This is a genomic window from Streptomyces sp. SAS_281 (genome assembly GCF_052542855.1).
In genome coordinates, this window is record NZ_JBMNDO010000053.1 from 1 (window position 1) to 52221 (window position 52221).

The window sequence follows — 52221 nt, forward strand, 5'->3', positions numbered from 1 at the left end:
GTTGACGGTGAAGGTTCCGGAAGCTCTCATGCGCCCGATCGTAGGCGCGGGGTACGACAGTTGCTGTTCTAGGTAGAACAACTCATGCGCGGCGTCAGCGCAGCTCCGCCGGGATCGTGCGGTCGCGGTCGACCTTCTCCGTACGGACCAGCTCGCCCCAGACGATGTAGCGGTACTTGGACGTGTAGACCGGGGTGCAGGTCGTGAGCGTGATGTAGCGGCCGGCCTTCGTCACCCCGGCGTCCTCGGGGACCGCGCCCAGCACGTCGACGTTGTACTTGGACGTCTCGGGCAACTCGCTGAAGACCTTGTAGATGTACCAGGTGTCCTTCGTCTCGAAGACGATCGCGTCCCCGGTGCGCACCTTGTCGATGTTGTGGAACTTCGCCCCGTGCCCGTCCCGGTGGGCGGCCAGGGCGAAGTTGCCCTCCTTGGCGGAGGGGAGCGCGGATTTCACCGGATCGGTGTAGTAGCCGGCGACGCCGTCGTTGAGCGTTTCGGTGTCGGTGCCCTTCTTGACGAGCACCTCGCCGTTGTTCATCGACGGCACGTGGAGGAAGCCGATGCCGTCCTTGGTGTCCAGCGCGCCGGGGCCGTCGGCCCACTTGTCGCGGACGGTGTGGCCCTGTTTGGTGGCCTCGCGGTCGGCGAGCACGTTCGTCCACCACAGCGAGTAGACGACGAAGAGGCCGAGCACCAGACCTGCGGTGATGAGCAGTTCACCGAAGACACTGACGGCGGTCGCGAGGGGATGGCGGCCGCCCTTCCGCACGGGTGGCGCGGACTCGTCGGTCCGCTCCTGGTCCTCGGTCGTCGCTGTCATAGCACCGCCCTGTCGTCATGGCGTCCGGCCCGTTCAGTCCGCGAGCGCGTCGGGTTTCCCCTTGCTGCGCGGCCGTTCGTCGACCATCTTGCCCCAGACGATCAAACGGTACGTACTCGTGAATTCCGGTGTACACGTCGTCAAGGTGATGTACCGGCCGGGCCCGGTGAAGCCGGACTGCTTCGGCACCGGCGCGATCACGGAGACGTTGGAGGGCGAGGTCTGCGGCAGCACGCTCGTCATCTCGTACGTGTAGTACGCCTCCCGGGTCTCGACCACGATCGGGTCGCCGGGCTTCAGCCGGTTGATGTAGCGGAACGGTTCGCCATGGGTGTTGCGGTGGCCGGCCAGCGCGAAGTTGCCCTGCTTGTCGGAGGGCATCGCCGTGCGCAGCGGCTTCTCGCTGTAGTGGCCGACCATGCCCCGGTCGAGGACCTTCTCCTTGCTGGTGCCCTCGGCGATCGGCGTGACGACGTCCAGCTTGGGGATGTGGATGATGGCGAAGCCCTGACCCGGCTCGAACGCCTCCTGTTTCTCGGGGGGGTTCTCGTTCTTGGCCCAGTCGTCCTGGATCTTGTGGGCCTCCCGGCCGGCGATCTGGTCGGCGCGCACGTTCGTCCACCAGAGCTGGTAGGTGACGAACAGCAGCATCAGGACGCCCAGGGTGATGAAGAGTTCGCCGATGCCCCGGCTGATGACGATCGCGGGGCTGTCCTTGGCGGCCTTGGCCGCCCGGCGCGCCTCCATGCGGGTCATGGGCTTCGCGGGTGCCGCGCCGTCAGGACCGGGGCGCGGTGCGGGGCGCCGTCGGCCACGCCCCTTGGCGGCGCGCCTGCGCTCGGCGCGGCCACCGGTGGGCGGTGGCGGCTCCGGGGCCGTGCCGGGTCCGCCTTCTCCGTCGCCCACGCCGGTGTACGGCTCCGGCTCCGGGCGGGGCAGCGGCACGACCGGTTCGGACGCGGGCGGCGGGGCTGTCAGGGGCGGCTGTACGGGCTCCTGGTGGCCGTACCAGTCCCGTTGGTATCCGTGGGGGTCGTACCACTCCTGCGGGGCCTGCTGGGGGCCCTGTGGCTCGTAGGGCCCCTGCTGCCGCGGGGCCACGGGATCCGGCCCCGGCAGCGGGTCGTTCAACGGGTCCGCCAGCCGGTGGACCGCCGCCTCGAACGCGCCCGGGTCCTCGTACGCCCGCGGATCGTGCGGGTCGTCCTGCCCGGCCCCGGCTCCGTGGCGGGGTGGGGTCACGCGACGGCCTTGCCCACCACCGGAGCGAGCCCCGCCGACCTCTCGACGGCTCCGGTGTCCCCGCAGCGCACCAGCCAGTTGGCCAGCATCAGGTGGCCGTGCTCGGTGAGCACCGACTCCGGGTGGAACTGCACGCCCTCGACCGCCAGCTCCCGGTGGCGGAGGCCCATGATGATGCCGTCGGCGGTCCGCGCGGTGACCTCCAGCTCGGCGGGCACGGTGTCCGGTTCGGCGGCGAGCGAGTGGTAGCGGGTCGCGGTGAACGGCGAGGGCAGGCCGGCGAACACGCCCGCGCCCTCGTGGAGCACCGGAGAGGTCTTGCCGTGCAGCAGCTCGGGGGCGCGGCCCACGACGCCGCCGTACGCCACCGCCATGGACTGCATGCCCAGGCACACCCCGAAGACCGGGACGCCGGTCGCCGCGCAGTGCCGCACCATGTCGACGCAGACGCCGGCGTGCTCCGGGGTGCCGGGGCCGGGGGAGAGCAGGACGCCGTCGAAGCCGTCCTGCGCGTGGGCCGTGGTCACCTCGTCGTTGCGCAGCACCTCGCACTCGGCACCGAGCTGGTAGAGGTACTGGACGAGGTTGAAGACGAAGCTGTCGTAGTTGTCCACGACCAGGATGCGGGCGCTCATCGGGCGGCCCCCGTCGGCGCGCTCGCTCCGTCGACCGTCACGTCGCCGAACGGAAGCAGCGGCTCCGCCCATGGGAAGACGTACTGGAACAGCACATAGACGACCGCCAGGGCGAGCACGAGCGAAATGAACGCACGCACCCACACGTTGCCCGGCAGATGCCGCCAGATCCAGCTGTACATCCAGACCCTCCATTCGGTACCGGGTCCAGACTAAAGGGCCAGGGGCCCCGCGTGGGATGCCTGTGGAAAGCTGTGCGGCGCCCGTCGCCGTCTGCTACTTCACCGGCTCCGCGTAGTGCAGGTCCACCGCGCCCGAGTAGCCGGGAAGGGTCGCCGCCCCCTGCTCGTCCACCTTCCAGCCGAGCCCGTACGCCTTCACGTACAGCAGGTAGTTCTGGATCGCCGGCGAGGCGTCGAGCGCCCGTCGCAGCGCACCGGGGTCGCCCACCGCGGTGATCTTGTACGGGGGTGAGTAGACCCGGCCCTGGAGGATCAGGGTGTTGCCGACGCAGCGCACGGCGCTGGTGGAGATCAGCCGCTGGTCCATGACCTTCACGCCCTTGGCGCCGCCCTGCCACAGGGCGTTGACGACCGCCTGGAGGTCCTGCTGGTGGATGACCAGGTCGTTGGGCTGCGGATCGGGGTAGCCGGGACTGGCGGTGGCGTTGGGCGGGGCGTCGTCGAGCGTGACGGAGACGGCCCGGCCCGACAGTTCGGTGGTGCCCGCGGTCCGCTCCAGCGCCTTGAGCCGGGCGGCTTCCGCCGTGGTGCTGCCGTTGTCGCGCTGGGCGAGGCGGTCGATGTCCCCGCGCACGGACGCGGCGGACTCCTCCAGGGCGGCGTTCTTCTCGCTGCGCTGCTGGATGAGGTCGGAAAGCTTCAGCAGTGAGGCGTCGGTGCGGATATTGGTGCCCTTCGCCGTATTCGCGCTGGTCACGAAGATGATCCCGGCAAGAGCGAAAACGGCAGCCGTGAGCACTCTGACCGGGTGCCGGAAGGTGCGGCGGACCGGCCCGGGGGGAGAGTCGGCAGAATTGCTCAACGTACCCTTATCTCCTTCGGTGCCACGGAAGGACTACGCTAACGGACGCCCGGGGGAGGCCACATTCCCCCTCGCGCCCCGCCCCGGCGCCAGCCACAGTTCCCTGCGCGGTCACGCAGCGCATCGACAGGAGAGTTCCTCGTGCCGAAGTCACGGATCCGCAAGAAGGCCGACTTCACGCCGCCCCCGGCGAAGCAGGCGACCAACATAAAGCTGACCAGCCGCAGCTGGGTGGCGCCCGTGATGCTGGCGCTCTTCCTGATCGGGCTGGCCTGGATCGTCGTTTTCTATGTGACCGACGGCGATCTGCCGGTGGAGTCACTGGGGAACTGGAACATCGTCGTGGGCTTCGGTTTCATCGCCGGCGGCTTCGGCGTCTCCACGCAGTGGAAGTAGCCCGCGCGACCGCGTAGAACCACACTCCGGCCCTGCTCCGCAACCCCTGCCCTGAGTTACCCACAGCGTTATCCACAGGTGGGGGAAAAGGTCAGACGATCTGTGGATAACTCTCAGGCCGTTGACGCCGGTGTGACTGCGCCCGCCCCGCCCCGGGGCGGAAAGCCCCTTGTCCCGACTGGAAAAACCCAGCTCAGGGACAAGGGGCACAGTTGTGCCCGCGATATGCACAGATCCGGATCTTGCTGCGGAACCCTGTGGACAACTTCGGTCACAAATGGTCCACATCCGCCCTAGGTGAGGGCGGCCGTTCTCGTCACCACGATCAGGACGACGGCCGCGAGGACCAGGGCGCAGGTCCCGAACTGCACCAGATCGCGCCGCTCACGCGGGGCGTGCACCATGCCGATCCCGATCAGGACTCCGGCGATCAGTCCCCCGACGTGCGCCTGCCAGGCGATGCCGCCCCAGGGGTTGAAGGTGATGATCAGGTTGAGCGCGAAGATCGCGATGACCGGCCGCATGTCGTAGTTCAGCCGGCGCATCAGTACGGCAGTGGCGCCCAGCAGTCCGTAGATGGCCCCCGAGGCACCCAGCGACGGCTGATTCGGCGCCGCGAGCCAGTACGTCAGGGCGCCGCCCGCCAGGCCGGAGAGCAGATAGAGCGCGAGGAAGCGGACGCGGCCCAGCTTCGCTTCCAGCGGTCCGCCCAGCCACCACAGGCCCAGCATGTTGAAGGCGATGTGCCACACCTCCTGGTGCAGGAACATCGAGGTCACCAGTCGGTACCACTGGCCTTCCGCGACGCCTTCGGGCGGCCCTCCGTAGAAGAAGTTGGCACGGCCGAGCAGCATCAGGCGGTCGAGTAGCGCGTCGTCGGCCAGCACCGCGACGAACACCGCGATGTTGATCCCCAGCAGGATCTTGGTGATCAGCCTGGGGTCCGCCGCGACGACGCCCCCGGCCAGGGTGCGCGGCCGGGCAGCGGATGCGCCGTGCCCCGTACCGAACCCCTGCCGGACGCAGTCCGGGCACTGGAAGCCGACCGACGCGCCGACCATGCAGTCCGGACAGATGGGCCGGTCGCAGCGGACGCACCGGACCGCCGTCTCCCGGTCCGGGTGGCGGTAGCAGTGGGCCGGCCCCTCCACGGGCGGGGGCGGTCCGGACGCGCCCGGCGGCTGCTGGTCCATCGGTCCCATGGCTTCCCGGTCCCTTCGGTCCTCGTCGTCGCGGGTACGCACGACACCGCCCCGCGAGTCCGTTCTGTCATGAGATACGGACGGACGGGGCGGTTGGTTCCCCGAACGTGGAGTCGGAGAGTGAGCGGTCGGACGCGAAGGGCGATCAGCGCGTCTCGACGACGACCGACTCGATGATCACGTCGTTCACCGGCCGGTCGGTACGCGCGTTGGTCGCGGTCGCCGCGATGGCGTCGACGACCTTCTTGCCGGCGTCGTCGGACACCTCGCCGAAGATCGTGTGCTTGCCGGTCAGCCAGGCCGTCGGCGCGACCGTGATGAAGAACTGCGAGCCGTTGGTGCCCGGTCCGGCGTTGGCCATGGCGAGCAGGTAGGGCTTGTTGAAGGCGAGGTCCGGGTGGAACTCGTCCTTGAACTCGTACCCCGGCCCACCGGTGCCGTTCCCCAGCGGGTCTCCCCCCTGGATCATGAAACCGCTGATCACGCGATGGAAGACGGTCCCGTCGTACAGCCGGTCTGTGGACTTCACCCCGGTCGCGGGGTGGGTCCACTCGCGCTCCCCGTTGGCGAGCTCGACGAAGTTCTTGACCGTCTTGGGAGCGTGGTTCGGCAGGAGCCGGATCTCGATGTCGCCCTGGTTGGTCTTCAAGGTGGCGTAAAGCTGCTCGGCCACGATCTGCCTTCCGTGAGTCTGCACGTGTGCTCTGCGCGTCTGCGCCGCGCACCGGCCCGGTCCTGTCCGCGGACCGGCCCGACGTTCCGATCCTTGCACGGTCGGCGTCCACGACGTCCGAGGCGGGAGCCGGCGGCGCCCGCGCCCCCGCGGCACGGGCGATGCGGCCAAGTGCGTGACGAACCGGCGCGATCCCCGACGAACCATGGCATGGTCGTCGGAAGGTACCGAATGACCCGGATGCCCGCCCCGCATGCCGCACAGGGCCCACGCAGGCATGATCTCGAATTGGGTGGAAAGGCGGAGTACCTACCCGCCACCAAGGAGGAGGATCCCGTGACCCGCATCGACAGCGTGCGCGCCGCAACCGACTCGGCGAGGGACAGCGTGCAGCACGCCGCGGAAGTGGTGGCGCCCTACGCCGACTCGGCCAAGGACCAGGCCGTTCACTATGCGCACGAGGCCCGCACGCTGCTCGCACCGAAGGTGTCGAAGGCAGCCAAGCAGGCCCGTGTGCAGTACGGCGCGCACGTCGCCCCGCGTATCGAGCTCGCCCGCACACACGTACCCCCGAAGGTTGACGAGGTCGCCCAGCGCGCCGCGCTCCGCACCCGTCAGGCGGCCCGCAGCGCCGCGGACTACACCGTCCCGCGCATCGAGAGCGCCCGGGCCGCCGCCCAGCCGGTGGCGGAGGAAGCCGCGGCCCGCAGCGCCGCCGCGGTGGCGGCCCTGCGCGGCCAGGTCACGGCGAAGGAGATCCGCAAGCTGGCCCGGAAGCACGAGCGGCGGGCCAGGGCGGGCAAGACGTTCAAGGGCCTGGTCGTGGCCGGTGTCCTCGCAGGCGCCGGCTACGCGGTGTGGCGCTGGTGGGACAAGCAGGCCAACCCCGAGTGGCTGGTGGAGCCCCCCGCCCCCACCGAGGTCGACGACCGCGCCCCGCTCTCCTCCGTCGACGGGAGCCCGCACGCCTCGACGCTCCTGGACCCCGAGGTGGAGGCCAAGCAGGCCGACGCCGAGGCGGCCGGCGAGGACGGCCCGGACGCCGTGGACGGCACGGACCCGGACGACCGCGCCTGACCCGCGCACACCGCAGGACCGCCCCCACCGGAACGGGCGCCGGAGGACCACGAGGTCTCCTGGCGCCCGCCCGCGTGCCCGGGCCCCACTCCGCACCCGCTTTCGCACGGACCGTTCTGTACTAACGTTCGGACACCGGCAGGAAGCCGTGGAGGGGGAACGTGAGCGCTCGCATTCTGGTCGCCGAGGACGACGCGAAGCAGTCCCGTCTGATCCGGATCTATCTCGAAAGAGAAGGACACGCCGTCCAAGTGGTCGCGGATGGTCGGGCGGCGCTGGAACGGGCGCGCTCGGCCGGGCCCGACCTCATCGTCCTCGACGTGATGCTCCCCCTCGTCGACGGCCTCGACGTGTGCCGCATCCTGCGCACCGAGTCCGATGTGCCGATCCTGCTGCTCACCGCCAGAGTGACCGAGGAGGACATGCTTCTCGGCCTCGACCTCGGCGCCGACGACTACCTCACCAAGCCGTACAGCCCGCGCGAGCTGACCGCCCGGGTGCGGGCGCTGCTGCGCCGTTCGGGAAGGTCCGGCGGCGACGGCCACGCGGTGCTGCGGGTCGGCGAGGTGGAGCTGGACACCGCGCGCTTCGAGGTCAGGGTGGCGGGCCGGCCGGTGGAGCTGACGGCCAAGGAGTTCGCCGTCCTGGAGACGCTCGCACGGGAGCCGGGCCGGGTCTTCACCCGCGCCCAGATCATCGAGCGCGTCTTCGGTTTCGACCGGGACGTGCTGGAGAGGACCGTCGACGCCCACGTGATGAACCTGCGGCGAAAGCTGGGGACGGGCCCGGACGGCCCCCGCCATGTGGAGACGGTGTACGGCAGGGGTTACCGCCTCGCGGACGGTCCCGTCTCAGCGCCGTCCTGAGGCTTCACCGTCCGCCCGGGAGCGGCCGTCCGGCGGGGGAAGGGCGACCGCGAACGTCGTGCCCTCCCCGACCGTGCTGCGCACCTCGATGACGCCCCCGTGGTCGGCGACGATCTGGCGGGCGATCGAGAGCCCCAGTCCGCTGCCTCCGGTGGCCCGGTCCCGCGAGGCGTCCGCCCGCCAGAAGCGGTCGAAGAGCCGTGGCAGATCCCCGGCCGCTATCCCCGTGCCCGTGTCGCGCACCTCCATGACGGCCCGGTCGCCGTCCACGGGCAGGGCCAGGGTCACGGTTCCCCCCGGGGCGGTGGCGCGCAGCGCGTTGCCGACGAGGTTGCCGATGACCTGGCGCAGCCGGTCCGGATCGGCCCGTGCGTACACCGGTCGCGGCGCCTCCAGGGCCAGCGTGACGCCCGTGCTCCGTGCCTGGGGGAGATGGGCGCGGTGGCTCGTCTCCAGCAGTTCTCGGAGATCGACGTCCCTGTGGTGGTAGGCCAGCGCGCCCGCCTCGGCCAGCGCGAGGTCCCGCAGGTCGTCCACGATCCGCTGCTGCAACAGCGCCTCCTCGTGGAGGGATTCGAGGAGTTCGGGGGTCGGTTCGAGGACCCCGTCGCGCAGGGCTTCGAGATAGCCCCGCAGATTGGCCAGCGGGGTACGCAGCTCGTGCGCGATGTCGCTGGTCAGGCGGCGCTGGTGCTCCTCGCTCGTCTGGAGCGAGTCGGCCATGCGGTTGAAGGCCCCGCCGAGCTGCGCGATCTCGTCCCGCCCGGAGGCGGGCACCCGCCGCCCCAGGTCGCCTTCGCCCAGCCCCTTCGCGGCGAGCGTCAGGGCGCGTACGGGGCGCAGGACCGCCCTGCTCAGCAGCAGCCCGCCCAGGATGACCACGAGGGCCACGCCCGCCGCGACGGTCACGGTGGGCGCGACGGCCAGCGTGGGCGGCGCCTCGTCGCGGAAGCCGAGCCCGACCTCCAGGCGGGGCGGGGCCACGGAGCCGACGCGCTCGTTGAAGACCCGCTGCAAACAGTCCAGGAACCGTTTCTCGGACTCGCACGGCCGCAGTACGTCGAGGTCCCGAGGGGTCAGCGGGTCGTACGCGTCCCCGGGCTCCGGGCACTGGGCGGGCCTGCGGTCCGCGCGCACCGTCGGAACGCCGAAGGCACCGGTCCCGGCGACGGCATCGGCCCCCGCACGGGTCAGGCAGGCCGCGTCGGCGGCGTAGGAACGGTAGGCGGCGACGGCGGAGGCGGTCTGCTTCATGGAGGCCCGCCGCACCTGTCCCCCGGCGATCCGCAGCGTGGGGCGCGCGTCGACCAGCACCGGAGGCCGGCCGCTCACCGCGCGCGGTGCACGGCCGGCCAGGGTGTCGGAGTCGGCGAGCAGCGCGTCGGCCTCCGTGACCACCCGTATGCGCTGTCCGGTGTCCTTCGCGAGCGCCGCCACCGTCGGCGCGAGCCCGTCCCAGGTGGCGTGGGCCAGCCCGTACGCACGCAGTTCCCCGGCGATCCGGGAGGTGTCCTGCTGGCCGGCCGTGACGGTCTCCCGCACCTGGCGGTTGGCCTGGCGCAGGGTCAGCCAGGCGGTGGCCACCGTGGCGGTCATCGCGATCAGCATCAGCAGGCCGAGGGCCCGGATACGGAAGCTCACCCTGTCCCCCCTCTCGTTATGTGCCGGCCAGCGCCCGGGTCGGCGCGAGCCTGCTGGCCCGTACCGCCGGATACAGCCCGGCGGCCGCGCCGATGAACAGGGTCGATCCGATGCCCGCCGCGCTCGCCCACGCGGGCACGACCGTGGGCCAGTCGCGGCTGAGGGCGTATCCGGAGGTGATCAGCGTCCCCAGTACCGTTCCGGCGAGTCCGCCGATGAGCGACAGGAGCAGTGACTCCATCACGAACTGCGTGCGGATCTGCGCCCGGGTCGCACCGAGCGCGCGGCGCAGCCCTATTTCCGTACGCCGTTCCAGTACGGAGATCACCATCGTGTTGCCGACGCCGACACCGCCGACCAGGAGGGCCACCCCGCCGAGCCCCAGCAGCAGCCCGGTGAGCGCGGACTCGGTGGCCTCGCGGGCGGCGAGCGCGTCCGAGGGCCGCGAGACGCGCACCTCGCCGGGCTTCTCGGGGTACGCCGAGGCCGGAAGCACGTCCCGCACCGCGGCGACCCGGTTGTCCTCCGCCCGTACGTAGACCGTGGACGGGTGGCCGTCGAAGCGGAGGTAGGTACGCGCGGCCGGCCGGCCGACCAAGGCGGCGCTGTCGAGCTCCGGGGCGAGCGGCACCGGGTCGAGCACGCCGATCAGCGAGAACCACCGGCCGCCGATCCAGACCCGGGTGCCCGGCCGGTACACGTCCAGCCGCTGGGCGGCCGTCGCCCCGAGCACGACCGCCGGGTACTCCTCGGTGGCGGAGTCCAGCCAGCGGCCCTCGCGGAGGCGGCCGCCGACGGCGGGCAGCAGACCGGTGTCCGCCGCGAGGACGCTCAGCGATCCGGTCCGCCCTATGGCGATGCGTTCGTTGCGGTAGACGTGCGCACCGGTCTCGCCGGTGGCGGCGACCTCCCGCACCGGCGGGATGCGGCGGACCATCGCCACGGACTCCTCCGGGAGTTCGGCCTTCTCCCCGGACAGGGATTCGCCGGGGGCGACCCGCAGCAGATTGGTCCCGAGCGCGTCGAGCCTGCGGTCCACCTCGGCCTGGCCGGAGCCGGAGATGCCGACCACCGCGATCATGGCGGCGACCCCGATGGCGATCCCCAGGGCGGAGAGGAAGACCCGGAGAGGGCGGGTGCGCAGCCCGGTGGAGCCGAGCCGTACGACGTCTGCGGGGCGCAGCCGGGCGGGTCGCGGGCGTGGCCGGCCGCGGGCGCCCGTCCGACGGCTTCGGTTCCGGTCCGGCCGGACCGGGAACGGCGAGGAGGTCCCGGCCTCTTCCCGGGCCGGCCCGGGGGTATGCGTGCGGTCCGTCATCGGGGTGCCCCGATCGTCGCGCCGCGGACGACGTCACCGATCAGCCGGCCGTCGCGCATGTCGAGGCGGCGGGGGAGCCCGGCGGCGATGTCCCGGTCATGGGTGATGACGACGACCGTGGTGCCCGCCGCGTGCAGCCCGTGCAGCAGTTCCAGTACGGCCGCCCCGGAAGCGGAGTCGAGGTTTCCGGTCGGCTCGTCGGCCAGCAGGACCGAGGGGTCGCCGACGACCGCGCGGGCGACCGCGACCCGTTGCCGCTCGCCGCCGGACAGCTGATGCGGGAGGTGGTGGACGCGGTGGCTGAGCCCCACCCGGTCGAGCGCGGCGGCTGCCCGGGCCCTGCGGCGGCGCAGCGGCACCCCCGCGTAGAGCAGGCCGTCACCGACCGCGTCGAGCACCGGGACGCCGACCGCCAGGTGGAACTGCTGGAAGACGAAGCCGATCCGGGTGGCCCGGAGAGCGGAGATCTCCCGATCGGACAGCTTCGCCACATCGTGGCCGTCGATCAGCACGCGGCCGGCGGAGGGCCTGTCCAGGCTGCCCATCAGATGGAGCATGCTCGACTTGCCGGAGCCCGAAGGCCCGACGACGGCGACCAGCTCTCCGCGTCCGATCCGCAGACTGACGTCTCGCACCGCGTGCACCCCGCCCGGATACGTCTGGGAGACGGCGTCGAATTCCACGACCGCCGAAGAGGCCGCGCCGTGCGCCGACGAGTCGCCGCTCACTCCGGAATCCTCACCTTCAGGCCCTCGCGGACCGCCGGACCGCTCACCTCCACGTCCCCCTCCGCGAACAGCCCGGTCTTCACCGCGACGAACGTGCCGTCCGCCTTCTCCAGACCGTGGCCACCCTCCGCGAGAGCGACCAGGGCGGCTACCGGGACGGTCAGCACGTTCTCGGCACGCCGCCCCACGTACTCGACGGTCACGGGTCCGCTCTCCCATTTCCCCACGGCCTGCTGGTCCTTGATGGTGAGGGTCACCGGCACCGTCGCCGCCCGCTCGCCCGTGCCGCCGCCTCCCTCGGCCTCCTCGCTCGCCTGCTTCCCCACGGAAGCCACCCGCCCCTGCACAGGGGACTCGTCGGGCAGCCGGATCGTCACCCCGGCGCCGCGCACGGCCCACGACGCCTCGGCCGCTGAGGCGTTGACGACGACCTTCCGGGTCGTGCCGGTGTAGGTGAGCGCGCCCTCGCCGACGGCGGCGCCCAGCCGGACGCCCGGTCGGCCGATCCGTATCCGTCCCGCGCTGTAGATGACGTCCCCGACGCCGACCGTGCCGGTCTGCGGTACGCCGAGCGACTTCTGCCAGCGCTCGACCGCCGCGGCGGTCCCCTCCGTGAACGTCTCGTCCACCGTGAAGCCCGTATAGCCGAGCGCGGCGAGGTTGGTCTCGAACTGCATGACGTCCATACCCCGTACGGGCGGGGGCTCCTGCGCGGCCCGGGGCGCGCCCTCGTCGGGCTCGCCGGGCTCATCGGCCTTACCGGGCTCGCCGGACTCGGGGACGGCGGGCGCGGCGGGGGCCAGGCCCAGGTCGCGGTACATCGGCAGCGCCCCGTGGAGCAGCACGATCGGGCGGTCGTCGACGCGCAGCAGCGTGTCACCGCGCTCCGCCGTCGTACCGGAAGCGGGCAGCCAGGTCACCGTGCCCGTCGCCTTGACCGGCAGCGGGGACTCCGGGCCGTAGCCCAAGGTGCCGTCCACCGTGGTGCGTTCGGTCAGCGTCGCCCGGGTGACGGGAACGGTCGAGCCGGCCCTCGGAAGGGCCTCCGGCCCCTCGTCCCCGCCGCCACCGAGCCCGAGGGCTCCGGTCACCGCGACCGCCGCCACGACGACCGCGCCGGCGACGACGAACATCCGCCGTCCGCGTGCCCCACGCTTCTCATCGAGGTCTGTCACCGTCTCCACGCTCAGCCCTTGCCCGGGCCAGCGTTCTCGGGGACGCCGATGATGGGCCCGCAGATCCGGGCGGCCCGCTTCGCTTCGGCCGCGCTCTGGTCCCACTCGCCCTGGCCGAGGCCGTCGGGGCCGGGGTCGGGGAAGTCGGCGGCGCCGTTCTTCTGCATGCAGGCGGCGTACTCGCGCTTCACCTCGATCTGGGCCGCCGACAGCTTGGGCTGGCTGCCCTTTTCGATGCTTTCGGGCACGGCGGAGACGTACCCGGCGCACTTCTCCTGGGCGGCCCGGAACTTCGGGTCCTGCTTCAGGTCGCGCCGCTGGTCGCCCGCGCCGAAGTCGATGGTGCCCTTCGCGTCGGGGTCCGGTGCGTCCACGCCGTGTTCCCGCAGGCACCGCACGTACGCGCGCTGCGCCTTCACGTACGCGGCCACGTCGTCCGGGGCCCTTCCCCCCTCGGCCGGGGCCGACACCTTGCCGCCGTCGGCCGTAGGGACCTCCGCACCGTCGTCGCTCCCGCCGCAGCCGGCCAGCACGAAGGCCATGACCGAGGCCGCGACGGCCGGCCGTACCCGGTTCGTCCTCATCGTTCTCCCGCTCTCCTGTCGCGCCCGGCCGCGGGTACGGCGGGCAGGGCGAACGTAGGAGGGGAACGATGAAGAACCTTTGAAGAACCTGTCCGAGGGCCGTGCGACCTGGCGTCGGCCCGTGCAAAGAACTCCCCCGACCCGCGTTTCCGCAGGTCGGGGGAGTTCTGAGGGTGTGGAGCCTAGGAGATTCGAACTCCTGACATCTGCCTTGCAAAGGCAGCGCTCTACCAACTGAGCTAAGGCCCCGACAGCACGCAGCCCGAACACCTGGATGTTCCGGCCACCGCCGCAGAACAGAATACCGGCTGATCCCCGTGATCCTGCAAAATTTCGGGGACTCCCCGTGCGCGACCACGCTCCGTAAGATGCTGGTCGAGGTTCGCAGCAGCGAAGCGGATGCGAAGGGGAGACGCAATGGATGCAGCGCAGCAAGAGGCCACGGCCAGAGCCAGAGACCTTCAGCGCAGTTGGTACGGGGAGCCGTTGGGGGCGCTCTTCCGCCGGCTGATCGACGACCTCGGTCTCAACCAGGCCCGCCTCGCCGCGGCGCTCGGACTGTCCGCCCCCATGCTCTCCCAGCTCATGAGCGGCCAACGCGCGAAGATCGGCAATCCGGCGGTCGTCCAGCGGGTCCAGGCGCTGCAGGAGCTGGCCGGCCAGGTCGCCGACGGCAGCGTCAGCGCCGGCGAGGCCACGGCCCGCATGGAGGAGATCAAGAAGTCCCAGGGCGGCTCGGTCCTCTCGGGCACCGGCCAGACCACGTCGAGCGGCGGGGCGCCCACCGTGCGCCGGGTGGTCCGGGAGATCCAGTCGCTGCTGCGCTCGGTCGCGGCGGCCGGTGACATCATCGATGCCGCGGACTCCCTCGCCCCCACGCACCCGGAACTGGCAGAGTTCCTCCGGGTGTACGGAGCGGGGCGCACCGCGGAAGCGGTGGCGCACTACGAGAGCCATCAGAGCTAGGCCCGCACGGTACGGGGCACGGGCCGGAACATGAACGGGGAGCGGGCGCAGCGCCATGGGTGAGGTCTTCGCCGGACGGTACGAACTGGTCGATCCGATCGGACGCGGTGGCGTCGGTGCCGTATGGCGCGCCTGGGACCACCGGCGCCGCCGCTATGTGGCGGCCAAGGTTCTCCAGCAGAGCGACGCGCACACGTTGCTCCGCTTCGTCCGTGAACAGGCGCTGCGCATCGAGCACCCCCATGTGCTGGCGCCGGCCAGTTGGGCCGCCGACGACGATCAGGTCCTGTTCACCATGGACCTCGTCAGCGGCGGTTCGCTGGCCCATGTCATCGGCGACTACGGCCCGTTGCCCCCTCGGTTCGTCTGCACCCTGCTCGACCAGCTGCTGTCCGGCCTCTCGACGGTGCACGCCGAAGGCGTCGTGCACCGGGACATCAAACCGGCCAACATCCTCATGGAGGCCACCGGTCGGGGCCGGCCGCACCTGCGGCTGTCGGACTTCGGCATCTCCATGCGCAAGGGCGAGCCCCGTCTCACCGAGACGAACTACGTGGTGGGGACGCTCGGTTACTTCGCGCCCGAGCAGATGATGGGCGCCGAACCGGACTTCCCGGCGGACCTGTTCGCGGTCGGCCTGGTCGCCCTCTACCTGCTCCAGGGCACCAAGCCCGACTCCCAGGAGCTCATCGAGCACTTCGCGGAGCATGGCACGCCCAGTGCCCCGGACGGCGTCCCGGAGCCCTTGTGGCAGGTCATCGCGGGGCTCCTGCAACCGGATCCGCACGACCGCTTCCGTACCGCCACGGGTGCACGCAAGGCTCTGAACGCCGCCGTCGAGATGCTCCCCGAGCCCTCGGACGCCGAGGAGCCGGTCGAGGTCTTCGACCAGATCGGCCCGCTGCCCGAGGGCTTCGGCCCCGACGGCCCCCTGCGCTCCGGCGGGACGACGGCAGCGCACTCACCGGCCCCTCAGCCGTCGGCGCCCCAGCCGGCCGGCCCGCACTCCGGCGGACAACCGGCTCAGCCTTTCCCCTCCGCACCCGCTTCCATGTCCGAGACGGGCAGTTTCCACCTTCCGCCTCCCGGGCCGGCCGTTCCCGCGCACCACGCCCCGCAAACCGCCGCACCCGCGGCCCCGTACGGCTATCCGCACCCGGCCGGCCACACCGCCCCCGACGCGGCGCCCATGCCCGTTCCGGCCCCCGGTCCGCACGACCGGTCCTTCACCCGCCCCTACACGGCTCCTCAGCAAGGGCCGGCCCCCTTCCAGGCCCCGGCGTCCACCCCGGGAACGCGTCCGGGACCGTCCCCGAAGGTGGCGGTCCCGGTCCTGCTGGTGGCGCTGGCCTGCTTCGCCGTGGGCATCTGGGCGTTGACCCAGGTCTGAGGACGAGGGCGGCCGCCCGGCCTACCAAGCCTGGGGCGGCCCGCCGTACGGGTACTGCCCGCCCGTGGGTGCGGCCGGGGCGGCGACCGCGCGGCGTCGGGCGATCAGGGTCCACGCCCCCAGCCAGAGCACCAGCACGGTGCCGACGCCGATCCCGCCCGCCGCGACCAGCTTCATCGTGCCGCGCTCGCTCCCGGCCTCGGCCGCCTGCGCCCCGCTCTGCCCTTCGCGCGCCGCGTCCTTGTCGCCCTGGGTGACGGCGAAGATCCCGGCGTCCCCCTTGTACGGCGACTTCCCCGGCTCACCCTTCACACTGATCTTGAGCGTCAGCGCGATCGGCTTCTGCCCGTACGGCTTCGCGACCTCCGGGCTCAGCGACACGGACAGGTAGTACCAGCCCGCGAACCGCATCCCGCCGACATCGTCACTGGAGTCGTACCGGTTCCGGTACGCCACCGGGGGCAGCGGGTCGAAGGGGACGGAGATCGGCTTTCCCGAATAGGACATGGGCGACACATCGGCGACATGCCCCAGCGCGGGGTTCTCCAGTGACACCGCCAGCGCGCCGGCGACGTACGCGCTCTTCTCGGAGGTGCTGTTGCTCAGTTCCGCCGTGGCGAACAGCTGCTGGCCCCAATCCACCGGCACCCGGTAGAAGAGGGTCTGCCCGGGCTCGATCCGGTCCTTCCACTCGCCGGACTCCAGGCTCGTGGCGTCGTAGTAACCGGCGCCCCCGCGACGGCTCTTGCCCGTTGCGGCGGAGGGCGGCGGCGAGGCCGACGGCCAGGACGACGGACCGGTGGTCGGCGCCTTGGAGGGATCGGCGAGCTCCGGCTCGGAGGCGTACCGCAGCTCCAGGCCCCACTCCCCCTGGTCGGAGGTCTCCTTGCTCTCCCGCTCGATCAACACGTAGTACGTACCGGCGTCCTGGCAGGTGCCGTCCTTGTCGATCCGCCGGGAGGCGTAGGCGGCGATGGGGCGCGGGTACTGCGCGCTCCCGAACAGGGCGTCCTGCGAACTGCACTCGTCGTCCGAGCTGTCCCGGACGCTGAGCGTGATCCCGTCCCCGTACCCCACCTTGCCGCCGCCCTTCGGCACGACGACGGCGGAGACATAGGCGTTCGTCTTCGCGTCCAGGTCCAGCCGGTAGTACAGCTTCTGCCCGCTCCGGATCGCGCTCTTGTAGACCCCGCCCGGCTCCAGCTTCGGCGCCTCTGCGCTGATGTCGGCACCACCGACCGACTCGGCGCCGGGATCATAGGTGTACGAGCCGGGTGCACCGGCCGCGTACGCCTGTCCCGGCAGCGCCGCCACCGCGAACACCGCCGCCACCGCCGCCAGCGCCCCCCGCACCCTGCTGCGCCGCCTCATCACGCGCTTCCCCTCGTCATCCGTTCGGCTGCCCGTCAGCGGCCGCGTACACATACGAACACGGCCGGAATCGCGGCCATGGCGGCAGCCCCCGTGCCCGCGGCCGCAACGACGGCCCATCCTGCCCCTCCCGTACCGCCACTGTCTCCGGCGGCGGCGGCATCTTTGCTCACGCAAGCTATTAATTCGCTTGCGTGAACTCAAGAGCACAGCCGTCACGGTCCCGCAACAGCAGGAAGCCCCGGCCGCGTCAGCGGCCGGGGCTTCCTGTCAGGCTGTTCCGTCTCAGACACCCGAACCCGCGGGCACGGAGTCGGTCGCCTCCGTCCACAGATCCTGCTCGGCGCGATCCGCCTGGATCTGGCGGTACACGAGGAGCCCGCCGATGGCGGCCAGTGCGACCAGGAGAAGCTTCTTCACCGCGCGACCTCGTCCTTCGTTGGCGTAGGGGACTTCTGCCGCCCGACTATACACACCGGCCGATATCGACCGGTGACCTCCCCGCAACCCAATTGGCGCCTGCCGGCGTGCGGCGGGCACCCCTCTGTGCGTGCCTCTCGGAGGCACCCGCCGGAAGCCGGGGCGGGCCGGTTGAACCATACGAGTGGTGTTCATCTGAAGATCGGCGCATGCGCGGCGTCGGTCCACGAAATCGCGGGCCGGATCCACATCATCGGAAAGGTAAGCAAACCGGACCACCCGAAAGTGAGGGGCCATGAGCACCGTCACGGCCAAGAACATCTGGACCGCCTTCGTCACCGCGTTCTTCGCACTCCTCGCGGCCCTGGGCCTCGCGAGCTCCACGGCCACCGCCGCGCAGGCCCCGGCCACGAACACGAACACGGAGCCGGCGGCCACGGCGCACGAGCACACGCCCGCCGCCCACGCAACCGCGACCGGGCCTTCGGTGCGATGGACCCTTCCGCGTGACCGGGCGCTGCCTCCCACGATGAAGCAGCGCATCCGGGCCGAGGCCCACGGCTCCTCACCCGCCACCCGGCATCTGTCCGCCGACACCAGGAACACCGTGAACACCACGGGCTCCGCCCGCGCCTCGCACGGCACTCCGGCCCAGGACTCCTCGCTCCTCCCACCGTGACAGCGCCGCAGCACCTGATCCCCTGAGCCCCCGGGCCGGTTCACACCGGACGGGGGCTTTCCCGTGCGCCCACGCGGACACACATGCCGATTGCGTACGGGTACTCACGCCCGGAGCAAGCAGGGCCCGCCACAAGCATGGGGACCACCAAGTACCGCTACTCCGGGGGGATCCCGTGCACGCGCGCGCCCTGCTCCGCCGGACCTTCGCCAACCCGGTCTCCGCCGTCTACCCGGGCGTCGTCGGCGCCTCCCTCGTGTTCGAGGCGGCCGCCGCGGTCTCCGGGGACCCCGGTTTCGTCGGGGTCTGGCCGTTCCTCCTCACCGCCCCGGCCTCCCTGCTGTTCGCCATGGTGGGCGCGGCGGTGGGAGGCCCGGCCGAGCTCTCGTACTGGTTCCTGGCCGGCGGAGTCGTCGTCAGCGCCCTGGTCCAGGCGTTCGCCCTCGGCGCGCTCACGGAGACCGTCCGCGGCCGGTTCCGGCGTACGGCCACGAGAGAGGACCCGAGGCATCACGTAACCGTCTCCGGCAACGCCGAAGGCCCCCCACCGTTACCGGTGGAGGGCCTTCGTACTGGTGGGGCTAACAGGATTTGAACCTGTGGCCTCATCCTTATCAGGGATGCGCTCTAACCAACTGAGCTATAGCCCCGCCGCGCTTTTCCGTCGCGCTGACTTCTGAAGATTAGCGCACGTCGGGGCCAGTCCCAAAATCGATAGCCGCCGGGCTACTCGTCCTCCGCCAGCGTGAGCTCGACACCGCCCACGAAGCCCGCCGACAGGTTGTAGATGAAGGCGCCCAGGGTGGCCAGCGCGGTGGCCAGGACCACGTCGATCACCGCGATGACCGAGGTGAAGATCAGGACCCTGGGCAGCGACAGGAACGCCTGGAGGTCGAAGCCGTTGCCCTCGTTGGAACCGGTCGCCTCGCTGATGGTGCCGCCCACGGTGGAGAAGACGCCCATCGCGTCCATCACCATCCACAGGACCGCCGACGCCACCACCGTGCAGATGCCGAGCGCGATGGACAGCAGGAAGCTGACCTTCATCACCGACCACGGGTCGGCCTTGGAGACGCGCAGCCGCGCCTTGCGGGTACGCGGAGTGGTCCGCGCCCCCGTCCGCGGCTTGCGGGCCGCCTGGGCCGGTCCCACGCCCTGCTGAGCCCCATAGGGCCGCCCCCCGCCCTGTGTCCCGCCCGGAGGCGAGGGGTAGGCCTGGGGCGGGTGGTACGGGCCCGCCTGGCCGGGTGCGGGTTCCCGCTCGCCGGGCAGCGGCCCGGTCGCGTAACCCTCGTACTGGGGCTGAGGGCCCCGTGTATCCGTCACAGTGCCCCCTTGGGAGTCCGTGGCGGGGCCACGGGCACCGTTACCTCCCGCTCCGGAAGCGGCCGAACCGGCGCCCGTGGCTCCACTCACGCTCTACTCCTCGTGCTCCCCGGTCGAGGGCGACGTGCCCTCGACATTGCTGTCGACCGTGCTGCCCGCGGCCTCGTCGGCCGTGGTCGCCTCGGTCGTCGCGCCTTCGGCGTCGCTGTCGACGGCTCCGTCGACCTCGTCGGCCTCGCGGCCCGCCTCGGCGTTGCGGGCGATGCCGACGACGGCATCGCGCTTGCCCAGATTGATCAGTTGGACGCCCATGGTGTCACGGCCCGTCTCCCTGACTTCGTTGACTCGCGTACGAATCACACCGCCGCCGAGCGTGATGGCGAGGATCTCGTCCGTCTCCTCCACCACCAGCGCGCCGACCAGCGAGCCCCTGTCCTCCACGATCTTGGCGGCCTTGATGCCGAGGCCGCCGCGGCCCTGGACGCGGTACTCGTCGACCGGGGTCCGCTTCGCGTACCCGCCGTCGGTGGCAGTGAACACGAAAGTACCGGGCCTGACGACATTCATCGAGAGCAGTTCGTCTCCCTCGCGGAAACTCATGCCCTTGACGCCCGAAGTGGCGCGGCCCATCGGCCGCAGCGCCTCGTCCGTCGCGGTGAACCTGATCGACTGGGCCTTCCTGCTGATGAGCAGCAGATCGTCCTCGGCCGAGACCAGCTCCGCGCCGATCAGCTCGTCATCGGCGCCGTCCGCCGTCTCGCGCAGGTTGATCGCGATGACGCCACCGGAGCGCGGTGAGTCGTAGTCCTTCAGCGCGGTCTTCTTCACCAGGCCGCCCTGGGTGGCCAGAATCAGATAGGGCGCGGCGTCGTAGTCGCGGATCGCGAGGATCTGCGCGATCCGCTCGTCCGGCTGGAAGGCAAGCAGGTTCGCCACGTGCTGGCCGCGCGCGTCCCGGCCGGCGTCCGGCAGCTCGTACGCCTTGGCCCGGTAGACCCGGCCCTTGTTGGTGAAGAACAGCAGCCAGTGGTGCGTCGTGGACACGAAGAAGTGGTCGACGATGTCGTCTTCCTTGAGCTTCGTGCCGCGCACGCCCTTGCCGCCGCGCTTCTGCGAGCGGTAGTCGTCCGTCTTGGTGCGCTTCACATAGCCGCCGCGGGAGATCGTGACGACGATGTCCTCCTCGGCGATCAGGTCCTCGATGGACATGTCGCCCTCGAAGGGCACCAGCTTGGAACGCCGGTCGTCGCCGAACTTGTCGACGATCGCCGCCAGCTCCTCGCTGACGATCTGCCGCTGCCGCGCGGGCGAGGCCAGGATCGCGTTGTACTCGTTGATCTTCGCCTGGAGCTCGTCGTGCTCGGCCGTGATCTTCTGGTGCTCCAGCGCGGCCAGCCGGCGCAGCTGCATCTCCAGGATCGCGTTCGCCTGGAGCTCGTCGATCTCCAGCAGGCCCATCAGGCCCTCACGGGCGATCTCGACGGTCTGGCTGCGCCGGATGAGGGCGATGACCTCGTCGATGGCGTTCAGGGCCTTCAGCAGGCCGCGCAGGATGTGCGCGCGCTCCTCGGCCTTGCGCAGCCGGAACTTCGTGCGCCGGACGATGACCTCGATCTGGTGCGTCACCCAGTGGCGGATGAACGCGTCGATCGACAGGGTGCGCGGCACACCGTCCACCAGCGCCAGCATGTTGGCGCCGAAGTTCGACTGCAGGTCGGTGTGCTTGTACAGGTTGTTCAGGACGACCTTGGCGACCGCGTCCCGCTTCAGTACGACGACCAGGCGCTGGCCGGTACGCGAGGAGGTCTCGTCGCGCACGTCGGCGATGCCGCCGACCTTGCCGTCCTTCACCAGGTCGGCGATCTTCTGCGCGAGGTTGTCGGGGTTGGTCTGGTACGGAAGCTCCGTGACGACCAGGCACTGGCGGTTCTGGATCTCCTCGACCGCCACGACCGCGCGCATCGTGATCGAGCCGCGTCCGGTGCGGTACGCCTCCTCGATGCCCTTGCGGCCGACGACCAGCGCGCCGGTGGGGAAGTCCGGGCCCTTGATCCGCTCGATCAGGGCTTCCAGCAGCTCCTCCTGCGAGGCGTCCGGGTTCTCCAGGTACCACTGGGCACCGGACGCGACCTCGCGCAGGTTGTGCGGCGGGATGTTGGTCGCCATGCCGACCGCGATGCCCGCGGAGCCGTTGACCAGCAGGTTCGGGAAGCGCGCCGGGAGGACCGTCGGCTCCTGGTTGCGGCCGTCGTAGTTGTCCTGGAAGTCGACGGTCTCCTCGTCGATGTCCCGGACCATCTCCATGGACAGCGGCATCATCTTGCACTCGGTGTACCGCATGGCGGCGGCCGGGTCGTTGCCCGGGGAACCGAAGTTGCCGTTGGAGTCCACCAGCGGCATGCGCATCGACCAGGGCTGGGCCAGGCGGACCAGGGCGTCGTAGATCGAGGAGTCGCCGTGCGGGTGGTACGTACCCATGACGTCACCGACGACACGGGCGCACTTGTAGAAGCCCTTCTCGGGCCGGTAGCCGCCGTCGTACATCGCGTACAGCACCCGGCGGTGGACGGGCTTGAGGCCGTCCCGCACGTCGGGCAGGGCACGCGAGACGATGACGGACATCGCGTAGTCGAGGTAGGAGCGCTGCATCTCCGTCTCGAGCCCGACGGGCTCGACACGCATACCCACGCCTTCGACGGGCGGAACCTCTTCGGGCGTCACGGGGGCGGGGGTGTTCTCATCGGCCATTGCTGGTCAAAGTCCTTTCGCGCTGCGGCTTGCTTGTACGGCCGACTCAGATGTCGAGGAAGCGGACGTCCTTGGCGTTGCGCTGGATGAACGAGCGCCGCGCCTCGACGTCCTCACCCATGAGCACCGAGAACAGGTCGTCGGCCTGCGCCGCGTCGTCCAGCGTGACCTGGCCGAGCACCCGGTGGTCGACGTCCATCGTGGTGACGCGCAGTTCCTCGGCGTTCATCTCACCGAGGCCCTTGAAGCGCTGGATCGAGTCTTCCTTGATCCGCTTGCCGTTCTGCTTGCCGAGCGCGACCAGGGCGTCCCGCTCGCGGTCCGAGTACGCGTACTCGGAGTCGTCGCGACCCCACTTGATCTTGTACAGCGGAGGGCGCGACAGATAGACGTGGCCGGCCTCGACCAGCGGACGCATGAAGCGGAACAGGAACGTCAGCAGCAGGGTGTTGATGTGCTGGCCGTCGACATCGGCGTCCGCCATCAGGATGATCTTGTGATAGCGGAGCTTCTCGATGTCGAAGTCCTCGTGGACCCCGGTGCCGAACGCCGAGATCAGCGCCTGGACCTCGGTGTTCTGGAGGATCTTGTCGACCCGGGCCTTCTCGACGTTCAGGATCTTGCCCCGGATCGGCAGGATCGCCTGGTACATCGGGTTGCGGCCGGACTTGGCCGAGCCGCCGGCGGAGTCACCCTCGACGATGAAGATCTCGCACTGGGTGGGGTCGTTCGACTGGCAGTCGCTGAGCTTGCCGGGGAGCGAGGCGCTCTCCAGCAGCCCCTTGCGCCGGGTCAGGTCGCGCGCCTTGCGGGCCGCCACGCGGGCGGTCGAGGCGGCGATGCCCTTGCGGATGATGTCGGCCGCCTCGTTGGGGTTGCGGTCGAACCAGTCCGTCAGCTGCTCGTGGACGACCTTCTGCACGAAGGTCTTGGCCTCCGTGTTGCCCAGCTTGGTCTTCGTCTGGCCCTCGAACTGCGGCTCGCCCAGCTTCACCGAGATGATCGCGGTCAAACCCTCGCGGACGTCCTCGCCGGTGAGGTTGTCGTCCTTCTCGCGGAGCAGCTTCTTGTCGCGCGCGTACCGGTTGACCAGGGAGGTCAGCGCGGCGCGGAAGCCTTCCTCGTGCGTACCGCCCTCATGCGTGTGGATCGCGTTGGCGAAGGAGTAGACACCCTCGCTGTACTGCGTGTTCCACTGCATGGCGATCTCGACCGAGAGCAGTCGGTCCTTGTCCTCGGCCTCGATGTCGATCACCGACTGGTGGATGACATCGCCCTTGCGGGAGTTGAGGTACTTGACGAAGTCGACGATGCCGTTCTCGTAGTGGTACGTGACCGAGCGGGCCACTTCCTCCTCGGGAACCTCCACCGCCTCGGCGCTGTCCGCGCCGGCCGTCGCCTTCGCCGACTCGCGTTCGTCGGTCAGCTTGAGGGTGAGGCCCTTGTTGAGGAAGGCCATCTCCTGGAAGCGGCGCGAGAGCGTCTCGAAGGAGTACTCGGTCGTCTCGAAGATGTCGCCGTCGGCCCAGAAGGTGACGCTCGTACCCGTCTCGTCGGTGGCCTCGTTACGCGCCAGCGGGGCGGTCGGGACACCGAACTTGTAGTCCTGGGTCCAGCGGTACCCGTCGGTCTTCACCTCGACGGCCACCCGCGTGGACAGGGCGTTGACGACCGAGACGCCGACGCCGTGCAGACCACCGGAGACGGCGTAACCGCCGCCGCCGAACTTGCCGCCCGCGTGCAGGACGGTGAGCACGACCTCGACGGCGGGCTTGCCCTCGGACGGCACGATGCCGACCGGGATGCCACGGCCGTTGTCGATCACGCGCACCCCGCCGTCGGGGAGGATCGTGACGTCGATGGTGTCCGCGTGCCCGGCCATGGCCTCGTCGACCGAGTTGTCCACGACCTCCTGCACGAGGTGGTGGAGACCGCGCTCACCGGTCGAGCCGATGTACATGCCAGGTCGCTTGCGGACCGCGTCCAGACCCTCCAGCACGGTGATCGCGCTGGCGTCGTACGAGGGCTGTGCCTCGGCCTGGGCGGGAGCGGCGGTGCCCTCGCCCTGGGTGGACGGAATGTTCTCGTTGGGGTTGCCGGAATCGGCCACGAAGCGCCCTTTCTGGCACAGCACAGGCCGTTCTCCGGGCAGGCGGGAGCGGCTGCGTCGTTCGGCTTGTATCGACGAATCCCGCAAGACACGGGATTGTTCATCAGTCTACCGGTAGCGCCGACCCGAATGGGGGTTTGCGGGCACCTGAGTACGCATGTGCCGCCCTGAATGAGCGGCTGACGACTCCCCATATTCGGGACGGGGCCTCAAGGGGCTCACGCAGGCGTTGAGCGCTTCGGCCTGTCAGCCCTCCGCTACGGTGAGGGACGCCCGCTCACCACCACCTGGTTTCGCATGCCACGCAATCGGGCCCCCAGCCGGCCGGGACGCCTCGCGCCCCCTCCGCACGCGTCGGCCCAGCTCCCGGCGCGGCCACCAAAAGCCCAGGTCGCAGGGGTCAGCCGTAGGTGTCGCCCGGACCCGTGCTCCCCGGGGCACGCAACGGGCCGAACCGGTGCTGCGGGCCGCCAGGGCCCAGCACCTTGATCATCCGCACCGTGCCGTTGCCCAGGTCCGCGTTGAGCCGGGCCACCAGCTGGGGTGCCAGCAGCCGCAGCTGCGTCGCCCAGGCCGTCGAATCGCACTGCACCGTCAGCACCCGCTGGTCGGGCTCCTCGTCGTACCGCACGGGCACACAGTGCAGGGCGAGGTCGTCGCCGACGATCTGCGGCCAGCGGCCCATCACCCCGCCCACCGCCGCCGGGGTCTCCCAGCCGCGCTCGGTGATCAGGCGGTTGATCGCGGCACCCAGCGGCAGCGGATCGCGCCCGTCCCGCCGCGCCCCGGAGCGCAGCCCTCCGCCGCGCCTGGCCTGCTTCTTCTGCTGCGCCGCCTCACCGCGCGCCCGCGCCTGCTCCTTCGCCGCGCGCAGGGCGACCCGGGCCAGGTCCACACCGGAGGGCTCCGCCGGCTTCGCCCGGTCCTCGCCGCCGGGGGTCTTCCCCTCACCGTCGCCGCTCACACCCGCTCCACCTCGCCGGCGGACACCGCGTACCGCGTCCCCGCGAGCGTCCCCGGCACGTCGTCGTCCACCGCCGCGGTCACCAGCACCTGCTCGGCCGGCGCCACCAGCTCCGCCAGCCGCTCCCTGCGGCGGGCGTCCAGTTCGGCGAACACGTCGTCCAGCACCAGCACCGGTTCGTTGCCCTCGCCGCGCAGGAGCTCGTACGAGGCGAGGCGCAGCGCCAGCGCGTACGACCAGGACTCCCCGTGGCTCGCGTATCCCTTGGCGGGCATCCCGCGCAGGCCCAGCACCAGGTCGTCGCGGTGCGGGCCGACCAGGGTCACTCCGCGCTCGATCTCCTGCTTGCGGACCCCGGCCAGGGCCTCGATGAGCTGTGCGTACAGCTCCTCACGCGTCCGTGCGGGGCCGGCCTCGCCGCCGACGGAACTGCGGTAGTCCAGGGCCACCGGGCCGCCGCCGGGCGCCACGTCCCCGTACGCCTTGTCCGCCAGCGGCTGGAGTGCGGCGATCAGGTCCAGGCGCTGGGCCAGCAGCTCCGCGCCCACCCCGGCCAGATGCTGGTCCCACACGTCGAGCGTCGACAGGTCCAGGGAGCGCCCGCCGTGCCTGCGGGCCATCGCGGCGGACTTCAGCAGCGTGTTCCGCTGCTTGAGCACCCGCTCGTAATCGGAGCGCACCCCGGCCATCCGAGGCGACCGCGCGGTGACCAGCTCGTCCAGGAACCGCCGGCGCTCGCCGGGATCGCCCTTCACCAGGGCCAGGTCCTCCGGGGCGAACAGGACCGTCCGCACGATGCCGAGCACGTCACGGGGTCTGACCTGCGACGATCTGTTGATCCGGGCGCGGTTCGCCTTGCCCGGGTTGAGTTCGAGCTCGACCAGCTGCGAACGCTCGCCCTGGGTGACGGCCGCCCTGATCACCGCCCGCTCGGCACCCATGCGGACGAGCGGGGCGTCGGAGGAGACGCGGTGGCTGCCGAGCGTGGCGAGATAGCCGACGGCCTCCACCAGATTCGTCTTGCCCTGCCCATTGGCCCCCACGAACGCGGTGACGCCCGGGTCGAGGGACACCTCGGCCCGGGCGTACGAACGGAAGTCGGCCAGCGACAGATGCGTGACGTGCATGATGTGCGCCGACCTTCCCGGCTTCCTGCTTCGTGCTCCGGCGGCGGGAGGGGCGGTCGGCCCCGCCCGCTCCTCGTTGCGGGGCTACTTCTTGTTCTCGACCGCGTGGCCGCCGAACTGGTTGCGCAGCGCGGCGATCATCTTCATCTGCGGGGAGTCGTCCTGACGCGAGGCGAAGCGCGCGAAGAGCGACGCCGTGATCGCGGGCAGCGGCACCGCGTTGTCGATCGCGGCCTCCACCGTCCAGCGGCCCTCGCCCGAGTCGGCCGCGTAGCCGCGGAGCTTGTCGAGGTGCTCGTCGTCGTCCAGGGCGTTGACCGCCAGGTCGAGCAGCCAGGAACGGATGACCGTGCCCTCCTGCCAGGAGCGGAAGACCTCGCGCACGTCGGTGACGGAGTCGACCTTCTCCAGGAGCTCCCAGCCCTCGGCGTACGCCTGCATCATGGCGTACTCGATGCCGTTGTGGACCATCTTGGCGAAGTGGCCGGCGCCGACCTTGCCCGCGTGGACCGCACCGAAGTCGCCCTCGGGCTTCAGGGCGTCGAAGACCGGCTGGACCTTCGCCACGTCCTCGGCGTCGCCGCCGTACATGAGCGCGTAGCCGTTCTCCAGGCCCCAGACGCCACCGGAGACGCCGCAGTCGACGAAGCCGATGCCCTTGGCGCGCAGCTCCTCCGCGTGCTTCTCGTCGTCGGTCCAGCGGCTGTTGCCGCCGTCCACGACGATGTCGCCGGGCGAGAGGAGCTCGGCCAGCTCGTCGACGGTGGACTGGGTCGCGGCTCCGGCCGGGACCATCACCCATACGACCCGGGGGCCCTTGAGACTGCCCACAAGCTCTTCCAGGCTGTGGACATCGGCGAGATCCGGGTTCCGGTCGTAACCGATGACGGTGTGGCCTGCGCGGCGGATGCGCTCGCGCATGTTGCCGCCCATCTTGCCGAGGCCGACGAGACCGAGCTCCATCAGAGATTCCTTAGCGTTGTGCCGATTCGTACCCAAGTCCGAGCCTACGCCCGGAAGGGGACAGGACGCCGGGCGTGCTCGGCGCTGAACACGCCCGTCGGGCCCCGCCGGGGCGGGGCCGGGGGAGGTCAGCCGGAGAGGCGGACCGGCATGATCAGGTACTTGTACGCGTCGTTCGCCTCGGCGTCCACGGCCGGGCGGCCGCTGAGCAGCGCCGGCTTGGTGGAGGTCGTGAACGAGAGCTGGGCGACCGGGGAGTCGATGGCGCTGAGGCCGTCGAGCAGGAAGGTCGGGTTGAAGGCGATCGAGATGTCGTCGCCCTCCAGCACGGCGTCGACCCTTTCCACAGCCTGTGCGTCGTCGCTGGAGCCGGCCTCCAGGATCAGGACGCCCTGCTCGAAGGTCAGCCGCACCGGGGTGTTGCGCTCGGCCACCAGGGCGACGCGCTTGACGGCCTCCACGAACGGGGCGGTCTCGATCACGGCGACCGAGTTGAACTCGGTGGGGAAGAGCGTCCGGTACTTCGGCAGGTCGCCTTCGAGCAGTCGGGTGGTCGTACGCCGTCCGGCGCCCTCGAACCCGATGAGCCCCTCGCCCGCGCCGGAGCCGGACAGCGCCAGGGTGACCGTGTCACCGCTGGTGAGGGCCTTGGCGGTGTCCAGCAGCGTCTTGGCGGGCACCAGGGCGACGGCGGAGGCCTCCGGGTCCTCCGGCTTCCAGAGGAACTCGCGGACCGCGAAGCGGTAGCGGTCGGTGGAGGCGAGGGTGACGGTGTCGCCCTCGATCTCGATGCGGACGCCGGTCAGGACGGGCAGGGTGTCGTCGCGGCCGGCGGCGATGGCGACCTGGGCGGCGGCGGAGGCGAAGACCTCACCGGGCACGGTGCCGGTCGCGGTCGGCATCTGCGGGAGTGCCGGGTACTCCTCCACAGGAAGGGTGTGGAGGGTGAATCGCGAGGAGCCGCAGGAGACCGTCGCCCGTACACCGTCTGTGGAGATCTCCACCGGACGGTTGGGGAGGGCGCGGCAGATGTCGGCGAGCAGCCGGCCGGAGACGAGGACGGTGCCGTCCTCCTCGACCTCGGCCTCCACCGAGACCCGTGCCGACACCTCGTAGTCGAAGCTGGAGAAGCTGAGCGCGCCGTCCTCGGCCTTCAGCAGAAGGCCCGCGAGAACGGGCGCCGGCGGACGGGCCGGAAGGCTGCGGGCCACCCAGGCCACCGCCTCCGCGAGTACATCGCGCTCCACCCGGATCTTCACCGGAACCGCCTCCTGCTGTTTTCGCCCTGTCGGCCTTCGTCGTCGTCGGCCTTCGTCGTCTGGTCGGGTCGCTCCGCCGATGAGAGGGGGAGGACGCCGGGGACCAGTCTGACGCACCGCACCGACACTCGTTGCTGCTCGGGGTCAAATCGCGGCGAGCGGCCCGGAGCGCTCCGGGGGCGAGTTGTGCACAGGACCCACTTCGAAACGGATTCCTGGCTAACTATGGGTGGTGGTAGTAGTAGGCCCTGTGGAAACCGTGGATAACCCCGTTTCCGCAGCTCAGAGCCGGTTTTTTATCCACCGACCCTGTGGGTGGAACCGGTGGACAACCCGGGCTTTCTGTGGACACCCGGAAGTTGTGCACAACCCGTACACAGGGGAGGGCAGTTTCTCCCCAGGTCTGTCCCCAGCTTTACCCCCGTTCCCCACAGGCCAACCCTGCCCCTTGGTGTGACGCCTTTCACTCGGGGCGGTGACGGGGCCTGTCGTGTTGCCGAACAGTGGACAGGGATGTGGAGAAGCGGCTCCCTGCTGGGGAAAACGGTCCCGGACCTGTGGGCGGTCGGTGGACAACCCTGGGCGCGGCCTGTGGACGAAAATCTTGTCCACAGGCTGTGGATCATTGTTGACCACAAATCCCCAACCCGCTGAGCTGCCCGGATGTCCTTCCCGAGCTTCTGCCTGTGGATGCAGTATGGACAACTTTTGGATCCCCAGGCTGTGGAGGGAAAAAAGTGCCCGGATCTGTGGAGAACACCCGTGACCTCCCGGTTAATCGAACAGAGCGGGGCCTCCGGGAGACGGCCCGGTGGACGGTCGGCGGGTGTCCGGAGCTGTCCGGAGCCGCGCGAAGCGGGTTGCCGGCCTGCTTTCGGGGAAGGCAGAAGGGCGCTGTGCGGACTCCTGACGAGTCCGCACAGCGCCCTCGGGGTGCGTGCGGGTGCCGGCGCGGGGCGCCGTCAGCCGTTCTTGATGCGGTTCGTGAGCTCGGTGACCTGGTTGTAGATGGAGCGCCGCTCCGCCATCAGTGCCCGGATCTTGCGGTCCGCGTGCATCACCGTCGTATGGTCCCGGCCGCCGAACTGGGCGCCGATCTTCGGCAGCGAGAGATCGGTCAGCTCGCGGCACAGGTACATGGCGATCTGCCGTGCCGTCACCAGTACGCGGCTGCGCGATGATCCGCAGAGGTCTTCCACCGTCAGGCCGAAGTAGTCCGCGGTCGCCGCCATGATGGCGGTCGCCGTGATCTCCGGAGCCGAGTCCTCGCCGCCGGGGATCAGATCCTTCAGCACGATCTCCGTGAGTCCCAGGTCCACGGGCTGCCGGTTGAGGCTCGCGAAGGCCGTCACCCGGATGAGAGCGCCCTCCAGCTCACGGATGTTGCGCGAGATGCGGGAGGCGATGAACTCCAGCACCTCCGGAGGGGCGTTGAGCTGCTCCTGCACCGCCTTCTTGCGCAGGATCGCGATCCGGGTCTCCAGCTCGGGAGGCTGTACGTCGGTGGTCAGCCCCCACTCGAAACGATTCCGCAACCGGTCCTCCAGAGTGACCAGTTGCTTCGGCGGCCGGTCGGAGGAGAGCACGATCTGCTTGTTGGCGTTGTGCAGCGTGTTGAAGGTGTGGAAGAACTCCTCCTGCGTCGACTCCTTGCTCGCCAGGAACTGGATGTCGTCCACGAGCAGGATGTCGACATCGCGGTACCGCTTGCGGAAGGTGTCGCCCTTGCCGTCGCGGATCGAGTTGATGAACTCGTTGGTGAACTCCTCGGAGCTCACGTACCGCACCCGGGTGCCCGGGTACAGGCTCCGGGCGTAGTGCCCGATGGCGTGCAGCAGATGGGTCTTGCCGAGACCCGACTCCCCGTAGACGAACAGGGGGTTGTACGCCTTCGCGGGCGCCTCGGCCACCGCCACGGCCGCGGCGTGCGCGAAGCGGTTCGAAGCCCCGATGACGAAGGTGTCGAAGAGGTACTTCGGGTTCAGCCGGGCATGCGGCTCGCCGGGCCCGGGCGCCGGTGAGGGCTGAGCGCCCATGGGTCCCGGGGCTCCCCCGGGGCGGCCGGTGCCGGCGCCGGGACGGTGCTGCGGCTCCGGGTGCTCGGCACGGGAACGCTCGCCGTGCTGGGGCTCGTACCCCTGGCGCTCAGGCGGCTGCGGACGGTAGTCGTGCTGCGGCTGCTGCGGGGAGCGGCCGTACGGCTCGCGCCACTGGTCGGCGGACGGTTCGCGGTCCTGGAATCCACCGAGCCGGGGCTGCTGCCAGGAAAGGTCCTCCTGGGTGCGCGGCCAGGCGCCGGGCTCCGGGCGCTGCTGCTGGTAGTCCGGGTAGGCGGGCCGCGCGGTGGGCATGCCGTCGTCCGAGGGCCGGCTGCCGTAGCCGTCGTACGCGTCGCCGTGCCGGCCCTCGTCGTGCTGCGGGCCCTGGTAGCGGTGGGGCGGCTGCGGGGGCTGGTGCATCGGGGGCGCCGGCGGGCCCGACGGCTCGCCCGCGGAGTCGTCGACCGTGATCGCGATCCGGATGGGGCGCCCGCACTCGCGGCTCAGCGTCTCGCTGATGAGCGGGGCGAGGCGGCCTTCGAGGACCCGCTTGCCCCATTCGTTGGGGACGGCGAGCAGCGCGGTGTCGGCGACCAGGGCGAGCGGCTGGCAGCGCTCGATCCACTGCTTGTCCTTCGGCTCGATGCCCTGCTGCCCCTCCCCGAGGAGCTGCTCCAGCACTCGCGGCCACACTGCGGCAAGATCGGCAGGTACGTCAGCCACAGGGCACGCTCTCTCGCTGGTCCCACGAATGTGTGGTTCTCGGGACGGTATGGGTCGGGGTGGGTGAGGACCGGCAGGCGGGAAGAAAAAGAACCGGAGTTCAGCCACGGTAGTCAGCCCGACCCGCGACGTTCAAGTCGTTGTCCACAGCCTGTGCACAATGGAGGCCCCGACAGGGTCGGTTTGACCGGATGGCGTAGCCGCGCGTACCGTGACCAGGTCGAGTTGTCGATGGCTGCTGCCGCCTGCCTCCGATGGGCAAAGATCACGATCTGTGATTGTGAATGCGGTGCACTAGGGCGTTTACGCGAGTCTCTCGTGGGCGCACGGTGACAGCCAGGCGATGTCCCGCCAACACACGAGTCATTTCTGGAGCCCCCGAGTGAGCAAGCGCACCTTCCAGCCGAACAACCGTCGTCGCGCGAAGACCCACGGCTTCCGGCTGCGTATGCGCACCCGTGCCGGCCGCGCGATTCTCGCGTCCCGCCGTAGCAAGGGTCGCGCCAGCCTGTCCGCCTGATCGCGTACAGGTCGTCATGACGTGCTGCCTTCCGAGAATCGGCTGAGGCGGCGCGAGGACTTCGCGACCGCAGTACGACGAGGGCGCCGGGCCGGTCGCCCGCTCCTCGTCGTCCATCTACGAAGCGGTGCAACCGACCCGCACGTGCCTGGGGAGAGCGTTCCCCCGCCGCGTGCGGGTTTCGTTGTCAGCAAAGCCGTGGGTGGTGCGGTCGTCCGCACAGCGGTGAAGCGCAGGCTTCGCCACCTGGTCCGAGAACGGCTCGCCCTGCTGCCCCCCGGTAGCCTGGTTGTCGTACGAGCGTTGCCCGGAGCGGGCGACGCCGGCCATGAACAGCTGGCCCGAGACCTGGACGCCGCCTTGCAGCGGCTGCTGGGAGGGGGCGTGCGATGAAGTACCCGCTGCTGGCTCTCATCAAGGTGTACCAGTGGACGATCAGCCCACTTCTCGGGCCTGTCTGCCGTTACTACCCGTCGTGTTCCCACTATGGATATACGGCGATCGACCGGCACGGAGCGATCAAGGGAACGGCGCTGACAGCCTGGCGCATCCTGCGATGCAATCCGTGGTCACCCGGCGGCGTGGACTACGTACCACCACGCAAACGTCCGCGTTGGCACGAACTGCTGCGCAGCGCCATACGCGGCAGCAAGGGCGGGGACTCCGCCGCTGACGTGCCTCCCGGGGGTTCGGCCACCGAGCTCCCGAGTTCGGCCGCAGAGACTTCGCCCAATGCTCAAGGAGCCTGATTAGTGGACACGATTGCCAGTCTGTTCAGCTTCATCACCTGGCCCGTCTCCTGGGTCATCGTCCAGTTCCACAAGTTGTACGGGGCGATCTTCGGCCCTGACACCGGATGGGCCTGGGGTCTGTCCATCGTGTCCCTCGTGGTGCTCATCCGTATCTGTCTGATCCCGCTGTTCGTCAAGCAGATCAAGTCGACGCGGAACATGCAGCTGCTCCAGCCGAAGATGAAGGCGATCCAGGAGCGCTACAAGAGCGACAAGCAGCGTCAGTCCGAAGAGATGATGAAGCTGTACAAGGAGACGGGTACCAACCCGCTCTCCTCGTGCCTGCCGATCATCGCGCAGTCGCCGTTTTTCTTCGCGCTGTACCACGTACTCTCCGCGATCGCCTCGAACAAGAAGATCGGCGTCATCGACCAGTCGCTGCTGGACAGCGCCCGTCAGGCCCACATCTTCGGTGCTCCGCTGGCCGCCAAGTTCATGGACAGCGCGGAGAAGGTCGACGCCCTCGGTGCTTCGCTGACCGACGTCCGGGTCGTCACCGCGGTCATGATCGTGATGATGTCGGCCTCGCAGTTCTTCACGCAGCGCCAGCTGATGACGAAGAACGTCGACCTGACGGTCAAGACGCCGTACATGCAGCAGCAGAAGATGCTGATGTACATCTTCCCGCTGATCTTCGCGGTCATGGGCATCAACTTCCCCGTCGGTGTCCTCGTCTACTGGCTCACCACGAACGTCTGGACCATGGGTCAGCAGATGTACGTGATCAACCAGAACCCGACGCCGGGCAGCAAGGCCCAGGAGCAGTACCTCGGGCGCGTGCTGAAGAGCGTCACCGCGCACGGCGAGGTCCGTGGCCGGACCCGGCGCAACACCGTCAAGCGGATCGTGGCCAAGGGCCCGGACCGCAATGACATCGAGCGGAAGTTCGTCGTCGGACTGGCCAAGCTGGGGCTCGCTCCCCAGGAGGACGGCACGGTGGCCAAGAGCGACACGGCCGTCGCCGAGGCGGAGGGCGGAACCTCGCAGCGCCGCCAGCAGCCCAAGCGGCAGACGAAGGCACAGCGCCAGACCGGTGCGGCCCACCAGGGCGGAAAGGAAGACGACGCCGACGAGCCGGCGTCCAAGACCTCCCTGAAGAAGAGCACCGCGCAGGACGACAAGTCGAAGCCGGCGGGCAAGACCGCGTCCGGCTCCTCACGCCAAGCCAAGTCCGGACAGCGCAAGGGCCCGCAGCGGCCCAAGCACCCGTCCAAGAAGTAAGAAGGAGTCCATCCGTGACGGAAGGCACCACCTCCACGGCCGCTGAGGGCAGCGACACCCTGACCCGCCTTGAGCAGGAAGGGGAGATCGCAGCGGACTACCTTGAGGGTCTGCTGGACATCGCCGACCTCGACGGCGACATCGACATGGACGTCGAGGCGGACCGGGCCGCGGTCTCGATCATCAGCGACTCGGCGCGCGAACTGCAGAAGCTCGTGGGGCGCGACGGTGAGGTCCTGGAGGCGCTTCAGGAGCTGACGCGGCTCGCCGTGCACCGGGAGACCGGTGACCGGAGCCGTCTGATGCTGGACATCGCCGGGTTCCGGGCGAAGAAGCGCACGGAGCTCGCCGGGCTGGGTGCCACGGCGGCGGACAAGGTCAAGAGCACCGGTGAGCCGGTGAAGCTGGACCCGATGACGCCCTTCGAGCGCAAGGTCGTGCACGACGCGGTCGCCGCGGCCGGCCTGCGCAGCGAATCGGAGGGCGAGGAGCCGCAGCGCTTTGTCGTCGTCCTGCCGGCCTGACCGGCTCCTTACCTGTCGGCCCCGTCTGTTCGCAGACGGGGCCGATCTTTGTCAGCCTGATAGACAGCCACCCATGGTTGGTAGTGCGGTACGGAAGGACGGTCCCCCTGTGACGGAGGAAGTAGCGCTTCCCCAGGCGCCCGACGAGGCCCGGGAAGTGTTCGGTGAGAGCTTTCCCGAGGCTGTCCGGTACGCGGAACTGCTGGCGGACGCGGGGGTCACGCGCGGACTGATCGGGCCGCGCGAGGTCCCTCGTCTGTGGGAGAGGCACCTGCTGAACTGTGCGGTGCTCTCCGAGGTCGTTCCCGAGGGGGTCACGGTCTGCGACGTGGGGTCGGGGGCCGGGCTGCCGGGCATTCCCCTGGCTCTGGTGCGCCCGGACCTGAAGATCACCCTTCTGGAACCGCTGCTGCGCCGGACGAACTTTCTCCAAGAGGTCGTGGAACTGCTGGGGCTCGACCATGTGACGGTTGTCCGCGGGCGGGCCGAGGAGGTTCTTGGCTCCCTGCAGCCGGTGCACGTGGTGACGGCGCGGGCGGTGGCCCCGCTGGACCGGCTGGCCGGTTGGGGCGTGCCCCTGCTGCGTCCGTACGGCGAGATGCTCGCGCTCAAGGGCGATACCGCCGAGGAGGAGATCAACGGGGCGCGCGCCGCGCTCAGTAAGCTGGGTGTGGTGGACACCGAGGTGCTCCACGTCGGCGAGGGAGTGGTCGACCCGACGTCCACCGTCGTCCGGGTGGTGGTCGGTGAGAGCCCGGGCGGTGTGAGGTTCGCCGCAAAGCGAGCCAAGGCAGCGCGGACCAGCCGGACGCGACGTCGTCGCTGAGCCCTGCGCGGAGTGTCGTGCCTCCGTGGCTACGCTGCGGAGGCATCGTGTTTCACGTGAAACGTCGTTCTCTGCTGCATGGAATCATCGGCCGCGGTCATGAGGCGGCCGCCCCTCCCCATCGCAGGCCCGTTAGGGCTACGGAGTTGTCCACAGAAGTGGTTTCATCCACAGAAGAGCGGGCCTCGCTGGTTCACGACCCCGAAACCATGACAGGCTCTGCTCATTGCGAGCCTGAAGTCGAGGAGAGTGAATCCTTGCGGTCCGACGCCAACATCGCGGGGCCGATGACCGATCCGGTCCCCGGCCCCCGAACCGAATCGGCGGGGAACGGTGTTTCACGTGAAACACCGCCGCCGATGGACGACACACCCATCGGTCGTGCGGCACAGCTGGCGGTGGAGGCCCTTGGCCGAGCCGGCGAGGGACTGCCGCGACCCGAGCAGACCCGCGTCATGGTCGTGGCCAACCAGAAGGGCGGGGTGGGCAAGACCACCTCGACGGTCAACCTCGCCGCGTCGCTGGCACTTCACGGGGCACGGGTTCTGGTGGTGGACCTCGACCCGCAGGGCAATGCCTCGACGGCTCTGGGCATCGATCACCACGCCGAAGTCCCCTCGATCTATGACGTCCTGGTGGAGAGCAGGCCGCTCTCTGACGTGGTCCAGCCCGTCCCGGACGTCGAAGGTCTCTTCTGCGCCCCGGCCACCATCGATCTCGCCGGTGCGGAGATTGAGCTGGTGTCGCTGGTGGCGCGGGAGAGTCGACTCCAGCGCGCCATCCAGGCGTATGAGCAGCCGCTGGATTACATCCTGATCGACTGCCCGCCCTCGCTGGGCCTGCTGACGGTCAACGCGCTGGTGGCCGGCGCGGAGGTGCTGATCCCCATCCAGTGTGAGTACTACGCACTGGAGGGCCTGGGCCAGCTCCTGCGGAACGTGGAGCTGGTACGGGGCCACCTGAATCCGGACCTCCATGTCTCGACCATCCTGCTCACCATGTACGACGGCCGGACCCGGCTGGCGTCGCAGGTCGCGGAGGAGGTTCGCAGCCACTTCGGCAAGGAAGTGCTGAGGACCAGCATCCCCCGGTCGGTCCGTATCTCCGAGGCACCGAGCTACGGGCAGACCGTGCTCACCTACGACCCTGGGTCCAGCGGTTCGCTGTCGTACCTCGAAGCAGCCCGCGAGATCGCGCTACGAGGCGTTGGGGTGCACTACGAGGGACAGCACGCCCGCACGGGCGGTTCGATCAGTCAGCAGAGCAATTCGGAGGGGATCCAGTGAGTGAGCGTCGTCGAGGGTTGGGGCGAGGGCTCGGTGCCCTGATCCCAGCCGCTCCGCAGGAGAAGCAGCTGTCGTCCGCCGGCTCCGGGGCTTCGTCGCCCGTTCTGACCACGGAGCGGGGTGTGGCAGCCGCCAAGGTGGCCACGCTCGGGGCCACTCCCCTCGTCCCGGAGCCGAGCTCGCCGATGTCGGGGACTGAGCCGACGGTCTCGGGTGATGTGGCCGGCGCGTACTTCGCCGAGCTGCCGATCGACTCCATCACGCCGAACCCGCGTCAGCCGCGTGAGGTCTTCGACGAGGACGCGCTCGCGGAGCTGGTCACCTCCATCAAGGAAGTCGGGCTTCTCCAGCCGGTCGTGGTGCGCAAGATCGGGGCCGACCGCTTCGAGCTCATCATGGGCGAGCGGCGTTGGAGGGCCTGCCGCGAGGCGGGCCTGGAGCGCATCCCGGCCATCGTCCGGGCCACGGACGACGAGAAGCTCCTCCTGGACGCCCTCCTGGAGAACCTGCACCGGGCTCAGCTGAACCCGCTGGAGGAGGCGGCCGCCTACGACCAGCTGCTCAAGGACTTCAAGTGCACGCATGACCAGCTGGCGGACCGGATCGGCCGTTCCCGGCCGCAGGTGTCCAACACGCTGCGTCTGCTGCGGTTGTCTCCCCCGGTGCAGCGGAGGGTCGCCGCCGGGGTGCTGTCGGCGGGCCACGCGCGCGCACTGCTGTCCGTGGACAACTCCGAGGAGCAGGACAAGCTGGCCCATCGCATCGTGGCCGAAGGGCTCTCGGTGCGTGCGGTCGAGGAGATCGTGACGCTCATGGGCTCCAGGCCCACGAGTGCCAAGAAGGCCAAGGGTCCCCGAGCAGGGGCTCGGCTTTCCCCGGCGCTCTCGGATCTGGCGTCGCGGCTCTCCGACCGGTTCGAGACCCGGGTGAAGGTCGACCTCGGGCAGAAGAAGGGCAAGATCGTCGTGGAGTTCGCCTCGATGGAGGACCTGGAGCGCATCCTCGGCAGCCTCGCTCCGGGCGAGGGCCGAGTGCTGGACCATGCTCCCTCCAAGGAGTCGGCCGAGGCCGACGAGAGCTGACGCACGCCGAACGATGAGGGCGGGCTGTTTCCGCTACACGGAATACAGCCCGCCCTTTGCTCTGTCACGGTGTCGGCTTGATCCGGCGGTGGCTACGATGCGTTCTGGCAGGGCATTTCCGTCCATGAGCAGTGGGCGCGAGAAGTGAGGAACAGCCTTCATGGGGCGTCGGCTCGTACCGCTCACGCTGGACAACCTTCCTGACCTTCCCCGGCGCTGCCGCTCCTGTGTCTTCTGGGAGCTCGACCCCGTCAGCGGAGAGGCCGCCGTCAAGAGCGGGACATCCGACCGGGAGAAGGAGGCGTGGATCTCTGGAGTCCTCCTGGAGTGGGGATCCTGCGGGCGGGTGGTCTACGTCGATGACGTGCCGGCCGGCTTCGTGCTCTACGCACCACCCGCGTACGTTCCGCGCGCCACCGCCTTCCCGACGAGTCCCGTCTCCCCTGATGCGGTTCAGCTGATGACCGCGCTGATCATGCCGGGCTACCGGGGACAAGGGCTGGGACGGGTCATGGTGCAGACGGTCGCCAAGGATCTCATCCGCCGGGGCTTCAAGGCGATCGAAGCCTTCGGTGATGCCCGGTGGAAGGAGTCGGCCTGTGTGCTGCCTGCCGATCACCTTCTGGCGGTGGGGTTCAAGACGGTGCGCCCGCACCCGGTGCATCCTCGGCTTCGGCTGGAACTGCGGACGACGCTCTCCTGGAAAGAAGACGTCGAGATGGCTCTGGACCGGCTCCTGGGGGCAGTACAGAAGGAACCTGCGCTGCGGCCATTGTGAGGTGCGCGCTCAACGCCGCATGCAAAACGGGCCCGTCCAGGGAAGGACGGGCCCGTTTCACGTGAAACAAGCGGACGCAGTTTCTGCCTTACTGGTCCTTGCCGGCGATGAAGCCCTCAAGGTCGCGGAGGATCGCGGCCTTCGGCTTGGCGCCGACGATCGTCTTGGCGACCTCGCCGCCCTGGTAGACATTCAGCGTCGGGATGGACATGACGCCGTACTTGGCGGCGGTGGCCGGGTTCTCGTCAATGTTGAGCTTCACGACCTCGATCTCGCCGTGCTCGGCCGCGATGGCCTCCAGCGACGGGGCGATCTGGCGGCACGGGCCGCACCAGGCAGCCCAGAAGTCCACCAGCACAGGCTTGTCGCTCTTGAGGACGACCTCTTCGAAGGAGTCGTCAGTCACGTTCTTCAGGGCGCCGGCCACGGCGGCCTCCTAACTTCGCGGGGTGTGTGGGGATGTGAGTGAGGCGTTGGTCAGACGGCGGCCGCGGGTGCGGCCTTCTCGTCGTCGGCGAGCGCGGCGAGGAAGCGCTCGGCGTCGAGGGCGGCGGAGCAGCCGGTGCCGGCCGCGGTGATCGCCTGGCGGTAGGTGTGGTCGACAACGTCGCCCGCGCCGAAGACACCGGACAGGTTGGTGCGCGTCGAGGGGGCGGCGACCTTGAGATAGCCCTCGTCGTCGAGGTCGAGCTGGCCCTTGAAGAGCTCGGTGCGCGGGTCGTGGCCGACGGCGATGAACAGGCCGGTCACGGGCAGCTCGGACGTCTCGCCGGTCTTGGTGTTGCGCAGCGTCACGCCGGAGAGCTTCTGCTCGCCGTTGACTCCGGCGACCTCGCTGTCCCATGCGAACTTGATCTTCGGGTCGGCGAAGGCGCGATCCTGCATGGTCTTGGAGGCGCGCAGGGTGTCGCGGCGGTGGATGATGGTGACCGACTTGGCGAAGCGCGAGAGGAAGGTCGCCTCCTCCATCGCAGTGTCGCCACCGCCGACCACGGCGATGTCCTGGTCCTTGAAGAAGAAGCCGTCGCAGGTCGCGCACCAGGAGACGCCGCGTCCGGAGAGGGCGTCCTCGTTGGGGAGGCCGAGCTTGCGGTGCTGGGAGCCCGTGGTGACGATGACCGCCTTGGCACGGTGGACGGTGCCTGCGGTGTCGGTGACGGTCTTGATGTCACCGGTGAGGTCGACGGAGACCACGTCGTCCGGGATCAGCTCGGCGCCGAAGCGCTCGGCCTGGGCGCGCATGTTGTCCATGAGCTCGGGGCCCATGATGCCGTCCTGGAAGCCCGGGAAGTTCTCCACGTCGGTGGTGTTCATGAGCGCGCCACCAGCGGTGACGGCCCCTTCGAAGACCAGCGGCTTCAGCGAGGCGCGCGCGGTGTACAGGGCGGCTGTGTAGCCGGCCGGGCCGGAGCCGATGATGATCACATTACGCACGTCGCTCACGGGTTTCTTCCTCGTCTCTGCAGACTGCCTACTGTCCACGCCTACTGGGGCCGGTTCAACGACTCTCACCCCACCCAACGGATCCTACGGGGGATGCATTCCCGACGTGCCGGGGCGGCTGGCGGCGTGATGATCAGGGGCGGTTGTAGGCGTGCGTCAGCAGCAGCTTTCCCTTGAAGGGAGGCTCGGCTCCTACACAGGCCGCGTCGACGACATACGCCTGAACGCTGGCCGGATCCGTGGGATGGGGCAGGACGACGAGGAACGCGTCGGCGCCCTCGTAGCTGCCTCTTTCGATGGCCAGGGCCGGGCTGTTCCGGCCGATGCCTTCTTTCACGCAAGCAGGAACGGTCACTGCGGGGGCCCGGAGTGGGGAATCGGGAGACATGGAGTCCGAGGGATCCGCCTGGAGCGAGGGCCGGGTCCGGGGCGAGGACTGGGATCCGACAGAGGGAACCTCTGCGCTGCCCTTGGGCTTCTGAGAGCTCTCCGCGCCGGTGCTTGTGTCCAGCAGCTCGTGTACCCGGTCCTCGAGGGTGGCGGCGGAGAACTCCTGCGATCGGCTTTTCGGGGCTGTGGCCGCCGTGTCCTGGCTGAGCCCGGATGCGGAGGAATCGCTGCCCTTCGAACCTGGGATGTTCTGCATCACGAAGACGCTCATGCCGACCAGGGCAGCGGCCCCCAGCGCGGAGGCGAGCAGGGTGGTACGGAGCCGCTTCCGACCGAGGTGTCGTCCGGGGCCCGTGTGCGCACGGCCATGTCCAGCCGGACGATCCGGGGCATGCGACCGCGACGGAGAACCCTCGGCTATATGTACGCGCTCTGTTTCACGTGAAACATCGGGCGTCGCATCCGGCTCCCCGCGATGATTCCGCGCCTCGGCGGCGAGAGCGGCATCGATACGGTCGGCGATGTCTGTGGGCATGGGTTCGGGGGCGGGCAGTTCGCCGAGCAGCCCGCGAATCTCTTCCAATGCGGTGAGGACATCGCTGCAGGGCTCACAGGCGTCCAGGTGGCTGCGAATCTCGGCTGCACGGCCTTCGGGAAGCAGGTCCTCGGTCAGGTCGGAGATTTCCGAGACTTCCGGGTGCCGGGTCGTGCCGGGTGCTGACGTCATCGGTGTCCACCTCCGCCCTTCATCACAGTGGGGTCGCTCGTGCCCGTGTCTCGTGGTCCGGCTGCGGGTGGGACGGATGCTCTGGGCGTCCGGTTCCCTTCCCCGGGCGCTTCTACGGCGCGCCCATCGCTACGAAGATGCGCCAGCAGGGGTGCCAGTCGGGCGCGGCCCCGTGCGCAGCGGCTCTTCACGGTGCCCACAGGCACCTCAAGAATGCGAGCGGCCTCCGCCACCGGGTACCCCTGCATGTCCACGAGGACGAGCGCCGCGCGCTGCTCGGCGGGGAGGGTGGCCAATGCGGCGAGGAGTTCGCGGTGGAGATCGTGGCGTTCCGCCGGTGCCTCCGCGGACTCGTGCGGTTCCAGCAGCTGGTCGAGCCGTTCCGGGTCGTCGACGGGTGCAGTCTTCCGGGAAGCGGCCTTGCGGACGCGGTCGAGGCACGCATTGACCGTGATGCGGTGCAGCCAGGTGGTGACGGCGGACTGGCCCCGGAAGGTGTGGGCGGCGCGGAAGGCGGAGATCAGGGCGTCCTGTACGGCATCGGCCGCTTCCTCGCGATCGCCCAGCGTCCGCAGGGCCACCGCCCACAACCGGTCGCGATGGCGCTGTACGAGTTCACCGAAGGCGTCCGGTTCGCCGGCTACATGCTGAGCCAGAAGATCCTGGTCGGTCGTCGGACGAAGGTCATCAGCCACTGGCTCCATGATCCCCCTCGCCGTCCTCGACCTTACCCGTATTCAAACCAGCAGGTCCCCGAAAGTAAATGGGTGGATCTGCCGACGCAGCAATTGCCGATCGCCCCGCCCCTCTCGTCCTGATCGGATGGAGATTTCCGGAAGCGTTCCAACAGCCTTCCGGTAACCAACACGTTGGTCTGGTCTCGATTTGGTGGGCTCAAGGTGCCACGCGATGTCAGCTGGTGGACGTCCTTCGCTCTGCGGCTGGTGGTCATGGCGGTGGCATCGAAGAGCTGGCCCAAGAGGTGCATCGGCACGGGCTTTCGTAGGTGGAGCACGGTGACCAAGACCCGGTCGACTGAGGTGCACTCGGCTTTGCCGCCTGTGCCAGGGGTCACCAGGCGCGCAGGACCTCGACGAGCGCGGAGTACGAGATCGCGCTGAACCTCCATCGCTGAGGTCAGCACGTCCGATCTTCTCCTGCACCTCGACCGTCTCGCAGCGTTCCTTGTCCGCTGCCCACTCATCAGGGACTACCGGGCCTGTCGATGAACACCGGGTTCGTCCCGGTGGCTGCTGCCGGATGCAAGGCCGCCTGACGAGGAGAACTGCGCCGCCGAGCGCGCCGGAGTACTGCCGCACTCATACAGTCCGTGGACCACTTCGCGTCTCCCGCCACCAGCACCATGTCCTGACCGCCGAGTCCACCGACGACCAGGCAGGCGGTCTCCTGGTAAGCCTGCTCGTGGTCGAACCGGAACTACAGCTGACGTAGCAGGCCGCAGGGCACGACCCAAATCGCTGAACCTTGAAGTCTTATTGCCGGAAATTTAATGATATTGACATCTTGACACAGCGATGTGGATCATGAAATTTTCATGGCTCCACTTTGCGTCCACATGAAGGGTTTCTCGTGAAGAGGTTGATTTCCTCGGTAGTTACGGTCGCCGCTGTGGCAGGAGCTGCCGGATTTATCGCAGCTCCGTCGGCCTCGGCGGCTCCCGAGTGCACTGCTGAGTATGCGTACGACAAGATATGCCTGTTCGAGAACGGTGGGCAGTATCTCAACGGGAAGTCGAGAATCGACCTCTACTCCCGGAGTTCATGGGCCAACATCACCTACACCGGGACAAGCACGGCCCTCTATAAGGGTGATGGAGTGCTTACCAATGTCAGTGGGGCAACCAACTGGGACCCGGACAGCCGTGTGGCCATTTATTACAACTCCAATTACGCAGGTCCGTGTTTCACGATCAAGCCGCACGGCATTGTCTTTTTCAGGAGTGTGGGCTTGAGTAATGGCAGGGTCGCAAACGACAACATGAACTCTCACCGGTTCAATGTTACTTGTGGATCGATTTACGGCTAGTTTCCACCGCCGCGGCGCCCTTCCTGTAAAGGCGGGGCGCCCTTCCGTTTGTGAAGGTTATGAATCCTCGACGATCATTTTTTTGCACACTCCCGATGGTCGGCCTCCTTGCGGTCGGTTGCTCTTCGGCCGCTGTGCCGTCTGATCTGCACTCAGATCCTGGCAAACGAAAAGAATCTGCCCCCTCGGTAGGCGTCGTAGTGCGAGGATCCGACATCAAGCTTCCCATGGACGCATATGTGGAATCACCTGAGCAAGCCCAAGTGAATGACCTGGCAGTTCAGGAACTGGCTTACTCGTGCATGAAGGAACGCGGCTTCAAGTGGTCTAAGCCGGTGCAGAACGAAACAAGTGAAATGGCTTCATCTCCCATGAACGCCCGCCGATACGGCGTCATCGAGGGACCTGAAGTGCGTAAATGGGGTTACCATCCACCGTCCGGGCCCGACTCGGATTCTCGGGAACAGAAAAACCTCGAGAAGGAATTCAAACCGGATGCCAGAGCTGTCGAGGCGTACATGGGTGTGGCGCCTGACGAGGACGTGAGCCGTGAAAGCACCTCATCCAAGAAAGGGTGCTTGGGGCGGGCGCAGGCGGACATTTTTGGGGAAAGGAAAGAAGATTCAAAATGGAAGGAACTGCTGAAGTACCATTCTCAATCTTTTCTCGATGCCAGCCGTGATCCCGGTGTCGTCGACGCGATGGCTCGTTGGAGCACCTGCATGAAGGGTTTGGGATACAATTATGCGAATATTTGGGGGTCGAATAACGACCCTCGGTGGCAGGTGAGTGAAGTCAGTGCTACTGAAATATCAACCGCGACACATGATGTGCGATGCAAGAGGGAGTCACGCGTTCCCACGGTCCTGCTGTCCGTGGAGACCAAACTCCAGGCGGATTATATTCGACGCCACGCGAAGGACTTTTCCAAGATCAAGCACAACCTTGCGAAGGTGTACGAGCATTCGCTGGAAGTGGTGGGGCCCCGCCGGGCGGGATGAGTTGAGGGTTCGTCCCCGCCCGGCGGATGCGCCATCACTGCGGCGAGGTGCCTAGGAATGAGACATCGGTTATTCCCTGTTTGTACCCGGCCCCGCTGTACTGATCGCCATCGGCGTGCGGTACGGCAGTCAACCAGAGAAGCACATAACGTGATTTTACGGGGCTCTCTGCTCGCGGCTTCGCGAGGGTGCTCGATGTTTCCGAAGTGGCTATCTTCTTCAGCGAGCTGATGGATTCCACGGGGGCCATGGAATCCACCGCATACAGTGAGATTGCGGTGTGATCGCCTCCGTACCGGAGAGCGATTGAAGCGCCTGAAACGTTCTGGGGCGACCCGAGATCGTAAATGATGCCGACCCCCTTCTTGAACGGAGCCAGCACAGGGCCGTCGTAGTAGGTCTTGGTGCGCCAGAACGACGTTCTGTCCTTGTCGTAGGTGCTCTCGACACCGTCGGTGTCCTGCGGCGATCCGTCCGGATAGAACTCGCTGGCCGTGTGGACGGGCAGGACTCTCGGCGTCGTCTGCTTGGGACCCCTCTTCTCGCCGTCCGGGCTGGTCCGAGTGGTCCCCGGGTCACTCGACTTGTTGTCGCGGTCCAGCAGCGTTTCCGCGAGCTGCCAGCTGCCCAGGCCCAGGGCGGCGATCAGCAGAGCGGACACCGCCCACTTCAGGGCCTTGCCGGTGCGGCTCTGCAACGGCGCGGGAGGCACCGGTACGACGGGCTGGGTGACGGCGGGACCGGCCGCCGCCGGCCTTCCGTAGGTGCCCTGCTGGTAGGTGGTCCGCTGGTACTCGGGCGGGGCGGTGAAGACGGGCTCGGGCGGGGGGATGCGGGGCATGGCCGCCACGGCCTTGGCGAGCTCGTCGGGCGTGGTGCACGGCTGCTCCTGGCGGGACGCAGTGGCGCCGTCGTTGGCGAGAGCCCGCATGGCGATCTCGGAGAGGCCCCGGTGGACTCCGGCCCGTACCTGGTCGGGAGGAAGCAGCCCCATCCCCTTGGGCAGTCCGGTGAGCCCGTACGCATCGCTCTCGTACGGCCAGCGCTGAGTCAGCGCGGCGTACAGCAGGGCCCCGATCGCCTCCGTGTCGGCGCGCTGGGGGCCGTCGGACGTGATGCCCCGCAGGGCGGCGTTCACCGCGAGGCCCCGGATGCGGTACTGGCCGGACGAGCTGCGCAGCACGGCCCCCGGCGTGAGCCTCAGGTGGGCCAGCCCCTCCCGGTGCGCGGCCGCCATGGCCTGGGAGATCTGGCTGACGAGCTGGTACGCGTCGTGGGCGTCCATCGGGCCCGTGCTCAGCAGCGCTGTGAGCTCGGTGGCGTCGGGAAGCCACTCGTGGACGACGTAGACGAGTTCGTCCTCCTCGACGGCGTCGAGGACCTGCACGAAGCGCGGGTCGCCCAGCAACGCGGAGGACCGGGCGGCGGCCAGGACCGAGCGAGCCCGCGGGTGGTCCGCGGGCAGGAGGTGGACCCCCACCGCGCGGCGCAGCTTCTCGTCGACGGCACGCCAGCTGCTGAACCCGTCCAGACGGGTGACGCATTCCTCCAGCCGGTACCGGCCGGCCAGCTTGTGACCGCTGTGCAGATCCGGGGCGGCCGGGAAGGTCTTCGATGCGGCCTTCTCGTCGTTCTCCTCCTGGGAGCCCGTGTCCGCCGCGTCCTGCGCTTCTGCCGTGCCGTCGGTCGTGGCCTCGTCCGCCTTGGCGGCCAGCGGCTCGTTCCCGCTGTTGTCGGCCACGTCGACGGCAGCCGTGCTACGTTCCGCCACCGTCGTTCCTGCCTCCCCATCCGTTGCGCGATGCCAGCCAGCTCTGCTCTGCACAGTCACGCCAATTGTGCCCACACTCCGGCGCTATGCACGACACGCGGAGACCGGCGATGGTTGTGCGGGCCGGTCGGCCTCAGCGGCCGAGCCGCCCTCTGACCATGCCGACCATGCCGTTGATCTCCTCGATCCGCATTCTCCTCGCCGCGACGAAGAACACTCCCAGCAGCAGGGCACCGCCGCAGACCAGAGCGGCGAGCGCGCCGAGGGCACCTTCCCCGAGTACCCGCAGGAGGCCGAAGCCCACGGCGCCGCCGACCACGGTGGCGGGCAGTGCGGCGAGGCACAGCCTGGCGTAGGTCCGGACCACCTGCGCGCCGTCCAGGTCGCCGCCGAGGCGGTTGCGCAGCCGGCGCCAGGCGATCCCGACGCCGACGGCGTAGGCCAGGCCGTACGAGGCGGCCATGCCGACCACGGCCCACTGGGCGGGCAGCACGACGTAGCAGAGAGCGGAGGCGGCCGCGTTGACCAGGGCGACGATGACGGTGTTGTAGAAGGGCGTGCGGGTGTCCTCGTACGCGTAGAACCCGCGCAGCACCACGTACTGCACGGAGTAGGGGATCAGGCCGAGGCCGAAGGCCATCAGGATGAAGCCCATGGAGCGGGCGGCCTCGGGGCCGCTGGACGAGTAGAGCAGGGTGCACATCGGCACGCCCAGGGCGAGGAACGCGAAGGCGACCGGGACGATGGCCACGGCGGAGTTGCGGAGTCCCTGCGAGATGTCGTCGCGGACGGCGCCGGGGTCGTTGTCGTGGGCGGCCCGGGAGATCCGGGGCAGCAGGGCGGCCATGACCGAGACGGTGATGATCGCCTGCGGCATGCCCCAGATCAGCTGGGCATTGGAGTAGGCGAGGAAGCCCGCGCCGTCTGTTCCGGATGCCTTGCCGGCCGAGGTCGCGAGCTGGGTGACGACCAGCACACCGGCCTGGTTGGCGAAGACGAACAGCACCGTCCACTTCGCGAGCTTTATCGTCTTGCCCAGCCCGTGGCCCTTCCAGTCGAACCGCGGGCGGAAGCGGAAGCCGGCCTCGCGCAGGTACGGGACCATGGCCAGCGCCTGCACGACCAGACCGAGCAGGGTGCCGATGCCGAGCAGCCGCACGCCCTCCGGCGGGATCGTCTGCACGCCCATGTGGGACTCGTGGGACGTTCCGTAGACCCAGATGAACATCCCGAAGGTGAAGATCATGACGATGTTGTTCAGGACCGGGGTCCACATCATCGCGCCGAACTTCCCACGGGCGTTGAGGATCTGGCCCATCACGACGTGCACACCCATGAAGAAGATGGTGGGCAGGCAGTATCGGGCGAAGGTGACAGCGACGTTGTTGGCCGCCGGGTCGTCCGCGATCGTCGAGGACATCAGCCGGATCAGCCAGGGGGCCGCGAAGACCACCACGGCGACGATGAGGCCGAGTGCGACCATCACCAGGGTCAGCAGTCGGTTGGCGTATGCCTCGCCGCCGTCCTCGTCGTCCTTCATCGAGCGGACGAGCTGGGGGACGAAGACGGAGTTGAGGCCGCCGCCCACGGTGAGGATGTAGATCATCGTGGGCAGGGTGTAGGCGATGGTGAAGCTGTCGCCGAGCAGGGCCGCGCCGAGCGCCGCGGTGATCACGAGGCTGCGGACGAAGCCGGTGAGCCGCGAGACGAGCGTGCCGGCCGCCATGACCGCGCTGGACTTCAGGAGGCTGGAGGCGCGGCCGCCGGACTTGGCCGGTGCCGGGGCGGGCTCGGGCTGGGCCGGTGCCGGAGAGGCGCCCGGGTTCGCGGGCCCCTCCTGGTCGCGGAAGAGGTGGGCGAAGGCGTCGGGCTCGTCGCGGTTCGCGGAAGCCTGGGTGACGAGGTCGTCCACGCCCACGAACTGGGTCGTCGCGGCATGGTCGCCGTACGGGAGGTGGCGCGAGGGGCCGGAGGGCTCGGGCGGCGGCGTCTGGGCCCAGATACGGGGGTCGGGGGCGTACTGAGGTGCCGGAGGCTGCTGATAGAGCGGCTGTGGCTGCTGGTAGGTGCCAGGAGGCGGCGGCGGGTGCGCGGCGCGGTCGTACAGCGCCTCGTCCACTGGGTCCTGGGCGGAGAGGTCCTGGGCCCGGTACGGGTCGTAGTCGTACGCGGACTGCAGATACGGGTCCGGCGCCGGTTGCTGCTGCGGGTCGTGGGGCACCGGAGGGCCGCCGGAGTACCCGGCCCCGCCCGTACCCTGACCGCGGTCACCGTCGTACGGCGCGTTCATCGAAACCCCACCTCATCGTCCCCGGCCGACCGGCCACGACAGACATCGCTCAACGGTCCACTTTCTCACCCGTGCCCGATGGCTCCGCGCTTTCGGGACCGGTGTCCGGTGTCGGGTCACTCGGCTGCTCGGGTTCACTGCCGTCGTCGCCCGCCGCGCCGCCCGCGTTGGCGCGCTTGCGATGTGCATACATCCTGATGCCCGCCAGCACCAGCAGCAGGAGTCCGCCGGCGATGACCAGAAGCACCGTCGGGGTGATCTCGGAGACCTTGACGGTGAAGGCCATCTCCTCACCGTACGGAGTCCCGTCCTCCGTGTAGAGCTGCGCGGTCATCTGGACCTGGCCGTTGATGTTGGCCGCCGCGTCGAACTTCACGGACTGGCTGTGCCCGGCGCCGATCTGGATGGGCTGTTCCGCGATGCTGCCGCCGTCGTTCAGCTTGAGCCTGGTCGCGTTGTCGGACTTCAGCCGCAGCACCAGGTGATCGACGTCCTGCAGCAGCCTGTTCTGCACGGTCACGGGGATCGTGGCGCTGCGGCCGGAGAGGGTGATGTCCGACTTCGGGACGAGCTGGACCTCGCCTACGAGCCCTTGAAGATAGGTGCGGACCGAGTCCCGGTATCGCTGGGCCTCCAGTGGCCTACCCCGCCACGACGTCGACATGGACCGGTTGACGGCGTTCCCGAAGGGGGTCACCACCCGCTCGGGGTGGGTGAGGATGACCTGGAAGTTGTCGAGTGAGGACTGGATGGCCTTGATGTCCTGGAACGCCTGCGTGGGCAGCTCCTGGCGGCGCAGCTTCTTCGGGTACCGGGATGCCGGAGGCACGTCGGTGGTGGCCTTGGAGTCCGGTTTGGTCGCCGCCGCCTGAGCCAGGCCCTCGGACTTCGTCCAGCGGTCGTCGTCCAGTGTGTCGATGGCGCGTGCCATCGACTGAGCCTGGGCGACCGTCGGTGTGCGCTGGGGTGCCACGACGACGGACCGGTCCTTGTCCGTGTCCTGCTCGGCCAGGGCGAGGGTCAGGGCGAGGAACTTCTGCACGGCGAGCGTGGAGCTCCCGGCGTTGCCCATGTCGCCCTGGAAGGCTGTGGAGAGCCTCGCGTCGGCGACGACCGCCGTGGTGCCACCGCCGATCGGGCGGGCGGCGGTAGGCGTGTAGACCAGGTTCCCGGCCTCGTCGAGGCTGTCGCTGCGGGCGATCACGTGGTGGGCACCGGCCGAGGTGGCGACGTCCACGATCGCGGGGTCCACCGCACCGTCGACCGGCCACGCGAAGTCGGTGGACGGCTTCAGGTGGAGGATCGTCTCCACCGTCATCCCGGCGACCTCGCTGGCGGTCTGCAAGTGGCTGAGGGTGCCGGAGACGTTCTTGCCGCGGTGGGCGATCGACGCCAGGTCCGGGTCACCGAAGGGCAGCGCCACGACCTTGCCGTCGGACACGGCCGTTTCCAGCGAGGTCAGCCACTTCTTTGCCACGTCCTGGTTCGTCCCGGCCACCGTGGTGTCACCGGACTTGACCCGGTAGGGCTTGGTCATCGCGTCGACGCTGGCCAGCAGGTCCGGATCGATGACCCAGGTCACGGGCAGGCGACTGCCCAGGGAGACCATCTGTTCGAGGCGGCCGCCCGGTGCGATCTCCGCGGCGAGGTCGTCGTCGGCGAACACCGGGGTCTGCTGCTCGTCCGAGCCGGTCTCCGCCGTGAGGTGCGCGGACGCGATCAGCGGCCAGAGGTAGCTGATGCCGATCTTGGAGTCGCGGTCGCCGTCCTGCCAGGGCAGGAAGGTCCGCTTGATGCCGAGCACCTGGTCGTACATGGTGTGCGAGGTGCGCCCCGACAGCGAGACGCCGAGCTGGTAGACCCCGTCGTCCCCGAGGCCCAGCTTGCTGACGGGAACGGACAGGGTGAAGTCCTGGCTGATTCCTGAGCGCAGCTTGTCGATCTCGACCGTGTACTTGCCCCCGACCGGATACGGGTCGGTACCGGGCAGGTAGCCCGTACGCCGAGCGGCCGTGTCGATGGCGGTCCTGCTGAAGAGGCGGGGGCCGACCCGCAGGTCGACCTGGGCGTCGGTGACCGTCTCCTTGCCCTTGTTGGTCAGGGTTCCGGAGATCCGCAGCGTGTCCCCCTTCTCTGGGGCGCTGGGGGTGATCTCGTCCAGGGACACCGACACTGTGCTGGAACCCGTCGGGGCCTTGGCCGGAGCGTCGGCCCGGGCCTGCGGGGCGGAGGCTCCGGCCAGCAGGGCGGCGACGAGCGGAGCCCCGGCGAGCACGGCGGCTGTGCGCCGCAGCCACCGGCGGGCAGGAGAGGGATGCATCCCCTGGATGTCTGCCGCCTCGGCCACGCGTATCCGTCCCTCGTCATCGTCAACTGCTGTTGATCGTCGTCCGTTGCTGCGTCCCCGCATGGTAACGAGGTGCGTCGGGGCTAAGTGCCGGGGAGTGTGCTGCATGATCGGGAGAGTCTCGCAGGGCCGAGGAAATGGGTGACGCCCGGACCGGTCCGTGCACGTACCCTTTTCTGTTGTGCCGAATGCCAACGAAGACAACCCCAGCGCCCTGACCCAGGTGCAGCACCGCGCAGTCAGCGAACTGCTGCGGGTCGCCCCGGTCGCCGACGATCTCGCCCGCCGATTCCAGGATGCCGGATTCAGTCTCGCACTGGTCGGCGGCTCGGTCCGTGACGCACTTCTCGGCAGGCTCGGGAACGACCTGGACTTCACCACCGACGCCCGCCCCGAGGACGTGCTGAAGATCGTCAGGCCGTGGGCCGATTCCGTATGGGAGGTCGGGATCGCCTTCGGCACGGTGGGGGCGCAGAAGCACGGCTATCAGATCGAGGTCACGACGTACCGGTCGGAGGCGTACGACAGGACCTCACGCAAGCCGGAGGTGTCCTACGGGGACTCCATCGAGGACGATCTCGTGCGGCGCGACTTCACGGTCAACGCCATGGCCGTCGCGTTGCCCGAGAAGGACTTCATCGACCCCCACGACGGCCGGAAGGACCTGGCTGAGCGGGTCCTGCGTACACCCGGAACGCCCGAGGCGTCGTTCTCCGATGATCCGCTGCGCATGCTGCGGGCGGCACGGTTCGCCGCACAGCTCGACTTCGACGTGGCCCCCGAGGTCGTTGCCGCCATGACGGAGATGGCAGGCCGGATCGAGATCGTCTCCGCCGAGCGGGTGCGGGAGGAGCTGAACAAGCTTCTGCTCTCCGCGCATCCCCGGAAGGGGCTGTCCCTCCTGGTGGAAACGGGGCTGGCCCAGCACGTCCTGCCCGAGCTGCCGGCACTCCGGCTGGAGAGTGACGAGCACCATCGGCACAAGGACGTGTACGAGCACTCCCTGACCGTCCTGGAGCAGGCGATCGGCCTGGAAGAGGACGGGCCGGACCTCGTTCTGCGCCTTGCCGCCCTCCTCCATGACATCGGCAAGCCGAGGACACGGCGCTTCGAGAAGGACGGGCGGGTCTCCTTCCACCACCACGAGGTGGTGGGCGCCAAGATGACCAAGAAGCGCATGACGGCGCTGAAGTACTCCAACGAGATGGTCAAAGAGGTCTCGAAGCTGGTGGAGCTGCACCTGCGCTTCCATGGCTACGGTGACGGCGAGTGGACCGACTCGGCGGTGCGCCGCTACGTACGGGACGCCGGCCCGCTGCTGGAACGGCTGCACAAGCTGACCCGGTCGGACTGCACCACGCGGAACAAGCGCAAGGCTGCTGCTCTCTCGCGCACCTACGACGGCCTTGAGGAGCGCATCGCCCAGCTGAAAAGCCAGGAGGAGCTGGACTCGATCCGGCCGGATCTGGACGGGAACGAGATCATGCAGATCCTGGGCGTGGGGCCGGGCCCGGTCATCGGTAAGGCGTACGCCTTCCTGCTGGAACTGCGCCTGGAGAACGGCCCGCTGGAGCACGATGCGGCAGTCGCGGAACTGAAGAAGTGGTGGGAAGCACAGAGCTGATGCTCTCGCTCCCGTTCCATGCGTCGGCGCTCATGTTTCACGTGAAACATGAGCGCAGATCGGAA

48 protein-coding genes, 2 tRNA genes and 1 pseudogene are annotated in these 52221 nt (G+C 69.2%); 19 read left to right on the forward strand and 32 right to left on the reverse strand.

Annotation, left to right across the window (positions count from 1 at the left end):
- Positions 1-94: 94 nt before the first annotated feature.
- The 5 genes from ACN6LM_RS20765 to ACN6LM_RS20785 form a co-directional block, all read right to left on the reverse strand.
- Positions 95-823 carry a class E sortase gene (locus tag ACN6LM_RS20765; protein WP_445066875.1) on the reverse strand — a complete coding sequence of 243 codons (729 nt, stop codon included), beginning with the start codon at positions 821-823 and terminating at the stop codon, positions 95-97.
- 33 nt (positions 824-856) lie between these two features.
- On the reverse strand, positions 857-2065 hold the full coding sequence (locus ACN6LM_RS20770; RefSeq protein ID WP_445066876.1) for a class E sortase: 1209 nt from the start codon (positions 2063-2065) through the stop codon (positions 857-859).
- On the reverse strand, positions 2062-2700 hold the full coding sequence (locus tag ACN6LM_RS20775) for an aminodeoxychorismate/anthranilate synthase component II (RefSeq protein ID WP_445066877.1): 639 nt from the start codon (positions 2698-2700) through the stop codon (positions 2062-2064). The genes ACN6LM_RS20770 and ACN6LM_RS20775 overlap by 4 nt, the downstream gene beginning before the upstream one ends.
- Positions 2697-2882: a hypothetical protein gene (locus tag ACN6LM_RS20780; protein ID WP_018101915.1), complete on the reverse strand. Its 186-nt coding sequence runs from the start codon at positions 2880-2882 to the stop codon at positions 2697-2699. Before ACN6LM_RS20780 ends, ACN6LM_RS20775 begins: the two co-directional genes overlap by 4 nt.
- Positions 2883-2976: 94 nt before the next feature.
- On the reverse strand, positions 2977-3744 hold the full coding sequence (locus ACN6LM_RS20785; protein WP_445066878.1) for a DUF881 domain-containing protein: 768 nt from the start codon (positions 3742-3744) through the stop codon (positions 2977-2979).
- A 141-nt stretch (positions 3745-3885) separates the two neighbouring features.
- On the opposite strand from ACN6LM_RS20785, the gene crgA reads away from it, so the two are divergent.
- A complete protein-coding gene (gene crgA, locus ACN6LM_RS20790) occupies positions 3886-4140 on the forward strand; it encodes a cell division protein CrgA (RefSeq protein WP_361033578.1) in 255 nt (84 codons plus the stop codon).
- 293 nt (positions 4141-4433) lie between these two features.
- Here crgA and ACN6LM_RS20795 read toward each other — a convergent pair whose 3' ends face one another.
- Positions 4434-5333 carry a rhomboid family intramembrane serine protease gene (locus ACN6LM_RS20795; RefSeq protein ID WP_445066910.1) on the reverse strand — a complete coding sequence of 300 codons (900 nt, stop codon included), beginning with the start codon at positions 5331-5333 and terminating at the stop codon, positions 4434-4436.
- A 154-nt stretch (positions 5334-5487) separates the two neighbouring features.
- Positions 5488-6015 (reverse strand): peptidylprolyl isomerase, encoded by a 528-nt coding sequence (locus ACN6LM_RS20800; RefSeq protein ID WP_445066879.1) that lies wholly within the window; start codon positions 6013-6015, stop codon positions 5488-5490.
- Between the two features lie 336 nt (positions 6016-6351).
- Between ACN6LM_RS20800 and ACN6LM_RS20805 the strand changes: the two genes are divergently transcribed.
- A complete protein-coding gene (locus ACN6LM_RS20805) occupies positions 6352-7092 on the forward strand; it encodes a DUF5324 family protein (protein ID WP_445066880.1) in 741 nt (246 codons plus the stop codon).
- 161 nt (positions 7093-7253) lie between these two features.
- Positions 7254-7958: a response regulator transcription factor gene (locus ACN6LM_RS20810; RefSeq protein ID WP_445066881.1), complete on the forward strand. Its 705-nt coding sequence runs from the start codon at positions 7254-7256 to the stop codon at positions 7956-7958.
- Here ACN6LM_RS20810 and ACN6LM_RS20815 read toward each other — a convergent pair.
- The 6 genes from ACN6LM_RS20815 to ACN6LM_RS20840 all read right to left on the reverse strand — a co-directional run bounded on the left by ACN6LM_RS20815 (position 7944) and on the right by ACN6LM_RS20840 (position 13653).
- On the reverse strand, positions 7944-9599 hold the full coding sequence (locus ACN6LM_RS20815; protein ID WP_445066882.1) for a sensor histidine kinase: 1656 nt from the start codon (positions 9597-9599) through the stop codon (positions 7944-7946). The two genes, ACN6LM_RS20810 and ACN6LM_RS20815, sit on opposite strands and share 15 nt — an antisense overlap.
- A 16-nt stretch (positions 9600-9615) precedes the next feature.
- The gene (locus ACN6LM_RS20820) at positions 9616-10917 is read right to left on the reverse strand and encodes an ABC transporter permease (RefSeq protein WP_445066883.1); all 1302 of its coding nucleotides are present in this window, start codon (positions 10915-10917) and stop codon (positions 9616-9618) included.
- Positions 10914-11645 carry an ABC transporter ATP-binding protein gene (locus ACN6LM_RS20825; protein WP_445066884.1) on the reverse strand — a complete coding sequence of 244 codons (732 nt, stop codon included), beginning with the start codon at positions 11643-11645 and terminating at the stop codon, positions 10914-10916. The genes ACN6LM_RS20820 and ACN6LM_RS20825 overlap by 4 nt, the downstream gene beginning before the upstream one ends.
- Positions 11642-12820 carry a peptidoglycan-binding protein gene (locus tag ACN6LM_RS20830; protein WP_445066885.1) on the reverse strand — a complete coding sequence of 393 codons (1179 nt, stop codon included), beginning with the start codon at positions 12818-12820 and terminating at the stop codon, positions 11642-11644. Before ACN6LM_RS20830 ends, ACN6LM_RS20825 begins: the two co-directional genes overlap by 4 nt.
- 11 nt (positions 12821-12831) lie before the next feature.
- A complete protein-coding gene (locus ACN6LM_RS20835; RefSeq protein ID WP_445066886.1) occupies positions 12832-13404 on the reverse strand; it encodes a hypothetical protein in 573 nt (190 codons plus the stop codon).
- Between the two features lie 176 nt (positions 13405-13580).
- Positions 13581-13653: transfer RNA gene (locus ACN6LM_RS20840), tRNA-Ala, on the reverse strand.
- A gap of 168 nt (positions 13654-13821) precedes the next feature.
- Here ACN6LM_RS20840 and ACN6LM_RS20845 point away from each other — a divergent pair.
- Both ACN6LM_RS20845 and ACN6LM_RS20850 read left to right on the forward strand, forming a co-directional pair.
- Complete coding sequence (locus ACN6LM_RS20845) at positions 13822-14370, forward strand: DNA-binding protein (RefSeq protein WP_425813014.1); 549 nt, start codon at positions 13822-13824, stop codon at positions 14368-14370.
- Between the two features lie 55 nt (positions 14371-14425).
- Positions 14426-15760, forward strand: coding sequence for a serine/threonine protein kinase (locus ACN6LM_RS20850; RefSeq protein WP_445066887.1), 1335 nt, complete (start codon positions 14426-14428; stop codon positions 15758-15760).
- Positions 15761-15781: 21 nt separating this feature from the next.
- Here the strand turns inward: ACN6LM_RS20850 and ACN6LM_RS20855 are convergent, their stop codons facing one another.
- Complete coding sequence (locus tag ACN6LM_RS20855; RefSeq protein ID WP_445066888.1) at positions 15782-17131, reverse strand: hypothetical protein; 1350 nt, start codon at positions 17129-17131, stop codon at positions 15782-15784.
- A 285-nt stretch (positions 17132-17416) separates the two neighbouring features.
- Positions 17417-17551: a DLW-39 family protein gene (locus ACN6LM_RS20860; RefSeq protein ID WP_003958712.1), complete on the reverse strand. Its 135-nt coding sequence runs from the start codon at positions 17549-17551 to the stop codon at positions 17417-17419.
- Positions 17552-17846: 295 nt separating this feature from the next.
- On the opposite strand from ACN6LM_RS20860, the gene ACN6LM_RS20865 reads away from it, so the two are divergent.
- Positions 17847-18230: a DUF6344 domain-containing protein gene (locus ACN6LM_RS20865; protein WP_445066889.1), complete on the forward strand. Its 384-nt coding sequence runs from the start codon at positions 17847-17849 to the stop codon at positions 18228-18230.
- Positions 18231-18405: 175 nt separating this feature from the next.
- Positions 18406-18825 (forward strand): SCO4225 family membrane protein, encoded by a 420-nt coding sequence (locus ACN6LM_RS20870; protein ID WP_445066890.1) that lies wholly within the window; start codon positions 18406-18408, stop codon positions 18823-18825.
- On the opposite strand, the gene ACN6LM_RS20875 is transcribed toward ACN6LM_RS20870, so the two are convergent.
- The 9 genes from ACN6LM_RS20875 to dnaA all read right to left on the reverse strand — a co-directional run bounded on the left by ACN6LM_RS20875 (position 18804) and on the right by dnaA (position 31489).
- Positions 18804-18880, reverse strand: a tRNA-Ile gene (locus tag ACN6LM_RS20875). The two genes, ACN6LM_RS20870 and ACN6LM_RS20875, sit on opposite strands and share 22 nt — an antisense overlap.
- Before the next feature lie 76 nt (positions 18881-18956).
- Positions 18957-19556 carry a DUF3566 domain-containing protein gene (locus ACN6LM_RS20880; protein ID WP_445066891.1) on the reverse strand — a complete coding sequence of 200 codons (600 nt, stop codon included), beginning with the start codon at positions 19554-19556 and terminating at the stop codon, positions 18957-18959.
- A gap of 93 nt (positions 19557-19649) precedes the next feature.
- A complete protein-coding gene (gyrA, locus tag ACN6LM_RS20885) occupies positions 19650-22304 on the reverse strand; it encodes a DNA gyrase subunit A (RefSeq protein ID WP_445066892.1) in 2655 nt (884 codons plus the stop codon).
- 46 nt (positions 22305-22350) lie between these two features.
- Positions 22351-24438, reverse strand: coding sequence for a DNA topoisomerase (ATP-hydrolyzing) subunit B (gyrB, locus tag ACN6LM_RS20890; protein WP_445066893.1), 2088 nt, complete (start codon positions 24436-24438; stop codon positions 22351-22353).
- A gap of 376 nt (positions 24439-24814) precedes the next feature.
- Positions 24815-25378, reverse strand: coding sequence for a DUF721 domain-containing protein (locus ACN6LM_RS20895; protein WP_445066894.1), 564 nt, complete (start codon positions 25376-25378; stop codon positions 24815-24817).
- Positions 25375-26505, reverse strand: coding sequence for a DNA replication/repair protein RecF (gene recF / locus ACN6LM_RS20900; protein ID WP_445066895.1), 1131 nt, complete (start codon positions 26503-26505; stop codon positions 25375-25377). Before recF ends, ACN6LM_RS20895 begins: the two co-directional genes overlap by 4 nt.
- An 84-nt stretch (positions 26506-26589) precedes the next feature.
- On the reverse strand, positions 26590-27468 hold the full coding sequence (gene gnd / locus ACN6LM_RS20905) for a phosphogluconate dehydrogenase (NAD(+)-dependent, decarboxylating) (RefSeq protein WP_164399267.1): 879 nt from the start codon (positions 27466-27468) through the stop codon (positions 26590-26592).
- Positions 27469-27596: 128 nt separating this feature from the next.
- Positions 27597-28727, reverse strand: a complete 1131-nt coding sequence (dnaN, locus tag ACN6LM_RS20910; protein ID WP_445066896.1) for a DNA polymerase III subunit beta — start codon at positions 28725-28727, stop codon at positions 27597-27599.
- A gap of 962 nt (positions 28728-29689) precedes the next feature.
- Positions 29690-31489 (reverse strand): chromosomal replication initiator protein DnaA, encoded by a 1800-nt coding sequence (gene dnaA, locus ACN6LM_RS20915; protein WP_445066897.1) that lies wholly within the window; start codon positions 31487-31489, stop codon positions 29690-29692.
- 382 nt (positions 31490-31871) lie between these two features.
- Between dnaA and rpmH the strand changes: the two genes are divergently transcribed.
- From rpmH to ACN6LM_RS20960, 9 genes are all read left to right on the forward strand, one after another.
- Positions 31872-32009, forward strand: a complete 138-nt coding sequence (rpmH, locus tag ACN6LM_RS20920; protein WP_006348049.1) for a 50S ribosomal protein L34 — start codon at positions 31872-31874, stop codon at positions 32007-32009.
- Between the two features lie 21 nt (positions 32010-32030).
- On the forward strand, positions 32031-32402 hold the full coding sequence (gene rnpA, locus ACN6LM_RS20925) for a ribonuclease P protein component (protein WP_445066898.1): 372 nt from the start codon (positions 32031-32033) through the stop codon (positions 32400-32402).
- Positions 32399-32758, forward strand: a complete 360-nt coding sequence (gene yidD / locus ACN6LM_RS20930) for a membrane protein insertion efficiency factor YidD (RefSeq protein ID WP_445066899.1) — start codon at positions 32399-32401, stop codon at positions 32756-32758. The genes rnpA and yidD overlap by 4 nt, the downstream gene beginning before the upstream one ends.
- Positions 32759-32761: 3 nt before the next feature.
- On the forward strand, positions 32762-34021 hold the full coding sequence (gene yidC, locus ACN6LM_RS20935; RefSeq protein ID WP_445066900.1) for a membrane protein insertase YidC: 1260 nt from the start codon (positions 32762-32764) through the stop codon (positions 34019-34021).
- A gap of 14 nt (positions 34022-34035) precedes the next feature.
- Complete coding sequence (locus ACN6LM_RS20940) at positions 34036-34545, forward strand: R3H domain-containing nucleic acid-binding protein (protein ID WP_164399272.1); 510 nt, start codon at positions 34036-34038, stop codon at positions 34543-34545.
- A 109-nt stretch (positions 34546-34654) separates the two neighbouring features.
- Positions 34655-35371: a 16S rRNA (guanine(527)-N(7))-methyltransferase RsmG gene (gene rsmG, locus ACN6LM_RS20945; protein WP_018101894.1), complete on the forward strand. Its 717-nt coding sequence runs from the start codon at positions 34655-34657 to the stop codon at positions 35369-35371.
- A 209-nt stretch (positions 35372-35580) separates the two neighbouring features.
- Entirely contained in the window at positions 35581-36657 is a 1077-nt protein-coding gene (locus tag ACN6LM_RS20950; RefSeq protein ID WP_445066911.1) for a ParA family protein, read from the forward strand.
- Positions 36654-37739: a ParB/RepB/Spo0J family partition protein gene (locus ACN6LM_RS20955; protein WP_445066901.1), complete on the forward strand. Its 1086-nt coding sequence runs from the start codon at positions 36654-36656 to the stop codon at positions 37737-37739. Before ACN6LM_RS20950 ends, ACN6LM_RS20955 begins: the two co-directional genes overlap by 4 nt.
- A 160-nt stretch (positions 37740-37899) precedes the next feature.
- Positions 37900-38517, forward strand: coding sequence for a GNAT family N-acetyltransferase (locus tag ACN6LM_RS20960; protein ID WP_164399275.1), 618 nt, complete (start codon positions 37900-37902; stop codon positions 38515-38517).
- 88 nt (positions 38518-38605) lie between these two features.
- Here ACN6LM_RS20960 and trxA read toward each other — a convergent pair whose 3' ends face one another.
- The 5 genes and pseudogenes from trxA to ACN6LM_RS20985 all read right to left on the reverse strand — a co-directional run.
- Positions 38606-38944, reverse strand: a complete 339-nt coding sequence (gene trxA / locus ACN6LM_RS20965) for a thioredoxin (protein ID WP_361033650.1) — start codon at positions 38942-38944, stop codon at positions 38606-38608.
- 50 nt (positions 38945-38994) lie between these two features.
- Positions 38995-39960, reverse strand: a complete 966-nt coding sequence (trxB, locus tag ACN6LM_RS20970; RefSeq protein WP_445066902.1) for a thioredoxin-disulfide reductase — start codon at positions 39958-39960, stop codon at positions 38995-38997.
- 133 nt (positions 39961-40093) lie between these two features.
- A complete protein-coding gene (locus ACN6LM_RS20975) occupies positions 40094-41077 on the reverse strand; it encodes an anti-sigma factor family protein (protein WP_445066903.1) in 984 nt (327 codons plus the stop codon).
- Entirely contained in the window at positions 41074-41781 is a 708-nt protein-coding gene (gene sigM, locus ACN6LM_RS20980) for an RNA polymerase sigma factor SigM (RefSeq protein WP_445066904.1), read from the reverse strand. The genes ACN6LM_RS20975 and sigM overlap by 4 nt, the downstream gene beginning before the upstream one ends.
- Before the next feature lie 209 nt (positions 41782-41990).
- Positions 41991-42224, reverse strand: a pseudogene (locus tag ACN6LM_RS20985) (ISAzo13 family transposase); the annotation flags it as partial.
- 443 nt (positions 42225-42667) lie between these two features.
- On the opposite strand from ACN6LM_RS20985, the gene ACN6LM_RS20990 reads away from it, so the two are divergent.
- Positions 42668-43123, forward strand: a complete 456-nt coding sequence (locus ACN6LM_RS20990; RefSeq protein WP_164399279.1) for a hypothetical protein — start codon at positions 42668-42670, stop codon at positions 43121-43123.
- Between the two features lie 227 nt (positions 43124-43350).
- The gene (locus ACN6LM_RS20995; RefSeq protein WP_445066905.1) at positions 43351-44124 is read left to right on the forward strand and encodes a hypothetical protein; all 774 of its coding nucleotides are present in this window, start codon (positions 43351-43353) and stop codon (positions 44122-44124) included.
- 34 nt (positions 44125-44158) lie between these two features.
- On the opposite strand, the gene ACN6LM_RS21000 is transcribed toward ACN6LM_RS20995, so the two are convergent.
- The 3 genes from ACN6LM_RS21000 to ACN6LM_RS21010 form a co-directional block, all read right to left on the reverse strand.
- The gene (locus tag ACN6LM_RS21000) at positions 44159-45895 is read right to left on the reverse strand and encodes a protein kinase family protein (RefSeq protein WP_445066906.1); all 1737 of its coding nucleotides are present in this window, start codon (positions 45893-45895) and stop codon (positions 44159-44161) included.
- A gap of 133 nt (positions 45896-46028) precedes the next feature.
- Positions 46029-48185 carry a murein biosynthesis integral membrane protein MurJ gene (murJ, locus tag ACN6LM_RS21005; RefSeq protein WP_445066907.1) on the reverse strand — a complete coding sequence of 719 codons (2157 nt, stop codon included), beginning with the start codon at positions 48183-48185 and terminating at the stop codon, positions 46029-46031.
- Between the two features lie 49 nt (positions 48186-48234).
- On the reverse strand, positions 48235-50532 hold the full coding sequence (locus tag ACN6LM_RS21010; protein ID WP_445066908.1) for a DUF6049 family protein: 2298 nt from the start codon (positions 50530-50532) through the stop codon (positions 48235-48237).
- Between the two features lie 181 nt (positions 50533-50713).
- On the opposite strand from ACN6LM_RS21010, the gene ACN6LM_RS21015 reads away from it, so the two are divergent.
- Positions 50714-52156, forward strand: coding sequence for a CCA tRNA nucleotidyltransferase (locus tag ACN6LM_RS21015; protein WP_445066909.1), 1443 nt, complete (start codon positions 50714-50716; stop codon positions 52154-52156).
- Positions 52157-52221 lie beyond the last annotated feature (65 nt).

What these genes read in the sequence shown, in the direction of transcription:
- ACN6LM_RS20845 (WP_425813014.1), top strand. Translation starts at nt 13,822, where the DNA reads ATGGATGCAGCGCAGCAAGAGGCCACGGCCAGAGCCAGAGACCTTCAG.
- gnd (WP_164399267.1), bottom strand. Translation starts at nt 27,468, where the DNA reads ATGGAGCTCGGTCTCGTCGGCCTCGGCAAGATGGGCGGCAACATGCGC.
- ACN6LM_RS20960 (WP_164399275.1), top strand. Translation starts at nt 37,900, where the DNA reads ATGGGGCGTCGGCTCGTACCGCTCACGCTGGACAACCTTCCTGACCTT.
- ACN6LM_RS20820 (WP_445066883.1), bottom strand. Translation starts at nt 10,917, where the DNA reads ATGACGGACCGCACGCATACCCCCGGGCCGGCCCGGGAAGAGGCCGGG.
- ACN6LM_RS20765 (WP_445066875.1), bottom strand. Translation starts at nt 823, where the DNA reads ATGACAGCGACGACCGAGGACCAGGAGCGGACCGACGAGTCCGCGCCA.
- ACN6LM_RS20775 (WP_445066877.1), bottom strand. Translation starts at nt 2,700, where the DNA reads ATGAGCGCCCGCATCCTGGTCGTGGACAACTACGACAGCTTCGTCTTC.
- gyrA (WP_445066892.1), bottom strand. Translation starts at nt 22,304, where the DNA reads ATGGCCGATGAGAACACCCCCGCCCCCGTGACGCCCGAAGAGGTTCCG.
- murJ (WP_445066907.1), bottom strand. Translation starts at nt 48,185, where the DNA reads ATGAACGCGCCGTACGACGGTGACCGCGGTCAGGGTACGGGCGGGGCC.
- ACN6LM_RS20975 (WP_445066903.1), bottom strand. Translation starts at nt 41,077, where the DNA reads ATGACGTCAGCACCCGGCACGACCCGGCACCCGGAAGTCTCGGAAATC.
- ACN6LM_RS20850 (WP_445066887.1), top strand. Translation starts at nt 14,426, where the DNA reads ATGGGTGAGGTCTTCGCCGGACGGTACGAACTGGTCGATCCGATCGGA.
- ACN6LM_RS20865 (WP_445066889.1), top strand. Translation starts at nt 17,847, where the DNA reads ATGAGCACCGTCACGGCCAAGAACATCTGGACCGCCTTCGTCACCGCG.
- ACN6LM_RS20795 (WP_445066910.1), bottom strand. Translation starts at nt 5,333, where the DNA reads ATGGACCAGCAGCCGCCGGGCGCGTCCGGACCGCCCCCGCCCGTGGAG.
- ACN6LM_RS20995 (WP_445066905.1), top strand. Translation starts at nt 43,351, where the DNA reads ATGGACGCATATGTGGAATCACCTGAGCAAGCCCAAGTGAATGACCTG.
- ACN6LM_RS20780 (WP_018101915.1), bottom strand. Translation starts at nt 2,882, where the DNA reads ATGTACAGCTGGATCTGGCGGCATCTGCCGGGCAACGTGTGGGTGCGT.
- recF (WP_445066895.1), bottom strand. Translation starts at nt 26,505, where the DNA reads ATGCACGTCACGCATCTGTCGCTGGCCGACTTCCGTTCGTACGCCCGG.
- ACN6LM_RS20950 (WP_445066911.1), top strand. Translation starts at nt 35,581, where the DNA reads ATGACAGGCTCTGCTCATTGCGAGCCTGAAGTCGAGGAGAGTGAATCC.
- ACN6LM_RS20855 (WP_445066888.1), bottom strand. Translation starts at nt 17,131, where the DNA reads ATGAGGCGGCGCAGCAGGGTGCGGGGGGCGCTGGCGGCGGTGGCGGCG.
- yidD (WP_445066899.1), top strand. Translation starts at nt 32,399, where the DNA reads ATGAAGTACCCGCTGCTGGCTCTCATCAAGGTGTACCAGTGGACGATC.
- ACN6LM_RS20835 (WP_445066886.1), bottom strand. Translation starts at nt 13,404, where the DNA reads ATGAGGACGAACCGGGTACGGCCGGCCGTCGCGGCCTCGGTCATGGCC.
- sigM (WP_445066904.1), bottom strand. Translation starts at nt 41,781, where the DNA reads ATGGAGCCAGTGGCTGATGACCTTCGTCCGACGACCGACCAGGATCTT.